The sequence below is a fragment of the Ruminococcus sp. 8Y-12 genome (assembly GCF_058119865.1).
Genome location: NZ_CM176623.1, coordinates 4,908,700 through 4,966,370 on the forward strand (window position 1 = coordinate 4,908,700; position 57,671 = coordinate 4,966,370).

At 42.8% G+C, this 57,671-nt stretch carries 62 protein-coding genes and 2 pseudogenes (1 of these 64 running past the window's edge); 4 read left to right on the forward strand and 60 right to left on the reverse strand.

The genetic code is table 11. From position 1 onward, the window contains the following. The 16 genes from AC0THY_RS20000 to AC0THY_RS20075 form a co-directional block, all read right to left on the reverse strand. Window positions 1–159 carry the beginning of a recombinase family protein gene (locus AC0THY_RS20000; RefSeq protein WP_489992345.1) on the reverse strand. The gene continues 1,377 nt to the left of window position 1, outside the view, so only the first 159 of its 1,536 coding nucleotides appear in the window; the start codon lies at window positions 157–159; the stop codon falls past the left edge of the window. Window positions 160–286: 127 nt separating this feature from the next. Continuing rightward, window positions 287–892, reverse strand: coding sequence for a protein adenylyltransferase Fic (fic, locus tag AC0THY_RS20005; protein WP_489992346.1), 606 nt, complete (start codon window positions 890–892; stop codon window positions 287–289). Window positions 893–998: 106 nt separating this feature from the next. Further along, on the reverse strand, window positions 999–1,715 hold the full coding sequence (locus AC0THY_RS20010; RefSeq protein WP_489992347.1) for a hypothetical protein: 717 nt from the start codon (window positions 1,713–1,715) through the stop codon (window positions 999–1,001). Then, window positions 1,712–2,893: an AAA family ATPase gene (locus AC0THY_RS20015; RefSeq protein ID WP_489992348.1), complete on the reverse strand. Its 1,182-nt coding sequence runs from the start codon at window positions 2,891–2,893 to the stop codon at window positions 1,712–1,714. The genes AC0THY_RS20010 and AC0THY_RS20015 overlap by 4 nt, the downstream gene beginning before the upstream one ends. A gap of 469 nt (window positions 2,894–3,362) precedes the next feature. Beyond that, complete coding sequence (locus tag AC0THY_RS20020; RefSeq protein WP_489992349.1) at window positions 3,363–5,423, reverse strand: hypothetical protein; 2,061 nt, start codon at window positions 5,421–5,423, stop codon at window positions 3,363–3,365. Between the two features lie 137 nt (window positions 5,424–5,560). Then, entirely contained in the window at window positions 5,561–6,112 is a 552-nt protein-coding gene (locus AC0THY_RS20025; RefSeq protein WP_489992350.1) for a hypothetical protein, read from the reverse strand. Window positions 6,113–6,141: 29 nt separating this feature from the next. Then, window positions 6,142–6,900: a hypothetical protein gene (locus AC0THY_RS20030; protein WP_489992351.1), complete on the reverse strand. Its 759-nt coding sequence runs from the start codon at window positions 6,898–6,900 to the stop codon at window positions 6,142–6,144. A gap of 130 nt (window positions 6,901–7,030) precedes the next feature. After that, window positions 7,031–7,663, reverse strand: coding sequence for a recombinase family protein (locus AC0THY_RS20035; RefSeq protein ID WP_489992352.1), 633 nt, complete (start codon window positions 7,661–7,663; stop codon window positions 7,031–7,033). 68 nt (window positions 7,664–7,731) lie between these two features. Further along, window positions 7,732–8,634, reverse strand: a complete 903-nt coding sequence (locus AC0THY_RS20040) for a DUF5688 family protein (RefSeq protein WP_489992353.1) — start codon at window positions 8,632–8,634, stop codon at window positions 7,732–7,734. Between the two features lie 10 nt (window positions 8,635–8,644). Next, entirely contained in the window at window positions 8,645–9,457 is an 813-nt protein-coding gene (locus tag AC0THY_RS20045) for a recombinase RecT (protein ID WP_489992354.1), read from the reverse strand. A gap of 172 nt (window positions 9,458–9,629) precedes the next feature. Next, on the reverse strand, window positions 9,630–10,556 hold the full coding sequence (locus tag AC0THY_RS20050; RefSeq protein WP_489992355.1) for a YqaJ viral recombinase family nuclease: 927 nt from the start codon (window positions 10,554–10,556) through the stop codon (window positions 9,630–9,632). Further along, window positions 10,553–10,909 carry a hypothetical protein gene (locus tag AC0THY_RS20055; RefSeq protein ID WP_489992356.1) on the reverse strand — a complete coding sequence of 119 codons (357 nt, stop codon included), beginning with the start codon at window positions 10,907–10,909 and terminating at the stop codon, window positions 10,553–10,555. The genes AC0THY_RS20050 and AC0THY_RS20055 overlap by 4 nt, the downstream gene beginning before the upstream one ends. A 10-nt stretch (window positions 10,910–10,919) precedes the next feature. After that, on the reverse strand, window positions 10,920–11,852 hold the full coding sequence (locus tag AC0THY_RS20060; RefSeq protein ID WP_489992357.1) for a DUF932 domain-containing protein: 933 nt from the start codon (window positions 11,850–11,852) through the stop codon (window positions 10,920–10,922). Window positions 11,853–12,161: 309 nt separating this feature from the next. After that, window positions 12,162–13,355, reverse strand: coding sequence for a YARHG domain-containing protein (locus tag AC0THY_RS20065; RefSeq protein WP_489992358.1), 1,194 nt, complete (start codon window positions 13,353–13,355; stop codon window positions 12,162–12,164). Between the two features lie 304 nt (window positions 13,356–13,659). Next, entirely contained in the window at window positions 13,660–13,854 is a 195-nt protein-coding gene (locus AC0THY_RS20070) for a hypothetical protein (RefSeq protein WP_489992359.1), read from the reverse strand. Next, a complete protein-coding gene (locus AC0THY_RS20075; protein WP_489992360.1) occupies window positions 13,844–15,754 on the reverse strand; it encodes a zinc ribbon domain-containing protein in 1,911 nt (636 codons plus the stop codon). The genes AC0THY_RS20070 and AC0THY_RS20075 overlap by 11 nt, the downstream gene beginning before the upstream one ends. A 128-nt stretch (window positions 15,755–15,882) precedes the next feature. On the opposite strand from AC0THY_RS20075, the gene AC0THY_RS20080 reads away from it, so the two are divergent. After that, complete coding sequence (locus AC0THY_RS20080; protein WP_489992361.1) at window positions 15,883–16,188, forward strand: helix-turn-helix domain-containing protein; 306 nt, start codon at window positions 15,883–15,885, stop codon at window positions 16,186–16,188. Between the two features lie 144 nt (window positions 16,189–16,332). Here the strand turns inward: AC0THY_RS20080 and AC0THY_RS20085 are convergent, their stop codons facing one another. The 5 genes from AC0THY_RS20085 to AC0THY_RS20105 form a co-directional block, all read right to left on the reverse strand. Beyond that, window positions 16,333–17,937 carry an IS1182 family transposase gene (locus AC0THY_RS20085; protein ID WP_489992362.1) on the reverse strand — a complete coding sequence of 535 codons (1,605 nt, stop codon included), beginning with the start codon at window positions 17,935–17,937 and terminating at the stop codon, window positions 16,333–16,335. A 128-nt stretch (window positions 17,938–18,065) separates the two neighbouring features. Beyond that, window positions 18,066–18,434 carry a hypothetical protein gene (locus AC0THY_RS20090; protein WP_489992363.1) on the reverse strand — a complete coding sequence of 123 codons (369 nt, stop codon included), beginning with the start codon at window positions 18,432–18,434 and terminating at the stop codon, window positions 18,066–18,068. Window positions 18,435–18,461: 27 nt separating this feature from the next. After that, window positions 18,462–19,433: a hypothetical protein gene (locus AC0THY_RS20095; RefSeq protein ID WP_489992364.1), complete on the reverse strand. Its 972-nt coding sequence runs from the start codon at window positions 19,431–19,433 to the stop codon at window positions 18,462–18,464. Between the two features lie 91 nt (window positions 19,434–19,524). Then, on the reverse strand, window positions 19,525–20,130 hold the full coding sequence (locus tag AC0THY_RS20100; RefSeq protein WP_489992365.1) for a relaxase/mobilization nuclease domain-containing protein: 606 nt from the start codon (window positions 20,128–20,130) through the stop codon (window positions 19,525–19,527). Next, a complete protein-coding gene (locus AC0THY_RS20105) occupies window positions 20,112–20,399 on the reverse strand; it encodes a hypothetical protein (protein ID WP_489992366.1) in 288 nt (95 codons plus the stop codon). Before AC0THY_RS20105 ends, AC0THY_RS20100 begins: the two co-directional genes overlap by 19 nt. 235 nt (window positions 20,400–20,634) lie before the next feature. On the opposite strand from AC0THY_RS20105, the gene AC0THY_RS20110 reads away from it, so the two are divergent. The 3 genes from AC0THY_RS20110 to AC0THY_RS20120 all read left to right on the forward strand — a co-directional run bounded on the left by AC0THY_RS20110 (window position 20,635) and on the right by AC0THY_RS20120 (window position 22,881). Then, window positions 20,635–20,823, forward strand: a complete 189-nt coding sequence (locus AC0THY_RS20110; RefSeq protein WP_489992367.1) for a helix-turn-helix domain-containing protein — start codon at window positions 20,635–20,637, stop codon at window positions 20,821–20,823. Between the two features lie 291 nt (window positions 20,824–21,114). Next, window positions 21,115–21,495 (forward strand): hypothetical protein, encoded by a 381-nt coding sequence (locus tag AC0THY_RS20115; protein WP_489992368.1) that lies wholly within the window; start codon window positions 21,115–21,117, stop codon window positions 21,493–21,495. A 180-nt stretch (window positions 21,496–21,675) separates the two neighbouring features. Next, window positions 21,676–22,881, forward strand: a complete 1,206-nt coding sequence (locus tag AC0THY_RS20120) for an IS256 family transposase (protein WP_489994224.1) — start codon at window positions 21,676–21,678, stop codon at window positions 22,879–22,881. Window positions 22,882–23,351: 470 nt separating this feature from the next. On the opposite strand, the pseudogene AC0THY_RS20125 reads toward AC0THY_RS20120, so the two are convergent. From AC0THY_RS20125 to AC0THY_RS20315, 39 genes and pseudogenes are all read right to left on the reverse strand, one after another. Further along, window positions 23,352–23,480, reverse strand: a pseudogene (locus AC0THY_RS20125) (sporulation transcriptional regulator SpoIIID); the annotation flags it as partial. 456 nt (window positions 23,481–23,936) lie between these two features. Then, on the reverse strand, window positions 23,937–24,800 hold the full coding sequence (locus tag AC0THY_RS20130) for an Ig-like domain-containing protein (protein WP_489992369.1): 864 nt from the start codon (window positions 24,798–24,800) through the stop codon (window positions 23,937–23,939). A 330-nt stretch (window positions 24,801–25,130) separates the two neighbouring features. Then, window positions 25,131–25,262, reverse strand: coding sequence for a sporulation transcriptional regulator SpoIIID (locus tag AC0THY_RS20135; protein ID WP_489992370.1), 132 nt, complete (start codon window positions 25,260–25,262; stop codon window positions 25,131–25,133). 113 nt (window positions 25,263–25,375) lie between these two features. Further along, window positions 25,376–26,152, reverse strand: coding sequence for an SH3 domain-containing protein (locus AC0THY_RS20140; RefSeq protein WP_489992371.1), 777 nt, complete (start codon window positions 26,150–26,152; stop codon window positions 25,376–25,378). 15 nt (window positions 26,153–26,167) lie between these two features. Continuing rightward, window positions 26,168–27,076 carry a hypothetical protein gene (locus AC0THY_RS20145; RefSeq protein ID WP_489992372.1) on the reverse strand — a complete coding sequence of 303 codons (909 nt, stop codon included), beginning with the start codon at window positions 27,074–27,076 and terminating at the stop codon, window positions 26,168–26,170. Next, a complete protein-coding gene (locus tag AC0THY_RS20150) occupies window positions 27,077–28,633 on the reverse strand; it encodes a hypothetical protein (RefSeq protein WP_489992373.1) in 1,557 nt (518 codons plus the stop codon). Between the two features lie 45 nt (window positions 28,634–28,678). Beyond that, window positions 28,679–29,209: a TIR domain-containing protein gene (locus AC0THY_RS20155; RefSeq protein ID WP_489992374.1), complete on the reverse strand. Its 531-nt coding sequence runs from the start codon at window positions 29,207–29,209 to the stop codon at window positions 28,679–28,681. An 11-nt stretch (window positions 29,210–29,220) separates the two neighbouring features. Next, complete coding sequence (locus AC0THY_RS20160) at window positions 29,221–30,063, reverse strand: macro domain-containing protein (RefSeq protein WP_489992375.1); 843 nt, start codon at window positions 30,061–30,063, stop codon at window positions 29,221–29,223. Between the two features lie 351 nt (window positions 30,064–30,414). After that, window positions 30,415–31,590 (reverse strand): MFS transporter, encoded by a 1,176-nt coding sequence (locus AC0THY_RS20165; RefSeq protein ID WP_489992376.1) that lies wholly within the window; start codon window positions 31,588–31,590, stop codon window positions 30,415–30,417. An 88-nt stretch (window positions 31,591–31,678) separates the two neighbouring features. Continuing rightward, on the reverse strand, window positions 31,679–33,088 hold the full coding sequence (locus AC0THY_RS20170; protein ID WP_489992377.1) for an L-arabinose isomerase family protein: 1,410 nt from the start codon (window positions 33,086–33,088) through the stop codon (window positions 31,679–31,681). 13 nt (window positions 33,089–33,101) lie between these two features. Continuing rightward, on the reverse strand, window positions 33,102–33,896 hold the full coding sequence (locus AC0THY_RS20175) for an amidohydrolase family protein (protein ID WP_489992378.1): 795 nt from the start codon (window positions 33,894–33,896) through the stop codon (window positions 33,102–33,104). Next, entirely contained in the window at window positions 33,893–34,678 is a 786-nt protein-coding gene (locus AC0THY_RS20180; RefSeq protein WP_489992379.1) for an amidohydrolase family protein, read from the reverse strand. Before AC0THY_RS20180 ends, AC0THY_RS20175 begins: the two co-directional genes overlap by 4 nt. A gap of 1 nt (window position 34,679) precedes the next feature. After that, window positions 34,680–35,645 carry an ABC transporter permease gene (locus AC0THY_RS20185; protein WP_489992380.1) on the reverse strand — a complete coding sequence of 322 codons (966 nt, stop codon included), beginning with the start codon at window positions 35,643–35,645 and terminating at the stop codon, window positions 34,680–34,682. Further along, a complete protein-coding gene (locus AC0THY_RS20190) occupies window positions 35,638–36,594 on the reverse strand; it encodes a sugar ABC transporter ATP-binding protein (RefSeq protein ID WP_489994225.1) in 957 nt (318 codons plus the stop codon). Before AC0THY_RS20190 ends, AC0THY_RS20185 begins: the two co-directional genes overlap by 8 nt. A 42-nt stretch (window positions 36,595–36,636) precedes the next feature. Beyond that, window positions 36,637–37,065 (reverse strand): annotated as a pseudogene (locus AC0THY_RS20195) (ATP-binding cassette domain-containing protein); the annotation flags it as partial. A gap of 148 nt (window positions 37,066–37,213) precedes the next feature. Further along, window positions 37,214–38,299 (reverse strand): sugar ABC transporter substrate-binding protein, encoded by a 1,086-nt coding sequence (locus AC0THY_RS20200; RefSeq protein ID WP_489992381.1) that lies wholly within the window; start codon window positions 38,297–38,299, stop codon window positions 37,214–37,216. Window positions 38,300–38,422: 123 nt separating this feature from the next. Continuing rightward, window positions 38,423–39,463, reverse strand: coding sequence for a phosphotriesterase family protein (locus AC0THY_RS20205; RefSeq protein ID WP_489992382.1), 1,041 nt, complete (start codon window positions 39,461–39,463; stop codon window positions 38,423–38,425). Between the two features lie 27 nt (window positions 39,464–39,490). Next, entirely contained in the window at window positions 39,491–40,522 is a 1,032-nt protein-coding gene (locus AC0THY_RS20210) for a LacI family DNA-binding transcriptional regulator (RefSeq protein ID WP_489992383.1), read from the reverse strand. Window positions 40,523–40,542: 20 nt separating this feature from the next. After that, window positions 40,543–41,730: a M24 family metallopeptidase gene (locus AC0THY_RS20215; protein WP_489992384.1), complete on the reverse strand. Its 1,188-nt coding sequence runs from the start codon at window positions 41,728–41,730 to the stop codon at window positions 40,543–40,545. Window positions 41,731–41,749: 19 nt separating this feature from the next. Beyond that, the gene (locus tag AC0THY_RS20220; RefSeq protein ID WP_489992385.1) at window positions 41,750–42,118 is read right to left on the reverse strand and encodes a sensory rhodopsin transducer; all 369 of its coding nucleotides are present in this window, start codon (window positions 42,116–42,118) and stop codon (window positions 41,750–41,752) included. Between the two features lie 362 nt (window positions 42,119–42,480). Continuing rightward, on the reverse strand, window positions 42,481–43,158 hold the full coding sequence (locus tag AC0THY_RS20225; RefSeq protein WP_489992386.1) for a YoaK family protein: 678 nt from the start codon (window positions 43,156–43,158) through the stop codon (window positions 42,481–42,483). A gap of 65 nt (window positions 43,159–43,223) precedes the next feature. Beyond that, window positions 43,224–43,988, reverse strand: coding sequence for an IS1096 element passenger TnpR family protein (locus AC0THY_RS20230; RefSeq protein WP_489992387.1), 765 nt, complete (start codon window positions 43,986–43,988; stop codon window positions 43,224–43,226). 188 nt (window positions 43,989–44,176) lie between these two features. After that, window positions 44,177–44,257 carry a hypothetical protein gene (locus AC0THY_RS20235; protein ID WP_489994226.1) on the reverse strand — a complete coding sequence of 27 codons (81 nt, stop codon included), beginning with the start codon at window positions 44,255–44,257 and terminating at the stop codon, window positions 44,177–44,179. Between the two features lie 103 nt (window positions 44,258–44,360). Further along, complete coding sequence (locus AC0THY_RS20240; protein ID WP_489992388.1) at window positions 44,361–44,501, reverse strand: hypothetical protein; 141 nt, start codon at window positions 44,499–44,501, stop codon at window positions 44,361–44,363. A gap of 17 nt (window positions 44,502–44,518) precedes the next feature. Next, entirely contained in the window at window positions 44,519–45,682 is a 1,164-nt protein-coding gene (locus AC0THY_RS20245) for a restriction endonuclease subunit S (protein WP_489992389.1), read from the reverse strand. Beyond that, window positions 45,679–45,822: a hypothetical protein gene (locus tag AC0THY_RS20250; protein WP_489992390.1), complete on the reverse strand. Its 144-nt coding sequence runs from the start codon at window positions 45,820–45,822 to the stop codon at window positions 45,679–45,681. Before AC0THY_RS20250 ends, AC0THY_RS20245 begins: the two co-directional genes overlap by 4 nt. Beyond that, on the reverse strand, window positions 45,819–47,678 hold the full coding sequence (locus tag AC0THY_RS20255; protein WP_489992391.1) for a class I SAM-dependent DNA methyltransferase: 1,860 nt from the start codon (window positions 47,676–47,678) through the stop codon (window positions 45,819–45,821). The genes AC0THY_RS20250 and AC0THY_RS20255 overlap by 4 nt, the downstream gene beginning before the upstream one ends. A gap of 63 nt (window positions 47,679–47,741) precedes the next feature. Continuing rightward, on the reverse strand, window positions 47,742–47,960 hold the full coding sequence (locus AC0THY_RS20260; RefSeq protein ID WP_489994227.1) for a helix-turn-helix domain-containing protein: 219 nt from the start codon (window positions 47,958–47,960) through the stop codon (window positions 47,742–47,744). A 321-nt stretch (window positions 47,961–48,281) separates the two neighbouring features. Beyond that, window positions 48,282–48,674, reverse strand: coding sequence for a 30S ribosomal protein S9 (gene rpsI / locus AC0THY_RS20265; protein WP_489992392.1), 393 nt, complete (start codon window positions 48,672–48,674; stop codon window positions 48,282–48,284). A gap of 16 nt (window positions 48,675–48,690) precedes the next feature. Beyond that, the gene (gene rplM, locus AC0THY_RS20270; RefSeq protein ID WP_489992393.1) at window positions 48,691–49,119 is read right to left on the reverse strand and encodes a 50S ribosomal protein L13; all 429 of its coding nucleotides are present in this window, start codon (window positions 49,117–49,119) and stop codon (window positions 48,691–48,693) included. Between the two features lie 254 nt (window positions 49,120–49,373). Then, window positions 49,374–49,811: a ribose 5-phosphate isomerase B gene (gene rpiB / locus AC0THY_RS20275; protein WP_489992394.1), complete on the reverse strand. Its 438-nt coding sequence runs from the start codon at window positions 49,809–49,811 to the stop codon at window positions 49,374–49,376. A 34-nt stretch (window positions 49,812–49,845) separates the two neighbouring features. Continuing rightward, entirely contained in the window at window positions 49,846–51,363 is a 1,518-nt protein-coding gene (locus AC0THY_RS20280; RefSeq protein ID WP_489992395.1) for a phosphohexomutase domain-containing protein, read from the reverse strand. Window positions 51,364–51,512: 149 nt separating this feature from the next. Continuing rightward, window positions 51,513–51,974, reverse strand: a complete 462-nt coding sequence (locus AC0THY_RS20285) for a DUF1648 domain-containing protein (protein ID WP_489992396.1) — start codon at window positions 51,972–51,974, stop codon at window positions 51,513–51,515. After that, window positions 51,971–53,239 (reverse strand): sensor histidine kinase, encoded by a 1,269-nt coding sequence (locus AC0THY_RS20290; protein WP_489992397.1) that lies wholly within the window; start codon window positions 53,237–53,239, stop codon window positions 51,971–51,973. The genes AC0THY_RS20285 and AC0THY_RS20290 overlap by 4 nt, the downstream gene beginning before the upstream one ends. 14 nt (window positions 53,240–53,253) lie before the next feature. Further along, a complete protein-coding gene (locus AC0THY_RS20295) occupies window positions 53,254–53,952 on the reverse strand; it encodes a LytR/AlgR family response regulator transcription factor (RefSeq protein ID WP_489992398.1) in 699 nt (232 codons plus the stop codon). Between the two features lie 301 nt (window positions 53,953–54,253). Next, entirely contained in the window at window positions 54,254–54,994 is a 741-nt protein-coding gene (gene truA, locus AC0THY_RS20300; RefSeq protein WP_489992399.1) for a tRNA pseudouridine(38-40) synthase TruA, read from the reverse strand. 51 nt (window positions 54,995–55,045) lie between these two features. Beyond that, entirely contained in the window at window positions 55,046–55,852 is an 807-nt protein-coding gene (locus AC0THY_RS20305; RefSeq protein WP_489992400.1) for an energy-coupling factor transporter transmembrane component T family protein, read from the reverse strand. 7 nt (window positions 55,853–55,859) lie between these two features. Further along, window positions 55,860–56,708 carry an energy-coupling factor transporter ATPase gene (locus AC0THY_RS20310; protein ID WP_489992401.1) on the reverse strand — a complete coding sequence of 283 codons (849 nt, stop codon included), beginning with the start codon at window positions 56,706–56,708 and terminating at the stop codon, window positions 55,860–55,862. Next, the gene (locus AC0THY_RS20315) at window positions 56,693–57,544 is read right to left on the reverse strand and encodes an energy-coupling factor transporter ATPase (protein WP_489992402.1); all 852 of its coding nucleotides are present in this window, start codon (window positions 57,542–57,544) and stop codon (window positions 56,693–56,695) included. The genes AC0THY_RS20310 and AC0THY_RS20315 overlap by 16 nt, the downstream gene beginning before the upstream one ends. Window positions 57,545–57,671 lie beyond the last annotated feature (127 nt).

A 57,671-nucleotide genomic window follows, 5' to 3' on the forward strand; every position in this document is an offset into this window, starting at 1 on the left:
TTTAATTTTTGTTCCTGAAATACCTTCGTCTGCATATAATTTAATAAGGTTATGACCGTTCTTTTCCGTATACTCTGTAAAAAATCTCTTTTGTGCTTCCAAGCTGTTGAGCTGATCGGATTTATCTGTAGAAACGCGGCAATAAGCAGCTATATTCATATCGTCATTACCTTTCCACTATTTTTATACCATTCTGTTACATCCTAATTATAAACTGGAATTATATAAAAGACAAGAAAAAGATGAAGAACAAAATGCTCTTCATCTTTACCTAAAACAAGTATTTTTACAAATCTTCGGCTCTGTAGACCGTATACCCCTCATAATAGTAACTGTGATCTATACCTTTCATATAAATCTCACGATCATTGATCTGATCTGTCAGCGCCTGTTTTAAAATATACTTAATCTCAATATCTTTGATCGGACTTCGCTCCATAGCAAGCAAATAGTCCTCCTTGTCTACCTTACTCCAGTCTATTACAAGATTTAATTCTTTCTTTAAGATTTGATCCAGCCAGATCCTAGTACTTCGTCCGTTTCCTTCTCTGAATGGATGCGCTACATTCATCTCAACATATTTTTCAATGATTTCATCAACGGTAGACTGTGGCATTTTTTCAACATTCTCTAATGCCGTCTCCAAATACATGACCGGAGCAAATCTAAAATTACCTTTGGCTATATTTACATCACGGATTTTTCCTGCAAAATCATAAACATCTTGAAATAAATATCTATGGATTTCACAAAGCGACTCAAACGTCCCCGGTTCCAGCTTGTCTAAATAACTGTTTTCAAATAATTCAACTGCTCTTTTCTTACTTAATTTTTCTTCCTGCCGGGCTAGTTCCGCTGAATCAGTTATGTTTAACTTGTTTTTAAGTGTCATATCATCTTCCTTTCCGCATAACTTGCCGCCACTTTTAACTCAAAAAAGTTCATTTCATCGCCCCATTCTGAAGCATCTGCCACGAGTATCAGATACCCTGTTGCTTTCAGTGGGGTAATTGACTTTCAAACTGTTTAGCACTAATGCAAAGTCTTTTCACATTTTCCCAATTATCACATACCTGTTCCACAAATTGCCTGTAAATACGAAGCCCTTTTTTATGCCCCGGTATACGAACCCCATGATAATCTTTTCCTTTTGAAATGATCGACATCCACGGATCTTCAACCATTTCAACATCTGGCAGCTCATCATAGGCAGCCGCCACCCATGTATCGGTACTGTCGCATGGAATTACAATACATATTCCATCTTCATGCTTCAGCCATGAATATATCAATTGGGTTAAATGGTCTATGTACCCCTGAATGCTTTCTTCATGTGTTCCGCAAGGTAACTTTACCGGACAATCATTTCTCTTGATATACTCACACATCAGAGGATTTATTTTACCTTTCCACTCGCAAGCCGTCTGATCGCATAAACAATGGACTTCTTTTTCTTTTCTGGAAACATCACCGTCCATCTGGAAAATAATCAGGTCTAATCTTGGAGAAATGTCTTTCATAAAGCTTTCTAATATTTCCGAATGGTCTGTACACCATTTCCATACACCCTTCCAGCCATTCCCATATTCCCCGGTCAGATTATCTTCCGGCTGTAATGCCAAATAATGATTTTCTTCTCCGGTAATCTGGTCTACGATCCCTTTCAATAATACGAAATCCGTTGGTCCTTCACAGACAATTCCTATATTCTTCATATCAGCTCCGGTACACCTCCAAGCCTGCCATTTATCCAGAGTCTTGACAAAGGTTGTCCCTCCTTGATTAATTCTTCTGAAACCTGAATTCTTTTAATCTGCGCATAACCATTTTTATCTCTGTCCACCGCAAATAGACGAATCTCATCATTTTTTATATCAAGCCCATCTAATACAAGCGGGTTATGGGTTGTCAAAAAAACATGCTTATTATTCTTAATAGCCTCTTCACAGAAAACCTGTGTGATTTTTTTAGCCAATCTTGGATTCAAAGCATGATCAAAACTGTCTATGGCAAATATAGATGGAGCCTGTGGATGCATGGCAAGACAGAGCATGAAGAGTACATATAAAGCCCCCTCACTTGCATCGTAACCTGTGAATTTTGCGGTGTTCTTCATAAAGCGGTCACTAAATTCTATGATTTGTCTAGTCGTTGGGATATTGGAGTTAATGCTTGTCTTTTTCGGTATATCAATCGTAATATCAGAAGCCCAGTCTATCATCTCTAACACATCATCCATATACATAGAGCCAAAACGAATATCTCCGTCCTGTTCCTTAATAATATCCTGCAGAGCTTCTGCCAGCCTGCCGCCATTTAGTCCAATCGGCGTTACCTGATTCGGATCTGGAACGGTGCCTCGCAAGGTCAGTGTATTCGGCTGGAAAATACCATAGTTAGAAAAGTACTTTGCAATTTCTCTGCCCTTTACCAGCTCCGGGTTTTCATCTATCAGGAAAAAACCAATGTAGTTGTTTCCTTGGTTCTGGGAAGCGTTACTTCTCCCCCATTTTTTTTCACCATTCTGTGAAAAAGCTTCTGAATGATACTTCCAATAATCAGTATCTGTTGGAGTAGTTAAATGTACATCATATCTGAATGTATCATCCCGCTCCTCATCTTCCCATTCCAGCGATAAGTCAATGGTCGGTTTGGCTCTCAACCCTTTAAAGCTCGATTTGTATAAGGAAGAGGCACTCAATCTCACACCTTTTCTCTGCAGGCTGCTGGCATCCACCCGATCAGTCATGGCAGCGCTCAACAAACCGATCGCTTCCAGAATTGTTGACTTACCGGAACCATTTGCGCCTACAAGTACATTCACTTTTCCAGGTTGAAACGAAGTATTATATAATGACTTGAAGTTTCCAAAACTAATCTCTTTTATGTTCATCTTATCGCCCCTTTCTGCAAAAAGTATATCATATATTACAAATTAAATATAGCCATTTTTCACTTTTTTATTCATACCTAATTCGACAAACAGGCGCAAAAAATAAGAGCTGTTAGCCAGCGCAACAGCTCTTATCTTTTGTATCCATGCATGATTGATTTGAGGCTTCTTCCTTTAAAATTTCATCAATCCTCTTCTGATTCACTTCCATAAAGATTTTAACTATGTACTCCGCAGTAGCTTCTGGTGTGTTGGGGTTATGGAATCGAATATTTAATTTAGACTTGCTTTGAATAGCAACCACCTCCCCGGTTCCTTCTTTTAAACTGTTTTTCTAGCTTATGAAGAATGATTTGCAAATAGTCCTGATTATTATAATTTTTCTGAACCGCCAAACCGAATGAACCTTCTCATAAATATACCGCATGTATATTATCTGGCGGTTTGTACGGTTTCACGGTTTCAGTTATCATTCCTCAAGTTTACGAATCGCATCTTTCTTCAGATACAGATACCTCTTGGTATTACCATGCTGTATTGGCAATTTTCTGGAGCGCTCTCGTCCTTTCTCTTTTTCAAGAACATCCAGAATCTGGCCACGTTCTAATAGTCCGATCATTGCATCTTCATTTGCAATTGAAAAATTTTTATAGTTTTGTCGACAGTATTTATTTATAATTTGCCATAACTCTTTAGTTTGAATATAATAATACGAATCATCTTCATATAATGTGCATCTACATACACAGCTCTCTCCGTTCAACAGTACTGGTTGAATTTCCGAATGTTCCATTGCATTTAGAAGAGCTTCGATGACTATTATTCCAGCATCTCTTTCTTTAATTCGATCTTCCATATTTCTTAATTCTGTTATAATAACATCTGCTGTTTGCTGTATATACTCTTCGGAATATCCATTATTCCAAAAACCACGTTCCTGTGCATATTGGGCAAGCACTACTGTCGTAGTCATGAATGTTGCATAAATTTCCCCATAACGTGAATAATCGAAGATATATTGGCTACGGAACTTAGAAAAATTATCTGAAATATATGTAATGATTTCCTTAAATCTTACGGTTACCCATGCAAGAAAATCATATACATGTGTCGGCAAAATCCACCTGTTTTCCTGGTAAAACTGAAGTTGCTCATTCATTACATCATCCCTTCCAATTTCTGTTATAAATATCCTGCTAATTGAAGATGGGATGCCTGTAATAATTTCTGCAGTCAGTATACATCCATTTCTGGCAGGAAAGAATTTTTTGTCTGCGTCTGCTGAAAAATCCAGCATTCGTTTCTTGCTAACCTTATCTCCATAACACCGAATGAGGTTGTCCAGTTTTATATCCATCTGTCGTTGCTCTGCCTTTGTGACTCCTGGTTTGAAATCATCAATCAAAACTGGGGAGTCCTTGTACAGACTCAATGTTTTCTCAATCCCACATGATGTCGCTGTAGCAAATTCAGCATCTGCTACTAACCTATCTCGATTAAAAATTTTCGCCAATGCAAGAACCAGGCTTGTCTTCCGGCTATTTGTAACTCCCGACAGCATAAAAATAAATTTTAAAGGATAACCTGCCTGTTCGTATAATTCTGTCAGTAATGTTGAATGCATATATATTACCAACGCACTGCTTGCCATGCCGTTTTGACATATATTTCTCATTTCCATAGCGTCATAAAAAGTTTGTGCCACCCCCAAACGATCTTCTTTAATATCCAAAGTATATTTTCCATCAATCGTATGAACAAAGCCATTTTGTTCTCCCACTACTCCATATCTATGAATATATCTCCACCCCCGACCTGGCACTTGACGCCATCCGGCATTTGGATAGATTATTTCTTCTGGAACATCTTCTGTTTCTATGCATTGCTGCACTTTTTGATGAAATGCTACCTTTTCATTCTTATCTTTGGGAATTGTCGCCAAGGAATTTGTTGCCTTTTTCAACCATACCGTTTCTTTAACTTTGCTAGCATTTACTACAGTTTCAAAATAACGGCTTTTTCCATTAGCAGTGAATATAGTTATTCCTACATTATATTCATACTCTGGTTTCTCCCCCAGTTCTGTATCATAAATTTTAATAATCGTGCGATTTAATTTCAGATCGAAATTAAGATTTTGTTTTGCCATTATTGCTCCTTTGTTAATAAGGCTCGGAATTACGTTACCTGCTTTTTTGTAATTCATGAGCGCTTGGGCAATATGCGGTAATATCCCATCTAAATCATCCATACTTCCATATAGTGGACGGCAAAGGTTCTCTGCTATCTGCGCTATTTCCTCCGAAACGTAATCAAAAGGCTTCTTCCTTTTTGCACCTCCATCCATTCCGCTTTCTTTCTCAATAACCGCCACAACTTCCTGTGTACTATCTCTCTTTGACGTTTGAGGTTCCTCTCCAACTGTGAATGGCTTTATCCTAGTTTCTTCGTTTTTAGCATGGCTAATAATGACCTGAAACGGTTTTACTTTTTCAGAATTATTCTTCTCGTCTTCCCTGATGTTTTCCATGATACTTCCTCCTAAATTGATTTATTAACACAATTCTATTATAAAAAATGTATTCTCGAAATTCAGTCATAGCCATGTTTTTCCCAAAAACAAATTTACCCCATAAACTTAAAAGAGATGCTTTGTCTGCACCTCTTTTACTTCATACCATCTATTTGATTATTATACATTTCATAACTACTGTTAATTATTAGTGCCTGTATCTTTTGCGTTAGTTCATCGTCACATCCACTACATGTTATTTTTGTTACTATAGAGTCTAAAAAATAGAAAAACCTTGGTGCTGGAAATATTTCTTTCTGTCTACGATATTGCAACGCTTCTACTATTTGCTCAGTGTTTTTTAAACTTTGAATCTTTTCTGCAAATTCTAAATCCTCCGCTCGCTGACTTTCAGCTTTCTGATATGTAGAAACATCTTTTCTATAGATTTGTTCCACCTCAGAAATAATTTTAATTTCCTTAACAAGCTTTTTTTGATGCTCTTCAACATACTTTTTACTCTCGCTATAAGAATATCGCTTCATTAATTCGTCTAATATTTTTTCTGCAATTTGCCTGTACAATTCTTCATAATCTCGTATTTTATGGTTTAAAATTTCTGTGTATACTTCAATTCTTTCTTTTTGATTAAAACTTCCTTTCTGCCGATCTACCCACAACTGTATGCCAATACATTGAATAAACATGCATCGGCTAAAGCACCCTCTACACTTCATCAACACTCTATCAACGGACTTAACATTTCAAAATTCGGCTCCTTAATAGAGCTTAAAATAAAATTTCTAATATATGTATCTGTATTTAAACCCAATAATTTTTCTAATATAATATAATCATCAGTCTTGTAATCTAAATGCAGTTCATTACAGTCTTCAAAAATTTTTTCAATATCCTCATTTTTATATTTTTCAAATCTTGTTTCAGTTTTAATGAAAAGATTTCTGAATTTCTTTGAAAAAAGCCATATCCTTACTACATTACATCCTACGGAATATATCTCTGCATTTTTCGCTGTTGAATATTTTTCCATAGAGAAGATATGGTTTTCTTTATCTTTCTTCTTTAAGTTCTTTATATTATCTTTGATTTTCTGAAACTCTGGTATCGTGTTCTTTTCTGACTTCTTGTCTAGGTACCATTTATCTAAAAATAATTTTTCTTTTTCACCATTAACACACTGTAAAATCAGATATAATTCATTATAAATATCTAGCTCACAGAATTGAGATGTAATTATCTGCTCAAGCCTATTACAAAGTTCAAAATTATTTTCCTCTAATAATGATGAATCCTTGGAGTAATATCTTCCATATATTCCATCTAATTTGGCTCTTAACTGTACATCCTCTGAAATCTGAGTTACTTTCTTACTTTTGCATTCTGAAACCAACCTTTCAAAATTTATCTCCCAAAAATCTACCTCTCCATTATTAAACTTTTCACTACTACAATCCATTAAACAATATCTTTTCATTTAACACGGCTCCTAACCTACTTTGTATCCATATAAGTATACCACAACCTCTACCTTTTGGGATGCACTGTTTATCTATAACATTTACATCCCAAAAGGTGCTTTCATAGTTTTGAACTATGTCCTAGATTCAAACTACTTTTTGAACCATACTTTCCTCATAAGCCTTTACCATACGGTAAAAGGTGTTTTTCTTTATGCCTAACAACTGCATTGCATTTCGTGCCGTATATTCCCCCGCTTTCCAGTTATCATATATCTCTGTAAAATTGTCTGGCTGCTTAGTCCTGGGTCTTCCTAAATGCTTTCCTTTCTTTTTCGCTGCTTCTATTCCTTCCCTCTGGCGTTGCCGGATCGTCAGCCGCTCCTGCTCGGCTATGCTTGCAAGAACCTCAATCAAAATATTCTGAATCATATCCATGATCCATTTCTGACCATCCGGCACTTCCGTTAATGATGTCGGTATATCCAGAATCTTAAGTCTCACCCCCTGTTCCTGAAACCATTGTAATTCTTGGCGTATATCTCTTTTATTACGGGAAAGGCGATCTAAAGATGTAATAATCAATGTATCTCCTCTTCGTAACCCCAGTGCGCCTTTCAATGCGCTATAAGACTCCCTTTTAAGATTCTTTCCGCTAGCTTTGTCAATTAGAATATTTCCCTCCGGTACAAATTCTTTTAAAGCCAAAATCTGACGATCTAAATTCTGCTCCTTACTACTAACTCTGGCATAGCCAAAAATTCTTTTGTTCTCATTCATAAAGCTCTCTCCTTAGAAAATACCATGAAGCCCCAATTATACATACATAATATTTAAAATTGGCTGTTTTACTCTGGTATTTTAATTTTTCTCTCTACTCGATCAAAATAATATACATGATCTTCCAGTACCTCCTGCGTTCCTACCACAGATTCATTTATCTCCTTAACCATTCCATTTAACTCCTCCACGTTCGTCTTCCCCTCATCCAGAACAATGATAAACTCATGGAGGCTTGCCGGCAAAAGATACAGATTCTTTTGTACTTTTTCTGCAAACTCTGCCAACAAAGAGTCATCCAATATCCCAACAGCCCCATAAAAATTCTCCTGATTTGACAGCACATACATCGGACACAGTCCTAAGTCTTCGGATACCTCTTCCTCCAGCGCAATTCCCATACTGTCTACGATCTCCCCCAGGCTTTTGATCTCGTAGCCCTCCTCCTTCTGGTTTTCCATCGCTGTCTGATGAAGCTCCTCCTCACCAATTCCCCAAAGCTTTATCATCCCTCTGCTGATTTTTATAACCCCATGCATCTCTTCCTGTGGGATATGAATCATATATACAATAGCAAGATCCAGAAATGGGTGGCTGGGCATATTCTGCAGCAGTTCCTGATTCTTGCTTTTTGACAGCAGCGCCGGGTGGACATACCTCTTGACTACATCCCAGCTGCTTATCATCTGCCTCATGTCCTCCCCATGCTCTTTCGGAATATGATGTTTCTTGATATATGCTGTTATCTCCGAGACACATTTTTTCAAGTCTCCATGTTCTAAGTAGTCTTGATAAAATTCTTCCACATACACATTGACACGCACACGTTCTTCCTTGTTCCCTACACATATACCATCCGCTATGATCCCGTTATTCTTTTTTACAGGGAGGAAATCCACCTGATATGCCTCTCCCAGTCTATCCTGTACACCTATTGCTACCTTCTCAATAAACTCTTTATAATTTATCATTTCATTCTCCTTATGCACTTTTTTCCGTGTAATCTGCGTCAAAAATCTCTTCCCCGTGAATCTCACTCATATCTTCTCCGATCTCTGTCTTGATTGTTTCATCCGCAGACAAAGCTTTTTGAAAGTCCGCCTTTATCGGCGCATACTTCAATGCCTGTTTAATCACCGTTTTTTTCGCCATCCCAATGTAATTACTCTTCCACGGGCTGAAAGAAGAGTCGAATGCCTTTGAATATTCCTTGGCATAAGCATCCATATCTTCTTTGCTCATGACTTCAAACCCGAAGCCATTGTTGACGAGCTTAAAAAACCCGTAGAAAAGCTTGACTTCCCCGCGGTCCTTTAATACAGGGCGGTGAACCAGCTTGGGATTCAGTCCCAATTCGTATTCAAACTCATCGTTCTCATAAACCACCTGTGCAGATATAATCTGCATCTGCGGGTTCCGGTAGCTTAAATCAATAAGCCCTTTGTAGCCAATCTGGAACTGGCATTCCATTGCCCCCTTATTGTTATACGGAATCAGATAAGCCTGTCCCAAAGGAGTATTTGGCTCCAGTCCTAACTGTGCAGCGTTCATCAGTGCTGCCAGAAAGCTGATCTGCGTACACTCCCTCAACCTTGGTGTGGTATTCAGCGCCGACAATGCCATTCTGGTAAATCTTTCCGGTGTGATGACCTCCGGCAGCGCCTTTTTGATTTCCGGCTCCATTGCCTTGATTAAATCCGCAATGCTCATAGATTTGGTAAGTCGGTTCTCTCCCTTTGTACTTTCGGCTTTTTTCGCCAGTTCCTCTTTTGCGTTTCCTGTTCTTGCTGCCATCTTTTTTCCTCCTGATTGCTATTTTCTATATGACTTTTTCCACCCAATACCATCATTTTTGTAACATTACACTTCCTATGAAAAATTCCTGCTATTTTGTTCTCTCCGAATATTAAGATTGGAAGAAGCGGCAGATTTTATATTCCTGCCGCTCCTCACTCTCGCCCATCTCTTACGCCGCTTTTACCGTAAATCTCCGGCTGGTAATCAGCTTCCGGTATTTTTCATAGACCTGCGGCTGTTCTTCTTTCAGTCGCTTTTCATCCAGCCTGTTACTGTTTACCGCTTTCCACGATACAGAGAAGCGTTCATTTTCTGCCTGTTCCGCCTCTCCCAGATACAGCTTTAATTCCTGCTCAATCTGTTTCTTTTCCCTCTCCATTTTTTCTATGACTGCGACAAGCTCCTGCCTGCGCTGCAGCTTATCATCAAATCCGGTCAGAGGAATTACTTCCTGCCTGGATTGTCTGAAATACTCCGCAATGACCGTATCCGCAATCTTAGAACCATCCGGCCCCGGAATCTGCCCTTTCACCACACAGTTCTCCCAGAAATCCTTTTCAATCTGGATCAGGTCTGCGATCATCTCTTCATCACGCTCTATCCGGTAATATTTAAACTCTCTGCCGTAAATCAGTACCGCAATATACCAGGTGTCCGCATTGCAAACCGCCATATAATGATGGCACTGTATCTGGTAAGACATTGGAATTTTCCCATCCTGCCATTTGTCCGCCATGTAAGGGCTGGCAGTCTTACACTCCAGCCCCGCATTTTCCCCGACCACCATCCGGTCTACGTCAGCAAGCATAAAGGGATTTTTTTCGTCATAAAACATCACGTTTGCTTTTCGTACCTTTTTTCCGGTGGTTTCCGTAAACCGTCTTGCCACGTAGTCCTCAAACTCCCTGCCCTGGCGCATGGCTTCATTGTCAATTTCTTCTACCTCATCCGTGGTCTTATCATAATAAACCTGCATGGCAGTCCGGTATGGGTTCAAACCGCACACCGCCCCGGCATCCGAACCACCAATTCCCTGCTTGCGGTATTTCAGCCACGCTTCTCTGTCCAGATTTAAAGTGGATACTAATTTTTTCATGCTGCTTTCCTCTCCTTGTCATTTTGGTCTAAACTTGCGTCTGATTCCATAAAATCAAAAATCATCTGCATAATAGAATTTTTTAGTTCTTCTGTATGGGTATCCTCTTTTTTCAGCCAGCCCCCATACAAAAAAGCCAGGAGATTTGGAAAGACAATCAGATTCTTTAGTGTCTCTTCCCCTATCTCACGGCTTATTTCTAACAGCAGTTCATAAGTACTAATGATGATATCAATCTGATACGCTCTTGCAAAAATCTCCTCTGGCTTTTGCTTTAACATCCTCTGTTTAAATCTTTCATTCTCCAATCCGATCTTTACACAGAATAATTCCTGCAGTTCTTCTCTTTCCATATCTCCTCCCTTATGCTGCATTCATCATCTGGTATGCTTTGTCAATCAGAGGATTTCCATCCACGGTTCGCACAAAAATGTTTTCTTTATAATTAGCAGATTTTCGGAGTCGCACTCCATGCGTCGCGAAATCTGATACCGCATTTATAAAGCGAAAAGCATTGTTCCCTACGTCCTGTAAATCCGGGGCGTCAAAGTAACGGAGCTTCATATCTTCCTGTAAGCGCTTCATATTTTTAATCTGCTGTGGTGTCGAACCGTCCTCTATCGGCAAAAGTATTTCGATGTATTCCTTTACTTGCTTGTCCGTCAGCTTCTTCCTGCGGAGTGTTTCAAACTCTTTCCCTAGCTTGTCCATGTATTTTTCTGCCAAAACCAAGGTATTTCTTGCTACCTGGAACTTTTCTTCAATATTTCCCGCATGAATCATTGACCATGAGCGTTTTGCTGTAGACAATGCCAAATTGAGTGTGTTCTGGCATACCACTCGGATGGGAGTAATAGCTACTTTAAGGGAGGCTGATCCAGTATGCTCATTTGTAAAAACAAGATATGGACTGATTCTTTCCCCAAAGATTATATATTCATGAGGCAGATGTGCCAGCAGCCAGACTTTCTTCCCTCCCTGTAAACTCCCCGCAGTTTCGTAACGTACTCCTTCTCCTAGCAGTTCATCAGTAAACGCAAATGCTTCTCTGTTCTGTACAACCTTATAGCGGTCTGTGACAACCCCTAAAGCTTTCCTGTCTGAATCTCTGACATTTGCCTTATAGCCATCAATCAATTCCTCTGTCTCTGTATAGATAGGTTCCTGCAAAACATTCCAATCTAATCCTGCTACTATTAAAGCTTCTCTGGAATCCGGTGCTTCCATGACCCTTACCCCCAAACCATGCCAGGGTGTTTCCCTTACATAAAACATACTTTCTACATTTGCTGCCATAATAAAATCCTCCTTCTCTACTGTTCTCTTCATTTATTGGACCTTTTTGTTGCTATTGCATCATCAACACACTTTAATCATCGTCTTTAAAGATTTCTTCTACAGCGACTATCACAACGCCTAAAATAGCCAGTATAATCTTCCCCATAGGTATCACCCCCCTCTGTTATAATAAAACAGAGCAGAACCCACTAAAAGGTTCTGCCCATTGAATATTGTTTCACTGTTATAATATATTATTTCATTTTGATAATTTTACTATTACATTACCGCAATCATATTAAACAGTTGTTAAAAAATTTTTTAGTATTACGATACTTTCTCAAATACTCCTTGTTTTTCACCCTCAACAGAAGAAATAGACAGTGAGCCATCCAAATTTTTGCTTATGTAAAAATCCCCTCCATCTATATAGCCATCAACTATTGGGCAATCGTCCCCATATGCCAATAGACTTCCATCCGCTTCAAAACACTGGAATGAATAAAGTTTCTGTTCTTCTTCATTTTGAGTAATAACCAGCTTCATGCCAGTAGAAGAATCTTCATATATCCCTGTGAGTCCTTCTTTCGATTCTTTATTTATTTCATCTATTTTTCTCTTTAGAAAGTCTATATTATATTTTTCTATATCAGAAAACATAGAATCAGTAAAATCTTCCTCTTTTACTGTTCCCTCATACCAACTTTTTTTGAGAAAATAATCCAGTCTGTCAACATCTTTAAATTTCATACCTTTTCTTGCATAGATTTCGTCAACAGCCATTTCTAATTCCTGAACCGAACTATTTTCTATGTCACTATCTGTCAATTCACGAAATGCACTTTCAAAGATTATATAATCACCATTCATCTCTCTTTCTGTTACATAATGCAGATATTCTTTTTCAAAATTCATTTGAATGCTCATAGACTCAACATTATCGTTATTATCAAGATCTATATATCCGCCTATTTCATAATACGGGGATGTCCAAAAGCATATTCTATGATTTGCTTTTTGGAAATCATAATTATATGTATCTGCTAACAACTTCTTGACTTTCTCAAAATTCGTCCCATATGTAATTCCATGAAACCCAAAATCGTAATTTTCATCTATCACTACATCAATCACCGTATCACCATTTCCAGGGTCAATTATCACACTATTATCCGGTAAGCAATAGACCGCCCCTATGGCTAAAGAAAACTCTCCTTTTACTAAAATATCATCCAGTGGTTTACCTATGTAATATTCTATATCTACCATAGATTCTGAAGCCTCCTCCGTAACAGTGTGAACAGCTTCTTCTTTTTTCTGGTCTTTATTTCCTGCTTTTTCTTTTCCAATAGCTCTTCCCACTATTGCCACAACGATAATAGCAACTACAACAATTAAAATTACATTTGGCTTTTTTCCCTTATTATTGTTTGATTTTCCATCAAGATTTAACTGTGTGCCACAATAAGGACATTTGTTCCAGCCATCCTGCATATCTTTTCCACACTTTGTACAAAACATTTCTAATCTTCTCCTTTCCCTTCTCTGTATATTAAATAATCTAAAGCTATGTTTTTGTGAACACTGACATTCTACTAAAACAATATTTTATACAAAACAATTATTACCGCTATAATTACAATAGTCGTAATAACCGGTCTGTCTCTATAACAATTTTCAAAAAGTTGTTTAAATGGTCCCCCATCAATCCGCTCTCCCTTTTTATATGAGTAAATAAAAGATATGGCTACCCATATAACTAATATCCACGCTATCGTTTTCACCATTTGTGTTTTCCCTCCAAATTGTTCTGTATCTTTTCTTCCTACTTCTTTAATAAAGAAATAATCAATTTAATTACCGCTATTGGTATCAAAATAAATCCAAGCAAAAACCCGGTAAGCAGTTTTTCTAAAAATATTGCATCTATTTTTGTGCTTATTAATACCTTGTTTTTATATATTGTTTCTCCCGCCGCCCAATACCCCAGTGCAATATAAACTAAAAGTCTAATTTCCATCTTTTCTATTACCCTTTCTTTCTCCACAGATGGGACAAAATTTCATCTCGCTATCCATCGGATTTCCACATTTTCCACAGAACAAGGCTTCACCTGACGGCTTATTATGGGCTAGTTCCTGATTTTCTGTATAGTCTCTTTCATTTTGAAAGACTTCTTGATTTATGACCAGATAATCACGCTGTGCCTTTTGATACACTTTAAGCTTTTTGTACGCAAGATATATAACATTGGCAGCAATAATAAGTACCACTATCCCTATATCCGCATCATAGATAAAGCTCCCTAAAACGAAAACCCCCGCTATGAGTCCTCTTTGCTTTAATTTTTTTTCCTGCTCTGGTATAGAATCCGCTTTCTCCTTTAACTCACTGTATTCTGCTTTTATCCCATTTTCAATTTTGTTCAGTTCTTCCGAAGCTTCTTCCGTTTGCCATGTCTGAATTTTTAATTTTTTATGGATTCTATATTTTTCAAGTGTACTTTTATCAAGAAATGCTGAACGTATCTCTTTAATCTCTCTTTTTACTGTTTCAGCATATTCCCTTGAAGTATATTCTTTCCCTTCAAAACTCCTGGAGCGTACCTCTTCTGCCTGTTCAAGGGTATCATACAGCTTTCCATTTACCGTTCTGTGGATAATATCAAACTCTTTTAATCTTTCATTTAATTTATTTTCCAACTCACTAACACGGCTGTAGCCCAAGAACTTCCGATATTGGCAAATTTCTTTGTATACCTTTTGAACTTGCCCTTCATCTTCCATATCAACATTTTTTCTGGCAGTAACGAATCGGGTAATCTCTGCCTCTTTTATTGGCTGCAAATCAATTTTTAAAGTATCTGCGAATTTTTCTAATTCCTGATCTGTATCTCCAATCAGCCTTAATACCAGATTATATTGCTTATTAAGAAACGGAAAACGTAAAAGATTTTCTACAACCTCATCTTTGGTGCTGCTATATGCGTTATCGTTCTTGCATTGAAACTTATAAGCATTGTTAAATTCTTCAAAGTTCTCCCAATCATAATATTTTTTCGGTATCGGTATTCTGCATTTTTGGTTCAAGTCTTTTAATACTAATAGAATATAATAAATGCATTCATATTCAAATTGTTCTATAAGCATCTTCCTGTTTACTATATCTTTTAACCATACTACTTTCTCGCACATTTTTATGACATCTTCAATTTCTGAAAGATTTGGCGCTAAATCGGCATATTTATTTAGAAAATCTGCTATCTCTATCCCACCTGTGCTAAAATAACTTCCCAGCTGATATGCCTCTAATACCTCGTCCGTAAAATCAAATGACTCTCTGTTACAATAATCGTCAAAGCTCAAACCTCTCACTTTTGGGTCATTATCTTTCACTCTTTTTTCATAAAATGCTTTTAAATTTCTTTTACCACTGTCCTGTATATTCTTATCTATGTCACATGAACATACAGCAAAATTTTTATTGTCTTTAAAATAATCTCCAATTATAGCTCCAGCCATCATGTATATGTTTCGAATCTCATTGCAAATCTTATCTAAATCATCCATTGAAGCATAATCCGTTACTTCTTCCAAAAATTCATTCATATACTCATCTATGGCATGAGTAGTTTTAATTTTACCTATATATCTTTTTATTTCTCCTTCATCCAGAGTTTCAACTTTATCCAGGCAATTTCTATAAAGAACCAACTGTTCTTCTATTTGCTTATGTAGCTCTCTAAATATAATTGAACAAATATAATCTGCTTCTTCTAATTCCACTGTTTTTCCATTAAGAATAAATTCTTGCTTGTCCATACCTTCCTCCAAAAAATTTTTTAAACATCTATTTCCATAAACATACTTTCTTGGCAAACTTTTACATTTTTCATTTATTAAAATTTTTGTAACTACCATTTATATACATTCTGTCATCGCATACACAGTTGATTAGTTTTTTCGTTAAAATTATACGACAAAAACCATTATTTTACAACGCTATTCCGAATAAAATTAACGATATAATTAGGAATGGTGGTAAAATTATGATTAATGTCTTAGAACGAGTTACATACTACAGAAACCAGAAAGGCTGGAGCGAATACCAGCTAGCAGAAAAATCCGGTTTAACACAGTCCACAATCTCTTCCTGGTATCGAAAGAATATGGTTCCCTCCATACTCTCGCTGGAAAAAATATGCAATGCTGTTGGCATTACTCTTTCCCAATTTTTTTCAACGGAAGACGACGATTTTTCACTAACTGCTCTTGAAAAAGAATTACTGGCAGAAGCAAACCGCCTTACAGAGCAACAGCAGACTGCGCTGATTCAATTTTTCAAAACATTGTAAAGAGGGTGTCGCAAAATCATCAAAAATAGATGATTGAGCGGCACCTTTCTTTTTCCTTAGCTAAAACCGGCTGGGATTCCTGAATGGGGCATTCCCGGCCGGTTTTTTGCGTACCTTAATAAGACCTCTAATCTCTCTTTCATTTTATACTGTTTTTAATGGAAACAGATAACTTCCTGTCCTCTCATTTTGTATCTTGGCGTGCAGTTTATTCAGGTTATAACCCATACTCAATAAAAAAATCTCCAGTTTTACCTTTGTTTTTCCACGCAGCAAAAATCGTTGGAATTCATAGTCGTTTTTTAGCACTCCAAAGGCTCCTTCTACCTGGATGGAACGGTTCATGCGATATAGTATCCCCGTCTCGCTCAGGATATTTTCATACGATTCCTGGCGTCTCTCTATGAATTCCTTTGACACATAAAGGCGCTTATTTCCACGGGCCTTCGTGCATTTTTCCTTGACGGGGCATCCTGCACACCCTTCGCTTTCATACACCGTCACGTTTGATTCATAGCCACTTTTACTTTTCTGCTTTTTTATATACACCTCATTCAAACGCTTTCCCTCATGACAGATATAACTGTCCGTCTCTGCATCATATTTCATGTTTTCACGTTTGCTGATGTCCTTTTTGAAACTGCGCTTTTTCCACTTCTCATAGGTCTGAGGCTTGATATAGGGCTTCTGGTTTTGTTCTCTTAGATAGGTGTATCCTTCCTCGCTCTCATAACCCGAGTCTGCGGTGATGCTCGGATATCGGAATCCCAGCTTTTCTTCCATGTATCTTAGAAATGGCACAAGCGTCCACACGTCGTTGCGATCCTGAAAGAGATCCGCTGCGACAATGTATTCACTGTCCACACCAATCTGGACATTATAACCAGGTTTGAGCTGGGCATTCCTCATATGGTCCTCCTTCATATGCATAAACGTTGCATCCACGTCGGTCTTGGAGTAGCTGTTGCGATCCCCAAAACGGGTATGATGCAGATCATAAAGCATCTGTCGGTCCAGGAACCTCCGGAACAGCTCGTAATAGCGTTGATGGACTGTTTTTCGTTTTCCACGTCCATGTACGAACGCAATCCCATTCATTGTGGCAGTCTTTTCTAAAAAATCCACAATCTCCTGCAAATCGGACGACCGGGTTTCTCTTGTTACCGTGAAGGACTTGATATACTCCTGGTTTACCAGTTCTACAGCCACTGCGATTTTATCAAACATTTTTTCTTCCCACCGGCCAACCGATTTCTTCCAGACGAAGGTATATTTGTTGGCACAGGCTTCCAGCTTTGTGCCATCAATAAATACAGTCTCCTTCGACAATTCACCCATGGCTGCCAGATGGCGTACGATCTGAAAAAACAGGTCTTCACAGGCATCAGCCAGAAATCCTGTGCGAAACCGCGCAATAGTACTGTGGTCCGGCGCTCTTTGCCCGGCCAGAAGCCACATGAAGTTGATATCCCTGCGGCAGGCTGATTCAATCTTTCTGGAAGAATAAATGGTTTGGGAATAGGCGTAGGTTAGAATCTTAAACATGGTCTTTGGGTCCACTGCTGGATTTCTGCCTTTGGCAGAGTAAGCCTGATACAGCAAAGTGTAATCTAAATCCTCCAATTCGTGGCTCAGCAGTCGGACAGAATCATCATTCGGGATCAAACCTTCCAAACTTAATGGCAAAACCAGTTGATAAGTTTGGCCAAGTTCGGTATAATCTTTAGTAGTATATTTAGTTAATCGCATAATTAATTATACCATGAATGGCGGGCTCTTCGGAGTCCGTTTTTCTGTTTTAGAGCATGAAAATGGAGCCGTTGCTCTGGTAGATTATTTGTCTACTTTTGCAACGGCCCCTTTCATGCCTCTACACTCTAAACACTCTCATCAATACATTCGGCAAACAATCTAAAAGCGTATCGGAATCCCCTGATAAATCCTGCTTCTTCACCTGCAGCAGCAAATAGAAACGCCTTATCCCTGTACTTTTCATACTCCTGTTTCTCCATCTCACCTCTTTCACTCTGCAGTAAATCCGTCAACTCTTTTCGCAGCCACATGCTAATCTCATCCACATCTGTCATATCCTTTATCAATTCACAGTAAATTTCTCTTATCCTCTTATCCATTTCACTCACGGAACATATGTATGCTCCAAATCTCCTTCCCTCATATAATCTTCCAATGCGTAGCTTCTGTCTCCTGTATAGCCCAATCGCAATCTCCAACAAATTTATATCCATCTTATTCTGTCTGTTGCCGTCCGCCGTTCAGCATTCCGCTTTTTTTACCATCTGTATCAGTCCATTCAGATTATCCCTACTGTACCAATGAAGAATATGGTAGAAATCCATTTTTCCTTTGCGGACCTCCCTAATCAGTCTTAATGCGTCTTGTCCTTTTGGCAATTCATCATCCGTACAGTATGTGAGACTGAGAATCCATGTGTCATCCGTATAATCAAAAGTTTTCTGTCTTTCATCATATACGTCCACTGAAACCTCCAGCGAAGTAAACATTCTATTTATCGGAGGTTCCCATTCATGGGAAAACACGCCATACTGCGTTTCGCATAATAAAGAATCATATTTCACGATGTCTCCCGGAGCAAAAGGCAGTGGAACATAAATGCTGTAATCAGAAATCAATCCGTAATATTCGTCCCCTTTTTCCACCCTATGCTGTCCTGCCACCTCGATCAGCCGTAATTCATTGTCAAAATGGTATTCATCACAATCTGAGTAATTAAATTTGGGTTCATCAATCCTGATGCGCAAAATCTCCCCATAAGTCTGGGTATCCCTCAAATCCTCATCATCCAAATACTGCTGCTTGCCTGACACCATACTCTCATAAGCTTTGTCATAGCTGGAGAAGAAGCAGTATTCATAGAAATCTCGCTGAACAAATCCTTTTTCCCCTAATGTCATGGCATAAACGTACCCCTCCGAATCGTACCTGTCCTGAAGGATGTCCCTCCATATCCGAATGGTTTCCATTACCGTATCACGAAACGATTCCCTTTTATCTGTACACCAGTACTCATAAACTTTTTCCGTGCCAAATTCGTTGTCCGAATACTGGTCTGCCAGATACTGCAGAACTTCCAACTTTTCTTCCACTGTCTTTGTTTTGCTGACCGCAATCAGCACCGCCTGCTCTGCAGGCAAAAATTTTGTGTGTTTATTAAACTCACGAATATCCGGTGAGTCAATAAACGGCAATACATCATAACCTTTCATTGTCTTTACTCTCCTTTTCCATTGATAAAGCGGCAGAAGATTTTTGTTCTTCTACCGCTTCTCACTGTTATAATATATGATTCAAAACTGATTACACGACAGGCTTCAAATTATACTTTTTTAAGAACTTGTCTTTATATAAATAAGCACCTGTTTCATTCCCCCACACAAGCCGGCCCAACTCATTAAGGTATGTAAATGACTGCAGTGGAATATTGTACATGATCCCCAGCCATTCCGCCAGAATCCTTCCCACAGTCATGATATTTTCCCGGCACACACTCAAATCATTAATATTGACAGGGTTAATAATCAAATGGATATGATAATGACTTGGTTTATCCATATGAAGAAACTGGACGCATTGATATTCTTGAAAGCATCCAGTTTGAATCAAACACATAATATTTACCAGTAACGGATAATCAACTTCTTTTTCATATCCCTGCGTGTCAAAGCTAAGAATGTAATGTAAAGCTCTTGTACTTAGTGTCTTCACTCTTCGATTCTGTAAATATAAGAACTGGCTGTATACGCTCTCTATTCCTATATTGTACAGATTATTTAAGACCATAGTGCTTCTTTTATTATATGCATAATACAACAAATTCCGTAAATCCCTTTTAGAAGCATAATGGGCATCCTTCTCTCCTCTACATGTTTCCTCCATATTTTTTGCTATCGTAAGCACTGACATAAACTATTTACTCCCTCTCCTAATTGAACTACAAAAGGTCTGACTTTATGATCCTCCGGAATATTTTCTAATAAATATTCTGTAGATTCCAGAACACGCTTTAAAGCATCCGCAGCTTTTTGACTAAACAAATCATCCTTATCCTGTCTAATAAGATATATAATATAATTTGTCTTGTCTAAGTGTCTCCTATCAGCTTTTTCTTCCATCTCCTGATAGAGCTCAATAGGTAAATCAATACATATCTTTCTTCTTTTCATTGGTTTCATCTTGCACCTCTTCTTTATTTAATTATCGGGCTACAAGCCAGTATTGCAAAAGACTATATGCAATACCATAAAACTTTAATCGTCCATCAGCTTATCCAAGCTCCGATTACTTTATTGTTCTTTATATTTAATTTTTAAATAACTTCCTAGCTTCTCCTGTCACTTTCTGCTCTTTCCATATTTATTTGGTTTTAAACAATCTAATAAAATTCAAAATGCAAAGGAGGAATATATCATGTATCAGGAGGCTTACAGTGATTTAGTAACCATAGAAGAGATATGCGACATACTGGCAATCGGAAAGAATACTGCTTACCGTCTGCTAAAGAATCAGGAGATTGCCGCCTTTAGAATTGGACGAGTGTGGAAAGTCCCTAGGGAATCCGTGACAAATTATATACTAGACAAAAGTAAACTGAAATAGCAAAGGGCAGCATATTTTGTATAGGACAAAATATTTTAGCACTCACCTCTTGACATTGCTAACAACTCATGGTAATATATAATTATTACAAGGGCGCTGTTGTTTTTAATAGATGCAACAGTCAAATACGGAATGTACCTAGACAATTAAATAGAATAGAGGCGAAACAGGATATCCAAAGTTCCTTTGTATCATAGTCTAGGCATCCAGACGTGGATGTCTTTTTTGATTCAAGGTTATCGGTACAAGAAGTATTTGACATAACAATGGATTTAATATAGGAGGAACTATATGGGAAATGCAGTTATGAGAGCACAAGGTTATGCAGTAAGTCTTGAACATGATATGGAACGAGTGTTCAAATGTGAACACTATGGATTTGCTGGAATAGTTAACAGTGATTTTATTAGAAGAAATCCATTAGCGGCAGTGTTGGCTACATGTGGATATATTTATGCAAATGTGGATTTTGAGAAGCAAATGCAGATTGAAAAATTTATTGAGGATACTACTTTCTATTGGGAGATGTCACTGGATGAACTTCTTTCATTTGAAACATCCAGTAAAACGGTCGACATTGCAACTATTGAACTTGAATATGAAAATGGTGAGGCTGCGTTAGTAGATATTAGCAACAAATTCAGTGATGTATGTGACTTAATTAATCAATAAAATCCTAGATTACTTAAAAATTACTAGGCCACTAGATTAGACATCTAGTGGTCTGTATTTATTAGAGCATGTGAAAGTTTTTCTGTAAATAAGGTTTTATAAGGTCTTCTATGGTAAAATAAAAATCATAGGAGGCCTTTTATTATGGCAAGAGAAAAGAAACCCGTACACAAGGTACAAATGACAGATGGAAAAAGGAACATCATCCAGCAGCTTCTTCAGGAGTACGACATTCAGTCCGCAGAGGATATTCAGGATGCACTTAAGGACCTGCTTGGCGGCACGATCAAAGAAATGATGGAAGCAGAAATGGATGAGCATCTGGGCTATGAGAAATCAGAACGTTCGGACACGGATGATTACCGGAACGGTTATAAATCCAAGCGCATCAATAGCAGCTATGGCAGTATGAACATTCAGGTCCCTCAGGACCGCAAGTCTACATTCCAGCCACAGGTGGTCAAAAAACGCCAGAAAGATATCTCCGATATCGACCAGAAAATCATTTCTATGTATGCCAAAGGCATGACCACAAGACAGATCTCTGATACACTGGAGGACATTTATGGCTTTGAAGCATCAGAAGGCTTTATTTCAGATGTTACTGATAAAATCATGCCACAGATCGAAGACTGGCAGAACCGCCCGCTTTCAGAGGTATATCCGGTCCTCTACATAGACGCCATTCATTACTCGGTTCGTGATAATGGAGTGGTCCGCAAGCTTGCGGCCTATGTGATTCTTGGGATCAATCAGGATGGACACAAAGAAGTCTTGACCATTGAGGTTGGCGAAAACGAAAGTTCCAAATTTTGGCTGTCTATACTGAATGGCTTAAAAAATCGGGGAGTGAAAGATATTTTAATCCTCTGTGCAGATGGACTTAGCGGCATCAAGGAGGCGATCTCAGCAGCGTATCCAAAGACCGAATATCAACGCTGTATCGTACATCAGGTGCGTAATACAATGAAATATGTGTCAGAGAAGGATCGAAAGCCCTTTTGTGGGGATCTTAAAACTATCTACCAGGCGCCAACGGAAGAAAAAGCCCTGGAGGCTCTGGAACAGGTCACTGAAAAATGGAGCGAAAAATATCCGGGTTCCATGAGGAGTTGGAAACAGAACTGGGACGCGATTTCCCCGATTTTCAAGTTTTCCACAGCGGTCAGAAAGGTCATTTATACGACCAACGCCATAGAGAGCTTGAATGCTACTTATCGTAAGTTAAACCGCCAGAGAAGCGTGTTCCCAAGCGATACTGCTCTACTGAAAGCATTGTACCTGTCTACGTTTGAAGCCACAAAGAAATGGACGATGCCAATCAGGAACTGGGGACAAGTTTATGGTGAACTGAGCATCATGTACGAGGGTCGGCTGCCGGAATAAGCCAATCCACGTTATTTTCCACAGGCGAATCATCCGCCTGTTCTTGACATGCAACTATAATTACTGTTATATATAAAGCAAGGGCTGAAAGCCCACCAAGGAACTTTCAGCCCAGTTATTATCATAGAAGATCACCATTTACAGACTTTTCTTCACACACTCATTTATTACATAAACAAATAAAGTGTCAGAATGTAGTTTCTTTACAATCTAGCTGGACTGAGTGATCAATCCAGCTACTCTCTTTTTTATAACACAATCACTTTCTATCACACTACTTATTTATCCCCTTCAACATTATTCCTTCATTTTTAAAAAAATTCTCAATCATCACCCTCTCTGTTATTCCCAAATCGGCGGTTTAGACGGTTTGGCGGTTTTATTCTCTCACTCTAATCAAAAATTCCTCAAAGGAAGTCACCACTTCCTATGAGAAACTATCTACTGAATACGCCATATCAACCGTTCTATTTTGTTACAACCATATGTACCGTACTTTTACTAATCCCAAACTTTTTCGCCGTCTGTCTAACCGTAGCATTCTGCTCTATAATATAATTTGCAATGTCAATTGCCCTTTCCTCAATATACCCTTTCAAGGAAATCCCCCTGCAATCGATAACGTTTTTACAGTTTATGCAGGGAACCAATGAGTTATGCAATTCTTTCTTACGCTGCTATACGACAGACCACTCTTGTCTAACCAACCAGAATATATCAAATAGAATATGTTTACCAAGTTGAATTATCAGAAAACCAGACCTTACTAATACATACCTTATATCTTAGTTTTCAAAGTATTCCATTTAACCTGGTAAGCAGAATTTTCTGAAACACTATACTTTTTCACCTTTTTATTTAAGAATGTATCTATCATGAGGACTAGAGAGGGCGTATTCTCCGTTATCATACTGCAATACTGCAGTATTTGTAATTTATTATACTTTATGGCTTTTTTCGCCGTATTTTTAAAGGCAATATCCTAAAATTTATATGTGCCACTTTTATAAAGCTTTTTTGCATATGCAATTATTTCACTATTCAAAATTTTATCATTATAGTGCCGCTTTAGATACGACAACTTGTGTCGAATATTTCGTTTTGTTCGGCAGTCTTAAAACTACTTTTGTTTTTCCAGCTTTCTTACCTTTCACTTTGCCCTTCTTATCAATACTTGCAATTTTTTTATTACTAACACTCCATTTTGCCTTTTTAATCAGACCGCCTTTGGGAGCCAATACCTTTGGTAATATCTGTTTTGTACTGCCAACTTTTACTTTAACCTTTTTGGGCATTTTAACTTTTGTCGCTTTCACGCTAACATTTTTCGTACTCAACGTATATTTGACATCAAGCATATCCCAATTATCATCAATAATAATTTTATAAACACCTGGCTTTAGTGTGATTTTAAAGTTCAAATATGCAAATTCACTTTTTTTAAATTCAATATCTTTAAACGTATACTCTTTCCCATTAATGTCATTAATACTGCAAGAAATACTATCATATATGTCATCATCATAGTCATCGTAATCGTCATAATCATCGTAATCGTCGTAATCATCGTAATCGTCGTAATCGTCATAATCATCGTAATCGTCGTAATCGTCGTAATCGTCATAATCATCGTAATCGTCGTAATCGTCATAATCATCGTAATCGTCGTAATCGTCGTAATCGTCATAATCATCGTAATCGTCTTCATAATCACGATTGAGAATATCCATCTCCAGTTTTATTGTAGTCTTTTCCTTAAGCGAAAATTTATAAACGTGGTTGCCGTCATTTATATTCCTTGTTACCTTTTTCCCGATTTTATAATTATAATTCTTTGCCGTTATACTTTTGCTGTTTAGCAAAAAAACCGTCAAAAAACAAATCAGGATTAAAAAACTTCTTTTTACTCTTTTTCTCATAACGCTCTTCCCCCTTTAACGAATATAAGTATACTTCAAAATTATAACACTTACCTTCATAAACCACAATTAACTTTTAATCAATTATCTTCTAAAAACTAGATAAGCTTATTTGCTTTAGTTTGATGGAGTATTATTCCATAATAAAAAAAGATATGAATTTGTAAATAGCTTTCTTTTGCATTTAAACTATTTCTGTGGTTTACTGAATTTATCACGCAATATTTAGTATCATATTAACAACTCAAAGTAATCAGAAAAAGCGCTATCCTATTTTCATATAAGATAACGCCCTATGACTATACTATTCTATCATCATCCAAAATCGTTCTATTTTATTACTACCATATGTACCATATTTTTACTAATTCCTAACTTTTTCGCCGTCTGTCTAACCGTAGCATTCTGCTCTATAATATAATTTGCAATGTCAATTGCCCTTTCCTCAATATACCCTTTCAAGGAAATCCCCCTGCAATTACTGTGTTTTTACAGTTTATGCAGGGGCTGAGTCTGGTATGAATATCTTTGTCTCAGGAAAATAACGGAAAACTCCTATCCGTTCTCATTCCTGTTTATTGCTCAGGCAGGCCGGTGACTATCTTTTGGCTTATCCAGCCTTCCTGCCCTTCCTCTGTCCTTACGCGAATCCAGCTGTCTTCTCTCCCCAGATACCAAAGCTTTTGCTCTCCTTTTACAACAGCTATGCTGTCATATTCTGTCCCGGGGCCCGAGCGGATATTCGCTCCGGAAATCCCCTCTCCGGTCAGGCTTAGCAGAATCTCCTCTGACTCCTCCTGTTTTTCTTTCTTTTCTGCCTCTGTACTTTTCTTTTTCTTTGTTTTGCTTGGCTTAATCAAAGGGTCATACTGCTTCGCCTTCTCAACAGTCCCCTGCTCCATTGACAGATACAGATTTCTGACACATGCTACAGTATCCATGTATTTAGCGCTCACTACCCCCTTAAGCAGTCCGGGTATCCCTATAAGAAGTATACAGATCAAATAAACTACAGCATACTTGTACACCCGAAATCTCTTTGCATGAAATGCGTATTCTGAGGATTTCAATAGAATACTGCTGGTTCTATGCATGGCTGCTGAAAGGCCGTTGGTTATTTTGACAACCGCCTTATGTAAACCCAAATAATAAAAAAGCTGTATGAGAAAGCAGAGCACCATGTAAATTCCTTTGATCAACAGATCCAGGACTCTTAAAATCAATGCCACTAACATAAAAATCGCAGGCCAGAAAATATATATGAGAAAGAACAAAACTCCTACAACTACTGCTGCCCGCAAGGTGATGGGCCAATTGATCATCATTGACCAAATGCCATAATAAATATCCACGTTTTGCTCCTCCCTTTAGTCATCCTCGTCAAACGGGGCGTAGGGATTCTTCTCGCCTTCCAGCTGCGGAGCTTGCGCAGGCTCATTCAGCTGTCCTTTCTTACTGCTGTCTGCCAGCAGCGTCTGTATCATCTGCTCCATCTGATTCGCTACCCCGGATGCCCTCACAAGATCCTTTTCTTTCAATTCGTTGGCAAAAGCCGCGGCGGCCCTCAGTTGTCTCAGCCTCTCGTCAAAATCATCCGACAGGCTCTTTTTCATCCTATCTGATGCCTCCGCTGCTGTAATGCTACCTTCTGCAACCTCCGCAAAAATGGCGGTATAATCATCCTGATAAATTTCCTGCAGCTTTTGGGCTTCCGCTGCTTTTATCCTCTCATATTGCGTTCTCTCCTTCAGTTTCTCATATTTAGGGTCCATACGCACCAACACATTCATGTTGTTCACTTGAATCCCGCTGTCCAATTGGTAAAAGTCCCCCAGTTCCGCCTTAATGGCTTCCCTCAACTGAGGGCTGCTGTCCAGGTCGTACCGGGATGCTGCTTCCTGAATGCGTCCCCTCATCTCCTCCTCTATGGCCTCTGCCACATCCGCCACTCCCTGTTCATAGACGCTGTCCGGTTCAACAACAGAAGCCGTGGCGCGTATCTCAATCTCAAACTTAGACACATTATCTCTGCTTAAATACTGGTCCCGAAAGGCAACGGAGTGGGAATGCATGTCAATCTCAACCTGCCAGTTAAACTTGCCCCGTTTGATATCACTCGTCTTTACCTTTGTGTTTTCTGTAATTACCATCTTTGCACTGGTTCCGGTTCTGCACAGAAGTATAGCGGTCTTTGGGGCCGCATATGGAATCTGCGGAAAAAAAGAAGTGGTATAAGCTTCCTCACTTTTAATCGGATTATAGGTATTTATCTTCATCTAAGTATTCCTCCCAGTCTTTTTCATTTGAAGCAGTCCATACAGCCATGACTTTATCTCATCCGCTGTATTGCCTCCTTGCTCTCTGGCGCCATATCTTTCCAGGAAACGCACGGTGTCCTCAAAGTCTGCCCTGTCACCAGTGAAGGCGATTGTCTTAAAAAAATCCTGCATGTAACTCCAGGAGCGGCCTTTTCTTTCCAGCTCAATAAAATGCTGATATAGTATATAGCCAAGAAGCCTTCGAAATCTGCTTTTTCTCCACAGTTCAATGTACATTTCCCTTACACGCCTTCTGGTCTCTTTCTCTTTCAGGCAGTGTGTCATCATAAGCTGATACTTTGGAAATCCCTCTTTGCTGAAATCCTCCCTGAACAGCCAGCAGAAATAATAGCCAAAGCGTGTCTTTTCCTGTTCCATTTGGCATTCTTTGTATAGGGCAAAGATCGCCTTCATAAAAAGCCTTTCAATATTCCTGTCATGATAAGCCGGATAAAAATCAATATTGTCATTGTGCCAACTGTTTCTCCTGTCATCATTCAAACGGAAGTCCTCCATATCCTTTCGCAGCTTCAGCAACAGGATTTCTTCTGTTTTCCTCTGAAAGGAATAGGCACCATCCTCCCTATACAGGCGGTACCCGGTCTGCCATAGAAAAGAGTCATTGCGTTTATAGCCTTCCAGTATTGTCTGATCCAGATATTCATCATATCCCTTCTCATCCATGTATTCCTTTAGAGCTCTCACCAGAATGGTTCTATCCTCATACCCACCGCTTTGCCTGAGTCTTAAAAACACTTCCGTCCTGGCATACAGGAAATCATATTTTACAATACGTGTGAATGCATTTGCTATTTGATAAAACAGTACATCCGCAACCCGTTTAATGTTTTTCAGTTCCAAAAGCCACAAAAGGACAGGCCCTCTCAGCTCCCTGTACGTTTCCCATATGGTTCTGCCAATCTCATCTGTGGATACAGAATCCTGAAAAACAAAGCACTCAATTGTATCCTTTCCAAATATACCATTTCTGACTGCCAGAATTTTTTGCAGGTGAAGCAGATCCATCTCCCTCTCCGCACTGGAAAAGAGATCATACTGTTTCTCACTCCTCTTCGCAAAGAGAATATCCTTCATGGCTTCCCGTACATCTGCCAGTAAAGATACTGGAACGAGTTCCAGAAAAAGAATGCATAAAAAGTCCAACAATTCTTTTCTATCTGTAAATTCTTTGACAAACCGGTCTATATCCTCTTTTTTTGAGAAATCAAACTGCTCCCCTTCTTTGTCTTTACCTAAGCTTGCCTGTTGAGATATTCCTCCGGATATCGTCCCTTTATTGAGAACGGTATTGCAAAATTCTCCTTGCAGAACAATACAGTTTTGATATTCATTTCTAATCCGGTCTGCCGCTTCCTCTTTTTTGTCCAGATCATACCCCTCAATCAGCCCTCCGCCCGGGATATCTCTGATTTCTGCTTCAACCGGCGCTTTATCCTCCTTCTCCTTTTCTGGCTCGCTCTCTTCTATTACTGTTTTCTGATCCTTTTCTTCCATAATCTATTGTTTTCTCCATATTGTGGGCCATGCCCTAATCTCTGGTTAAGAAATGATTTCAACGATCTGGTCTGCAATTTCTACCGGATACATTTTGTCTGCTTCCAAATAGCTGATGGCTTCATCGAGACCTTTCATTCCCCTTCTACCAAAATAGACCGGGATAATACAGTTGTAATTCTCATTTTTATTCCGCAGCAAAGCCGTTGAAAATTCATGCATAGTATACTCTTTTTCCCTGTATTCTTCCGATATAAAGCAAGCTATGTACCTGCACTGGTGCCGGTAAATCTTATAAAACACTTGATACATATCTTTCGCTTTGTACGCGTTTTCCTTTTTGGGGGCAAAGAAAACTTTTTTATGCTCCGCTTCCAGTATCTTTACCACTTTCATTACGTAATCCTGCTGTTCGCTTGCATAGGATATTCCAACATCATATATGTCTGTTTCATTTTCTTTCGTCTTTTTCACTTCCGCCTTTTCCCTATTTCCCAGGCCCTCCCCCTGATATTTCTGAACAATACCCCCGCTAACCTCCCCGCCTATATTAATAATCATATTCTGATTTGCCACTGTATCCCTCCTCAACAAATTTCTCCTAGAGATATTTCTTCCTTAAGCTCCTTTTTTAACACGATCTTTATGTTTCCTTGACCGTGATTCATTCCCATTTTAATGACAGCAAGCATACACTGAAGGATTTCCATCGGCCTTTTAGGAATTCTAGACATACCGCTGCCGATCAATGGAAGTGCAATATCCTCTTGCTGTCCATTTTCATTATAATATTTCATAAGGCGCGCTAACCCCAGACAATAGTCTTCAGCAGTACAGCTTGCTGTAAGTTTCTCACTGTCAAAGGTTGTCATAGCCACCAGATAATACGTATGTCTTCCTTCTTCTATTTCTACCACCGTACCTACGGGGTATCTTCTTCTTTTCCCTAATTTCTTCTCAGTCACCGCCTCAAAAGTTTTACCATCCAGCTGCCTTTCTATGGCATGGTCCAATACCTCCCGCGTGTTTGAAGCAAGATATTTGCTAACCCAGATTCCATGAAGGGATTTGGCTGATACTAGATTCTTGCTCACCATCATGTCAAAACATCGGTTGACTGCAATCACTCTTATCTTTGTATTTGTATAAAAGATGTCGCCAAACTCCACGGATAGCTTACCCGGACCATCATAGGCTTCTATCTGTTTTTCTCTTTTTCCCAATGTCCAAACAGTTGCTGGAAATACCGCACTCAAAAGAATTACCAGAATTACAATCACCGCGTTTTCTATTGTATTCACATAAGCTGTTAAATCAACAAAGAGTGCAATGGTACCCAAAGCAGTAAATATGCCGGTTATAATGTTTTTATAGGCCTTTTTTATTTCTGCCAGATTAATTCCTATTCTTTTCGCTACATGTCCTGACATACGCTACTCCTATTTTTTTCCATTTGATATTCATTATATAAGAATACAGCAACATCTTCAATACAAACCTCCATTTATTTCCATTAATTTGCATTATTCCCATAATTACATGAAATTTCATAACTATTCAACAGGTTTATACATTTCTTTATAGACCACAAGAAAACTATTTAAGTGTGCGAAAACGTTATATCCAAAAGCAATTCTGTATGGATATCCTATTTAACCATCAAGGTATGGAACAACTACGAAATGTTACAATAAAAACGTAAAAAGCAATTGCAAAATCCTATTTATAAGACTTTGCAATTGCTTTTTTCACAAAATGCCTTTTCCTGCATCTTATCAATTTTATTTTTCACTGTGCACTTCTGTAGCCTTGCTTCTAAAATATCCCGCACCAGCCAAACCACCGCACACGCTCAGAACGCCTGTCACCAGGAATCCGTTGCATATTCCCCAGTGGTCCACAGAGTATCCCAGCAAAATGGGCAGCAATACAGCCCCGCAACCGCACCCCACCGACAACATCCCTGTCAATAATCCGGAGTTTTTTCTATCCGACTCTGCTCCGGTGCTCATCAGTATGGGCCAGACAGGACCCAGACACCCGCCTAGCAGCGCAAACGCCAACCATCCCCCTCCTGGATTTGGCGGTCCGGCCCCAAGATACACCAGGGCCAGTGATGCCGTAAATAAACAGGCCGGCAAAATGGCCCTCTTATACTTATACAGCATTCCGTTTATAAAACGCAGAGGAATCATCAGCAGCCAGAACATAGAGATCACATCTGCGGTCTGTTCGGCCATCTGCAGAACAGACCGCAGATAGGTATCTATGTAATAGCTGATGCCCACCTCCATCCCCCCGTAGACAAACATCGCAAAAATCAGCAGCAGAAAACGGCCTTTTATCCTTTGCTTACCTCCACTGTCCTTTGCCATGGAAACCGTCTTTTTTAAAAAGTCATCTCCATGGCTGCACGGACGCAATAGCAATGCCACTCCAAAAAATGCCGCGCCGCAGGTCATAAACAAACTCTCCCAGCTCCATCCTGCTGCCCTCTCCACAAACCGGAGATACTGGGGGCTTATCACTGCGCCCAGGCTGAACAAACACTGGGCATAACTCAGCAGCTGCCCGGATTTACCGCTCCCCTCGTCAGCCAGAATTGCCGCAGACATGCTCTCGCACACACTGTAGCCAGCCCCGATCACAAATACACTCCCGAGTGCAAACACATAGCCCGGAAACACCGAAATTCCAAGACATCCAAGGCAAAAGACAAGGCAGAAAAAGAATAAAATTCTTCGCTTACCCACTCTGTCGGCTATTTTTCCAAACAGGACAGGCATCACCATAATTGCACTGTACTGAGCTGCCACCAATATACCGTTTTGTACACCGGAAATGTTTAATTCTGTGGCAATTTTCAGCAGGGAGTACTGAAAACCTCCGGACTCAAATCCAAGAAAAAAAGAACATATGCATGCGATTGGGAAAAATCTCCTACCTCTATATACCAAAAAACACCTCCTCTGGGCTCTGTACACATAATGAAAGGGCAGCCTCAGATCCTGAAATGTAATTTCCGGAAGGAGCTGCCCTTCTCTCCTATATACGCACGCAGTCAAATCCCATCTTCTCTGCAAACACCTCTATTTCTTCTGAGAAATCCCCCACCCCCAGCGCGGTGTGGTGTCCCGGTCCCTCACAGCACCAGTCATTGAAAAATTCCGGGATCGGCTTGTGCACCCTCACACGGCAGTTGGGATTTCCTATGTTCAGAATATCCCCGGAAATCACCTCCCCCACGCTATAAATCAGTTTATAGGTCTTCTCTGTCCCAAACTGGGTCAGGTTTAACAGCGTACAGGGTCCTTCTTTCATATTAAAATCAATCCCCAGCCCTTCCCCTGTCTTCCCGTGGTGTACAGTAAGGTTCTGCAGCTTGGGTTTCCCTTCCGCAACACTCACGTTGCTGGGTCCATCGTGTCCCATCATGATAAAGTTTTCATCAAAATCAGATGAGAAAAATTCCAGGAACATTCCACCGCCGCCCATTAGGTTCAGGATCTTCATAGCCATGGCAGTCTTGATATCCCCCTCCGTCACTCCGGGGATGTCCATGGCCGCCAACCTGGATACCGCAAGGGCTGACTGGGCACGCAGCTCTGTCATATAAGGCTTGACTCCCCACCAATAGAATCCAAATGCGTCAATGTGGTACTTTTGGATGATCTTGTCAAAGGCTGCCGCGATCCGCGCGGATTCATACATGTGCTCCTCTTTTACGGACTCATCCACTTCATAGAATTCATAAAACTCTCTGTACATCTTTCGGATTTCTACTTCTGTGACCGCTTTATAGGCTTCCTCCACTTCCTCCACCTCAGGTCTGCAGATCAGCTGCCCGGTTGCCTTCAAAACCCGGTGCTCATCCACAGGCATGTCGCACATGTTTGTGTAGGTATTGCCGATCACTGCGAAACGGCACTGTGCATAAGCTGTGGCAGCCGCAGCCCCCAGACAGGCATGCTGTATCTCACCCCAAAACCGCCCTTCCTCAAAATGTCCTGTAAGCACTTTAAACTTCTTTCCCAATGAAACCAGTGTTCCCGAGTACTCTGGAACACAGCAGGCGCCCTCGTGGTGCAGGTACAGCTCCGTATCTGCATGCTTATAATCATAGGAAGCGTCTTCATGTGCATTTAATATGCGTATGGGTACATCCACTGCCTTAACAGCGGGTACAATCATCATACCCGTTGTATACCCAAATGGAAATATCAGAAGAATATCAATGTTTCCCTCTGACAAAACCTTTGCCGCCTCCACTGCACTCTCATAAGTGTCCACCAGACCGGGGCTGATCACCTGCCCATATTCCGCCAGTTTGTCCATCAGTTTTTGATACATCTTGGTACCCCTGTCCTTTAAGGACGGGTACTGGGACCAGTAAATTTTATGCCCTGTGGGCAGTAACCCTATTCTCGGTTTCACCTTTGCTTCTAATTTTGACATGATACCCTCTCCTTTATCGTGTACGCGGCGTACCTGCATTCTTTAAGATGCGCAGTGCGTTTTCCCGCAGTATGTTCTTTTTATCCTCAGCTGTGATTCTGGCTCCGATTACCGCCCCCATCTGAAACCGGTAGGACTGCATAGGCGCGTCTGTGCCGAAAACCACCTTCCGGGAGCCTGCCCGACGGACCATTTTTTCTACCACCCCGTTCAGCCTGCAGGTATCGCAGAGGTCCAGGTATGCATTTTCATATTGGATGGCAAAGTCAATGGCCTGGTCCACCTGCCCCTGAATGGAATGTCCCATGAGAAATGTTATGTTTCTGTATTTTTCCAGTATATCTGCCACCTTATCCGCAGAATTGCAGCTCTCCCCATTCATGGATACCCCCCAGGTATGAGAGAGAACCAGCATCCGGTACTTGTCCGCAAACTCCAGAACCGGCCGGTACACGGAACTGTTCAGCTCTGTCCTGTGATAATCAGGCAGCAGTTTGAATCCCACATAGCCCGGATTCTCCTCAAACGACCGCCTTATCTCCCCCAGATCAATGCCCAGCAGCGGATTTACCGAATAATATCCCTTTATCCGGTCCGGGTACTTGTTCATAGCGGATGTGATCTCCTCCCTCCTGCTGGATGCGTCAAATAAATCCTCGCAGGGAGCCGATAGTATAAAATCAATATTCGCCTCATCCATAAACCGCACCATACTGTCCGCATCGTGATCCGGATAATACAGACAGTACTCCAGCCCCATATGCGTGTGCATGTCGATCACCTTATAGTTCAATTCCCAGTCAATCATAGCTTCACCTCGTCCAGCAGTCTTTCCAGGTTTCTGTGTGCGATATTTTCCCTCTCCTCCTCAGTAATATTGGCTGTCAACAGGGAGTAGATGCTCCCTGCCATACTGTTGGTGGGAAAATTCGTGCCGAATAAAACCCTTTCGCTTCCGAATTTCGAGCAAACCTCCTCGTAACCTTGCAGCATACTGAAATCACCTGTTTCAAAGTATACGTTAGGGTATCTGTCCAACAGGGGGTAAATCAGCCTTGCGCTGGGCCACCACCCGATATTTGCCAGCACCACCGTCAGTTTCGGAAATTCTTTCAGCACTTCATAGATATACTCATATCCGGACATGGGAGTTAAAAAAAGCGGAATCCTCATCTCACAGAGCAGCCGCAGCTGTTCCCCCATGGTAACCTCACACAGAAGATAACGGTCCTGGGCCGGAAATGCCCGAAGAGCCTTGACCCCATTTTTCTTCATCTTAGGGAAAAATACTTCCGGCCGAAAGGCCTCATCCGTGATAGATGGCAGGAGCGTCCAGGTGGGCATGAGGCGGTCCCTATGTCCCTCCAGCTCCCCAAGTGTCCTTGCATTTCCGGCCGCTGCATCCAGCTCATACTGGGAACGGTGCCAGACCATGCCCTTTTCAATCCCGACATAGTCCATAAAGCCCAGCAGTTCCTCTGCATTTCCGGCAATCTCCACCTGCTCCAGCACAATAAAATTCTCATGGTTCACACACTCATGGTTAATCATTTCATTTCCAAAACATGCATTGCAGTCAAATAATTTCATACTAATAGGACCCGCCCCTTTTTCTGTTCTTGATAATATCCAGCGTCACTGCAAAGATTAGTACAAATCCTGTGATTACATCCTGCCAGAAGCTGGCTACACCCACCATATTCATGCCATTGCTCAGGGTCTCCAAAAGCAGGGCGCCGATTACGCTGCCCACCAGGGAACCCTTCCCTCCTGTCAGGCTTACCCCGCCCAGGACACAGGCTGAGATAGCAGTAAAGTTGGTATTCTGTGCTGCTGTTGGCAGGGCCGCGCCCAGCTGTGCCGTAAAGATGATGGTGGCTACACCAGTCACAAGGCCGTGTATGACAAACAGCACCAGGGTATCCCTCTTTACATTAATCCCTGACAGGTAGGCAACCTTGGCGCTTCCCCCAATTACAAAGATTCTCCGCCCAAAGGAAGTGTATTTTACCGCAAGACCAAACAGGATCAAAAGTAAGATCATGACCCAGGCAGCATTTGGAACCCCCAGAGTCCTGGACCTGCCGATAAACTTAAACACATCGCTGGTGATGGTGATGGATCTGGCATTGGTGAGCAGGTAGGCAAACCCGCGAAACATCTGCATGCCCGCCAGAGTTGCGATAAATGGATTCATTCCCACATACGCAATCATCAGTCCATTGTACACACCTGTCAGCGCGGCGATCAGCATACAAACTCCCATGGCTGCCCAGACACTGTGACCGTCCCGCATCATGATGCCCATCACACAGCACCCCAGCGCAATCACAGAGCCCGCTGAGAAATCAATCTGTCCTGCTGCCAGCACCAGGCAGGTGGTCAGCGACAGGATTCCCACGATTGAGGCATACAGGATAATGCTCATAAAGTTATTAAAGCTTAAAAAGTACGGTGAGCAGACTGAGAAAAACAGGATGATCACTGCATACGCCAAAATAAGCGGGAGATAGTCGATCTTCTTTATTTTCTGAATTACTTGCTTTGAATTACTCATCTTTTTGTATCCCTCCTATTGCAGCAGCTACGATGTTGGTCTGTGTCATTTCTTCTTTTGAGAGCAATGCGCTCTGTTTTCCCTCGTGGATCACCAGCACCCTATCGGACATGGCGATCAGCTCCGGCATCTCAGACGTGATCATCAGAACAGAAACGCCCTTCTCCGTCAGCTCATTGAGGAAACTGTAAATTTCCGCCTTTGCACCCACGTCAATTCCCCTGGTTGGATCATTCAATATCACAATCTTTGGGTCAATCTCCAGCCATTTTGCAAATACTACCTTCTGCTGGTTTCCCCCTGAGAGGGAGTCCGTGCTTGTTTCCAGCGTGGGGGTTTTGATTCGCAGGCGCTCCACCCACTTCTGCCCGATTTCCCGCTCTCTCCGGTGGTTGACGATCCAGCTGTTGGTTCCTGTCTGATAGTAAGGTGTCATAATATTGGATTTTACACCATGCATGAGCACCAGCCCCTCCTGTTTCCGGTCACTGGGCAAAAATGCAATCCCCTTCCGGATACAGGCCTCAGGACTTTTCAGCGACACCCCCTCCCCTTCCAGAATTACCTTCCCTTTATACTTTGGATAGCATCCAAAAAGAGCCTGCCCCAGTTCCAGGTGGCCTGATCCCATCAGTCCGTAGACACCTAAAATCTCCCCGCGCCGGACGGAAAAATGGATATTCTCCAGAATGTCTGTCCCAAAATCCTCTACGGTCATCAGCACTTCCCTGGGTGTATTGGTCTTTTCCGGATACATATCCTCCATCTTGCGCCCAACCATCATGGCAATCAAATCGTCCTTTGTGACATCACTGACCTTACATTCCCCCACTGTATGACCATCCCGCAATACAACCACCCTGTCCGCGATCCTCATGATCTCTTCGATTTTATGTGTAATTAGAATTACACTGACCCCTTTTTCCCTTAGCTTGCGGATGCATTCCATCAGCGCATCCGTTTCCCTGTCATTCAGAGCTGAGGTAGGTTCATCCAGGATCAAAATCTTCGCATTCTCGTACACTGCCCTGGCAATCTCAATCTGCTGACATTCCGCCACACTGCAGTTGCCTATGGGCATATTCTGGTCAATCTCAAGGTCGATCATCTCCAGTGCCTTCTGAGCAGAACTCTCCATATCCTTCCAGCTCACCAGCTTCTTTTTCTTATCTGCGTAATGTCGGACATACAGGTTTTCCGCAATGGTCAGGAGCGGCAGAAAAGCCAGCTCCTGGTGTACCACACTGATTCCCATCTCCTTTGCATCTGCAGGTCCGTGAAGCTTTACCGGAGTGCCGTTGCAGGAGATGGTTCCCCCCTCAGGTATGTAGATGCCGGAAAGTACCTTGATCAGTGTAGATTTTCCCGCTCCATTTTCTCCCAGGAGGGACAGTACCTCTCCCCTTCGTATCTCCAGTGACACGTCATCCAAAGCCTTGACCCCCGGAAAGATTTTGGTAATATGCTCCATTTTTAAGATAATGTCTTTTTCCAAAGTTCTCTCCTTCTCATACTGAAAAGCTGCTGTTTACTTGAAATAATCGTAAATGCACAGACTGTAAGAATAGTTAGAAATAATCTCCAAAGCTGTCATAGACATTGTTCCTGTCCACCATATAATGAGTGGGATAATAGTAATCCTCCACGGTTTCCCCGGCCACCATCTTGTCCAGGATCTCAAAACAGTACTTGCCGTAATTCTGGAAATCATAGACCAGGGATGCCTGATAAACCTCCCATTCCGGCGCCTCAGGCGTACTCTCCAGGTAATCCAGATAGTCGTATTCGCCCTGTGAAATAATCATACAGTCCTTTTCCCGCTCTGCAATCTCAATCGCTGCGGACGCCCCCAAACGGTAGGTTACATGGGCCGGAGCAATTGCGATGTGCTCGAAATCGGGATGAGCTGCAAGAAAATCTGCCACCACACCCTGTGCATCTGTAGTATCCGCACCTCCGTCGATCTTGAATACTTTATCCTCAGGGAAATCCGGGAATACTTTTTTGTAACCGTCATAAACATTGTCTGTTCGGGCCAGAACCGTCTCCCCGGAGATGGAGTCCTCCACGATCAGCAGACAATCCGCTTCTCCCCACTCTTCCTTTACTCTGTTTGCCATATACTCTCCTACAATGGGCCCCACATTATAGTTGTCCGCCCCAAAGTAAACAGCACCCTCATGCTCAATGTCCACCGCAATCACCGGCACACCTGCTTCATTCATCATCTCCATAATGGCAGGAGCTACGCTAATGTCCACATTGTACTCGATCATGTAATCAATTCCCATCTGCAGCATCTGTGTTGCATTGGACACGGCTGTCTGGCCGTCCAGGTTGTTGTTCATGTAGACCAGCTTCCAGCCGCGCGCTTCGGCTTCCTTCTCCATGCTCTCCTTAATTGCTGTGTGCTGGTAAGCAGTCTCCGCTATGTTGGCAAACCCGACTACAATCTCATCCTTGTTATCCTCCGTTTCTGTACTCTGTTTTGTTTCCTCCTTCGCCTGCGTGTCCTCTTTTGCTGTTGTGCTGCCCGTTGTCTCCTCTGCAGCATCTTCTGTCTTTGCAGTACCGGTTTCCGTACCGTTCGTGCTGCATCCGGCCAAGGAAATTATTAACGTAATACCTAACAACATTACATTCATTTTTTTCATGCTTTTTCCCTCCCAAGGTTATGATAGCATACTTCCCATAACTAGCCTATCGCCTGCGCCTAACCAATATTTTCCATATATGTTACCGTTCACATATTTTGCAGAAAAACACCTCCCTTTCCATCACTGAAACAGAAAATCTTTCGGGTTATCCACCAAAATAGTATCTATATCCGCCCGGTCAATTCCTTCCTGCTCCATCATCTCACTGACATTGTGAAATACATGATCATATCCCCAGCCGCCGTACTTGTGAAGGCTTGCCTTCAGGCACAGATCATTGGCAGCCAGTATCTGCTTCACCTTCCCCTCAGCGATCAGCTCTTTTACCATCCGCACCCTTGCCACATCCGTTTCAAAGGGGCCGCCGGAAAACGCGCCGCACTGGCTCTGAAAATAGAATTCCTTCCCAAAATTGTCAAATTCCACATAAACTCCCATGTTCAGTGACTGTCTCAGGTACTCCCTGTCAAAACTCACGTCCAGATGACAGAGGCAGATCTGCCTAGGAGCTACCCCCGCGTTCATCAGCAGATCAACGGCATCCAGCCCCGCCCGGCTCCATGGGTAGGTATGCAGATAGATGGGAAGTCCTGTCCTTATGCTGGCCTTTGCTGCTGCCAGCAGGCTTTTGTGCTCACTTTCATAGATAACCTCACTGGTCCCTATCTCCCCGATCACACCTGGTTTAATGCCTGTCTCGCCGATCCCATCCTCAATTTCCCCCAGAATGATCTCCGCCATAGCGTCAGCAGAAAGCCTTGCCACATCCTCCGGTATGGTCTCCTGTACAAAAAAGCCACAGCCCACCGCAATATGCAGGTCTGTTTCTTCACTGACCTGCTTTAACTTTTTCAAGTCACGTCCAAGGCCCACGGAAGTCACTTCCACCAGCAGGTTACACTCTTCTCTTTTCAGGTATTTCAGCTCGTTTATACTGTCCTGTACGCTATCCAAAATCAGATTCGTCCGCACCACATACGGATTTCTGCGCAGAACCCCCAGGGTTTCCATTGTGATTTTCCCGTAAAACCGCTCTCTTTCCGCTCTAGTCTTAGGTGTCACAGCCTCGTGGGTCATATCCAGAAAAAGATGCTCATGGGGGCAAATCTTTTTTATCTCCTCCCTGCACACACTTCCCTTGATTGTATTTAGTAATTTCACCTTTTCAGCCTCCAACCATTCTCACTGTCATGTGGTTTCCCCCTCCACAATTTGCGGCAACAGTATCTCATTCTTGACCCCTACCTTTTTTTCTATCTGGTCAATCAGCAGGTTAGCACTCCTTATTCCCATGTCGTACCTGGGTTGGGATACGGTGGTTATATAGGGATGCAGCATACTGCACAAGTCCAGCCCATCGTGCCCAATTAGCGCAAAATCATCCGGCACCCTCATCCCTCTCTCCTGGAATTTAGAGAGCATGGAGATGGCCATAATATCGTTTTCACAGTACAGCGCAGTGGGTACCTCAGGCCCCGCCAGCATCTGATCCACAATGCGCGCCGCATACTCTGCCGCGTACTGGAAACGCCCATGGCTCTGATAAAGTCCCGCCGGCTCCACGCCGTGTTCGGCCAGCGCATCCTGAAATCCTTTGGTTCTCTGCCTCCAGATATTGAACTGAAATCCATCCTCATATGGCATACCCGGAAATTCCTGCAAGGTCAGCGGCCCATGGATACACGCGATTTTTTGGTGTCCCTTTTTAAGCAAATACTCCGCAGCCATATATCCGCCACTGTAATTGTCCGTAACAATAGAGCTGACGTTTTTGATCTCTGTTTCATTGTCCAAAAGAACACAGCAGACTCCCGCTGCCTTTAGCTCCTCCACCTGCTCTCTGGAAATTGCCAGGTGGTGAAAAACCACGCCTCCGATACAGTGGTCCTTAAACATATCTATGTAATCGCGCTCTCTTTGGCTGGAGTGGGCATCGCACATCATGCTGGTATAGCCCCGCTCAAAGGCCACACTCTCAAACCCCTGGTTCACCAGGTTGTGAAACGGATCTGAAATGTTGGTCATCACATGCGCCACTGTATGGCTGTGGCGTGTGGCCAGTGCCTTGGCCAGCATATTGGGCCGGTAGTTCAGCTCCTTTATTGCCCTCTTTACCCGCTCTCTTGTTCCCGCCTCCACATATCCGCTGTTGTTGATCACCCGGGATACGGTCTGCCGCGAAACGCCTACTCTCTTTGCTACATCTTCTATGGTTGCCATCTGGTTCCACCTCAATATTTTTATTTATGTTCAGCCAACCACTTTTCGTAATAGGTACGCATAAACGGATATAGACTCTTGGCCCCATCCTCTGTTATGACAAAGGCCTCCTCAATGCGGTTGGACCCGCCCTTTAATCCAAAGAGGCTAATGTCCGTATTGCAGGTCATACCGGCTTGAAATACCTCTTCCGTATTCTCATCCGGATAGGGGCTCTCCGCCTCCGCGCATCCGATTCCGTGAAGGGGCGGATAAATATCATATTCCGACAAGCCCGCCTCCCGGAAGCAGTCTCTGACCGCCCTCACAAAGTTTTTCATAGGTTGTCCAGCTTTCAGATAGGGCAGCCCCGCTGCGCTTGCGTGGATGAGCACATCTATGACATGTTCCGTCTCCGGGCTGCAGTTTCCCACGGCATAAGGAAGCTCGCAGGTTGCCACATATCCCTCATACTGCACAGCCAGAGCGCACATGATCATATCTCCGTCCTCAATGAGCTTATCCTCCGCCCGTCCCACAATCTTTGCCGACCGCTCACCGGACCCGAATACCGTAAAGGTAATGGTCTCCGCTCCCGCTTTTCTGGCAGCACCCTCCGCAATGCCTGCTGCATAGCGCTCGCTCTTTCCTATGAGATCTGCCTCCATCATTGCCAGAAAACCGGTCTGCGCAATGCGAGCCGCCTCCTTGAGGCAGGCGATTTCGTTCTCGCTCTTAACCTTTCGCAGGTTGATCAGAATGTCCCCGCTGTCCACAAGCTCACACCCAAACGCGTTGGATAAATTTTTTAAAAGTGCTGCTGACATATCATTCATTCCTGCAATGCCCAGTCGCTCCAAAGCTCCCTTTTTTCGCAGCTCCTCTGCCAAATCCCCAAAGCTGGTGTACACTGCCATAGGATAGTCGATTTCATCCGGAACAGTTACACACAAGAAATCCGGTACCAGGCGCACATCCTCCCAGACACTCATCTCTCTCGCCACCTGTTCCCCCTCCGGCGCACAGAGCACGGTGGGCTCCCCCACTTTTGGGATCAGCAGCGCCCCTCGCTCAAAAATCGGCCAGTAATTGGAGACATAGCGCAGATTTTCCTTCCGGTACTCATCCCCGTAGACCAGCATTGCATCGATGTTTTCATTATACATGCATTTTTTAATGTTCTCAATTCTTTCTTGAAACTCGCTCTTAGGTATACAAATTTTGTTCATGCCTTCCCCTTCTCCATTGTTATTCTCCGTAGCCCAAGGTTCCTATGTAGGCCAGATTTGCCTGGCTTACATCACATCTTCCATACTGTACAACAACCCCCACGTCACTTCTCACCCGAAGCGAATACTGCTCATTAACGTCCAGCTCGACGCCTTTTAACACCTCCTTGTCATTTGTGCGGAATGCACTGATCCTCTGTGCAGGCGCCAGGTACTCAATTCCCAGAACAGGCGGCCTGTCGCTGAAAAAAAAGTCCAGATAACAGTGCGCATCCCTTTCATTGCAGTTTAGGATCATAATCGCCTCATGCCCCTCATACTCTGCCTGGCCTGCTGCGGCTGGAGGTCGGTAACCGTCCACCACATACCAACAATTTTTGCCTTCCATAAAACCCTCCTTCCCTGATTGTTCAATGGTGTATTTCAGATGTGTTACCGCTCACATATCTGTTAAAAAAGAGAAACGCCTCACAATTGCAGTTACAATTGCTTTTATGTGAGCGCTCACATCTTTACTGTCATTATAAGGTTTGTATAGTTTTCTGTCAATCCCTAACTATTTTTTCACTGTTTTGTACAAATATTTGTCTGTCTTTTTATTCCTATCTCACAACAAGCCTTTCTCTTTTCCCGCACATTTACCAGATTTCGATCTGTTGTTTTGTATAAAACTGCGCATGAGTAGTTGCCCACTGATCCGGGGACTAGGCAGCCGCCAGATTTGGCTTCATACCGATCCGTCTTTTCCTGTCACCGATTAGTCTCTTCATCCTTTCTAAACATGAGAATAACCCCAGCCGTAAGCAGCACAGCCGCAATCCAGATGGCCGGTTCCGCCAGCCAATTACTCATAACAGCACCGACTGCGGCTCCAACCGCAAAGATCAGAATTACAAAATAATAATGCAAACTTTTTCTCTTCCATTCCCTGTCTTTGGTAATGTGATATCTACAAAGCATCTCCGTGGCACTGCGCATATTTCCAATGCACATGGTGGTGGCACAGGGAAGTCCACGGAATTTTCGGAAACTATTCACCTGCATGGCGCACGCAAACGACATCATAGCATTTGCCGCCATGTTAAAGGACGGAGGTAAAAATCCCACGGCTACCAAAAGAACCGCCTCAGCTGCCAGTACAATCTGCCGCCAGTGTAACATCTTATGGTCCTTGTACAAATGGTGCACCCACTCTGTCACATAGACACCGGAGATAAAGGCAGCCAGCGGAACCAGATAGTGAAGTGCATCTATAAAATACCCCTGGGCCAGATTCTGGCCCAGGAGTACAATATTTCCTGTTTGGGCATTGGCAAATACTTTTCCCCTGCAGTTGTAGGAATAGGCATCCTGGAATCCGCCTGCCAGTGTCAGAAGAACGGCCAGAGCCATTGATTCTGACATCTGTCCTCTATTCCTGAGCTTCATTATTTCAGTCACTCCTTCCGTTAATTTCTGTCCTCTATTATATTGCATAACCACCATGGCAGCATTTACTTTTCATCCGGCTCAAATTGGTCAGGATAAATTTTGCTTCCCTCATATCCGCAAACACCCATTCTCGGTGAATTACATACTGGCAGGAAATATTCAGGTACATCATAGTCATCAAATTCCTGCTCTTCATCCTCTTCCATATCATCTTCTTCCAAATTGTACTTACACAGGCATTCCTCACACCAAAATGCATTGCCCTCATAATATCCTTCCGGATTAATCCACTGCGCCTTATTTTCTCCGCAATGGCTGCACAATATTTCCAATGGATTATTGCGGGATAAGATTGTGATTTTTTCCTTATTCCCTTCACCCACACCATAACTATGTATGCTCAATACTAATTCCGTTGTAGATCCATAATCATATTCATATGACACCGTCTCCCCAACAGTAAATATATCTTTCAATTTATATTTCATACTCTTGGCTTGCGCTCCCCAAAAGCTATCTTCGGCAGGATAAGCTTCATACCTCACTTCTCCTGCTTTAAAGGCGCTGAGATGTCCACAGCATTCAACCCAGATATTGCGGATAAACTGATCCAACTCTCTTAAAGCAGCATTCTCGCTTATCTCAATAATTAACCAGTAGTCCTTGTCATACTTTCCGCAAATAGACACCTGATAACATCCGCATTTTCCTTTCTCTGCTTCCAGCCTTGCTTTTCGCTTTTTACATGCTGGCAGATGGCGTAACATCCCGCTCTTTGTGTATTCGTTTCCGCAATATTTGCAGAATCCTTTGGTTTGCTTTGCCATATTGAATACCTCCTCTTATTCCGCATTCTTCCAGTTATTCTCAGATATTAAGAAATCTTTTCTCTTACGAATGGCAACTTGTACAGTGATTCTGGGGCAATTTATCCTGATGCAAAATGCACCAAGCCGAATTTCGTTTCAGCTGTCCTGATGGCAAAGCCCCTTCAATCTATGTAACTTTACTATAATCAATAATTGAAATCTCCTGCATTACATTCTTTGCACGGAATATTTCTTACTATTACTAAGCAACTTCCCAAATCTACCATTTCCTCTCAATCAAAAGATTAATATTAGTATACCACAGCTATCACTTCAAAAAAACCCACAAACTTGATGTTTGTGGGTTTTCCGTGTATTGCAGTTACTGTTTTAGCTTCTCCGTCCGAAGGTGCCATCATCACCCAACTGTTCTGTGTTATATGCAGACTGAACATCCCAGTGTAAATCGTTTTGAAGCAGATTGCCTGCACTTTCCTGCGCCAGAATATTTTCTGAGTAATCGTAACTCATGGTATTACCCCCAGTTCTTATACTTCGATTTCTCCATTCATCAGTTTTGGCAGTAAGCGGTCACGGGCTTGTGTCAATCTTAAAATTTCTCCGTCGCACACCGCAATTTTTTCATCAATTTTGCTTACAATCAAATCGTATTTTTCGTCAAGACTATTTGATGGGATAAGGAATTTCTGTCCAAGCAGTTCATTCTTTGTAATGGATGAAAATATTGACCCGTTTCCCACAATATCATCTTTGAAAAAGCGTTCTTTCAACATATAGAATAAATAGCTCTGTAAATTTTTCTTATGCTTCATAGCAGATAAGCCACGGCCAATTACTATTTTATTCTTGGTAATATTCAGCCGACCAACTGGCGCTCTCACACTAAACAAAATACTGTTAGCTTCAGCAATTCTGGTGAACGATGTCGAATAAGTATCATCAATTACAAATCGAGTTCCGTAGCTTCCTACTCCTTGATGAAACGGCAATCCCTCATTGACTTGATTATAAAATTCAGATTTAGGACTTTGCCCCATAACAACATCAGCAAAATCTGAAAGGCACTGATTGCTCCATCCAGCCGGTACGCCATCAACAATTTCTGTTTCCTCATATCCGGGGAACCGCAAATCAACGAACCATTCCCTATACAGACGCTGTGCAGCTTCTTCCAACAGCTTGATTTGCTTCTGGTTGTTTTCAATTAGATTATCATAGGCCGAGAGTATCCCCGCCAGTTTCATCTGGACACTCATTTCAGGCAATAAAATAGGCATCTTTCTGATTACAGGCAAATTGACATGCGCTACCGTTGCACCATTCGCTGTACCAAGCAATTTATATTGCTGCTCCGGTGCAAGCAAATAGTATGTAAGGAACTCTGGAACCACATACTGAGTATTTGGTCGAATTAAAACCGTTCTTTGCCCCATACAGACCTTTTCTCCTTTTGTCACTAAAGCAACATTTCCAGCAGGGGCTTCACGGGCAAAAATCAAATCACCATCCTCTGGTGTGCCAAGAAAATTTCTTTCTTGATATACTCTTTCGGAAACTCTATGCACATCATCAAGGAGCAATCTTCCTTTGCCGACATTTGGCGTTCTGATAAGGGGGTAGCCTTTTCCTTCGTCTTTCGCTGTTGTGTGAGGGCAGTCAATAATAAATTCACAGACATCACTCAGTCTCATTCTGTTTTACCCTCCTTTAGCTTATTGTATTGTTTCTTCCATGCACTTGACGGCTTTTTACATATTCCATCTTCACACGCAAACGCACAAATATCAGCAATGCCATTACTGCCGCAAATGTCTATTTTCAAATTCTTCATAAGCCCATCTGCTTCATATTCTGTGAGATGGTATCCATCAAATCATTTGACTCCGCGTGTAAAGATAACAGCTCCCGATGGATCTCTGTCATGCGTTCCTCAAAGTTTACGCCATCATCTTCAACCGGAGCAACGCCCACATACGCACCCGGTGTGAGAGAAAAGCCTTTTTCCTCAATTTCTTTCTGTGTGGCAACCTTGCAAAGTCCCAGCACATCGTTATATTCACTTTCACCAAATTTCTCATAAAGCCATTCGGCTTCTTTTGCAACGGTCAGAATTTCTTCCAGGTCAGCAATCTTTTCATCCCAATCAATCTGAATTTTCTTTTTATCCGTGCGGTCCGCTGCTTCCGCTTCGGCTTTTGCAATCCCACGCTGAGCCTTAATGTAAGCTTTCAGAGAGTGAACGGTTTTTGCAAAATCAGACTTCAGCAGAATCTCTGCCAGTTCTTGGCTCCGGTGGGCATAGGCATGGAGCGTCTGACGATATTCAGCAAGCAGTCCTTTGTATTTTTCTGTTTCACCCCGATAGAGCCACACAATAGCATTGAGGTTTTTCAGCTGCCATTCGCTCCACTCATTAAGAGTACGGTCTACTACGGTAAAGTAATTTCTTGCGTCAATAAACAGGGTTTTGTCCAGCAATTCCTCTTTTTTACCCTTATCAAAGAACCAGAGGGAGCAAGGCAGACTTTTGGTGTAGAAGAAGTTGTTTCCCACACTGACCATGCAGTCAACATGACCGGTTTTCACCAGCTTCTCACGGATGTTCTTGTCCTCTCTCTGGCTGTCCGTAGCCGAGGACGCCATAACGAAACCGGCTCTGCCTGTTTCATTCAGATAGGAATAAAAATAGGAAATCCAGAGATAGTTGGCATTGCCAATCTCTTTGTTCTTATTCACACCCGGCAAACCGAAAGGCAATCTTCCTGCACTTTGAGCCGACTCCGATTTGACCTTATCCACATTGAAGGGCGGGTTCGCCATGACATAGTTACAGAAACCGTCCAGATTGTGTGCATCATGATAAAAGCTGTTCGCTTCATCACCAGATTTAATCACACCGGTCAGTCCGTGAACCGCCATATTCATCAGGCAAAGTTTTGCGTTGTATTCCACTTTTTCCTGTCCGTAAAAGGTCATAGTATTGTTGGCAATCATACCGGAAGCATTTACAAAATCGCCGGTCTGGATAAACATACCGCCGCTGCCTGCTGCCGGGTCAAGCAGAATGCCGGACTTCGGCTCCAGCACATTTACGATCATCTTTACCAAAGACTTCGGGGTAAAGAACACGCCATCGTCCTGAGCAATATTCTTTGCAAACTTATTGAGGAAGTATTCATAAATACGACCGATTACATCGCCGCCCACATCATCCAGAGCATTGTTATTGAAGATGCGGAGCAGCTCGGAAAGCAGTTCGTCGGAAAACATGGTGTAGTCTTTCGGTAAAACACCTGTCAGCTGTTCGCTCTGGGCTTCCACCAGTTCCATTGCATTGTTCACCACATCGCCCAGACTATTCATGGTGTGTCCGTCCACACTCACAAGGTTTTGGGAAGCGACATCTGCCGGTAACTCTACCAGATAAGTGTACTGTGCTTCTTTGGGGAGGAATAACGCACTTTTTTCTTTGAAATCACTTGCTTCTACCGGAAGCACACGGCCGTTTCGCATCGGTCTGTGCGAGAGTATTTCTTTCTCGACCATGTTGTAGCGGCTGTACGCATAACGCAAAAAGAGCAAGCCCAGCACAGGCATACAGTATTGGTTTGAGGTCAGCTTGGAACCGGCACGGAGCAAATCTGCCGACTCCCACAAATCGGCTTCCAGTTTTCTGACATTTATCATTTGGGTATCCACCTTTTCTTTTTCTATTCAGCTCGTTTTGCAAAGCAGAGCTTTCCATCAATCCTAGGTTCTCGTCTCCGGAAGAATCTCCACAACATCCTCTATCCTGCAGTTCAATTTTCTGCAAATGCGGATAATGACTTCCATCGACACCATCTCATTTCTTGAAATCTTCGCAAGGGTGCTGCCGCTGATCCCGATTGACTTTGCAAGTTCCGTTTTCTTCATTTCCTTATCTATTAACAGTTTGAATAATTTGTTGTACTTACATCCATCTCTTATCCTCCTGACAACTATGTTTCATCATATTTTTTCATACAGCTGCACACAAAATGCATTTTACTTTACATTTTAGCACGAAGTATGCGAACTTCAAGAATAAATATACGACTTCTCGCATATTTGCTGTAACTTTTATGAGAGAATTTACAGTAACTAAATGATTAGAGCCTGATAAGGCAAAATAAGAGTCAAGGCTATTATAGGGCAGAACAAAATGGGCTAAATTGGGGCAGATTCCGTCAAATTCAGCCAAACCATTTAGACAAAGAAAAACCCCGAAAGCCGCTTAGCTTCGAGGTTTTTCGTGGTTTTGATTGTAAATTAACGCTTGCTGAACTGCGGTGCACGACGTGCTGCTTTGAGACCGTATTTCTTTCTCTCTTTCATTCTCGGATCTCTGGTGAGATATCCGGCTTTCTTGAGTGTTGGTCTGAAGTCTGCGTCTGCCTGGAGCAAGGCTCTTGCGATTCCATGTCTGATGGCGCCTGCCTGTCCTGTTGTTCCGCCGCCATGAACGTTTACCATTACGTCAAACTTGTCGGTTGTCTCTGTGGCAACCAACGGCTGACGAACGATAACCTTTAAGGTTTCCAGTCCTAAATACTCATCGATGCCTCTTTTATTGATTGTGATCTTACCTGTACCAGGTACTAAATATACTCTGGCAATGGATTTTTTTCTTCTTCCTGTACCGTAGAATTTTGCGTTAGCCAATGTTCTTTACCTCCTATTAAAATGTTAATGCTTCCGGCTTCTGAGCTTCATGATTGTGCTCAGGTCCTGCATACACGTGAAGTTTTGTCATCATCTGTCTTCCTAAGGGTCCCTTCGGAAGCATGCCTTTTACTGCCAGCTCTACAACTTTTTCAGGCTTCTTGTCTAACATTTCTCTCAGGGTCGTCTCTTTCATTCCGCCTACATAGTCTGAATGATGATAATAGATCTTCTGATCCAGCTTTTTACCGGTTACTTTGATCTTCTCTGCATTTGTGATGATTACGTAATCACCTGTATCGATATGAGGAGTAAAGATTGGCTTATTCTTTCCTCTTAAAATCTTTGCTACTTCTGATGCCAAACGTCCTAATGTATATCCTGTAGCGTCTACTACATACCATTTTCTCTCGATTGTTGCTGGACTAGCCATATAACTTTTCATGGTTGTTCCTCCTTGAAATTTACACTCATGCTTATCATAATAAGTATATCGTAAGACGTCTCACCGGGGCTTTGGATAGACGTTTACATACTTCGTCACATTGAGTTATTATATTACACCAGCCCGTGTGTGTCAACCATTTTTTCACATTTTTCAAACCATTTTGTTTCCGTCCTATAAAAGTTGGAGAATCCTCACTTATTCTTGTGAAAACGCCCCGGCCATTCACCGGCCGGGGCAGATTTTTAAACAGATTACTCCTCTTCGATCCTGGCAATCTTGTCAATCCTGGTCTGATGGCGTCCGCCCTCAAAGGTAGTGTTGAGAAAAAGATCCACCATCATAAGCGCCAGACCGGCTCCCACCACTCTGCCTCCCATGCACAGGATATTTGCATCATTGTGCTGCCTGGTCAGCTTTGCGCTGAAACAGTCGGAGCAGCAGGCTGCCCGGATTCCCTTTACCTTGTTGGCCGCAATGGAAATGCCGATCCCTGTGCCGCAGCAAAGAATCCCCTTCTCATATTCCCCTGCTGCCACTGCCTTTGCAACAGGATATGCCACATCTGCATAATCTATGGATTCCGGAGAAAAACAGCCGAAGTCTTTATAGGCAATTCCATTCTCCTCCAGATACCCTCTTATCTCCTCTTTTAAATCAAATCCGCCGTGATCACTGCCTATCGCTATCATTCTTAACCTCCTATGTCTCTTTGTGCAAACCGGATTATAATGTACTTAATTCTGTATACTTAGCCAGGAAGGGACGGATTCTGTTCAAAATCACATCTACCTGCCCTTCCTTCTCAGCCTCACAGTTCAGAGGCATGATCGGATCATGCAGAGACATACGGATCAGCATCCAGCCCTTTACCTCCTCATCGTCGAAGTTCACCCGGATTCCCTCGTAATTGGGAGCAACCACGTGGAAATTCTCCTCTTTTTCTGCAAAAACGCGGAAATCCTCTAGCACCTTTGCTCCGTAATCTTTGTAGTCCGGAGTCTGGATTTTTAACCGGTACTCCATACTCTCGGCAGGCTTCTTCAGCTCTCCGATCAGATCCTCGATACGCGTTCCCTCACGTCTGCATTTCGCCAGCCTGCAGATAATCTTAACACTCATATAGGCGCCGTCATCCAGGAAATAATTCTCCTTCACCGCACCATGGCCGGAAGTCTCAATCGCCAGATGGGTTTCCTCGCCCTCCTGGTTTAAACGGATCGCCTCATTAATGACATTTTTGTAACCTCTCTTGAACCGGTGATGCTTCATCTGAAGCTTCTCTTCCAAAAATTCGGTCAAATAATTTGAGGTCACGGAATCCGTCACAACGGTGGTATGGGGATATTTCTCGGACAGGATCGCCGCCATCAGAGCGATGATAGAGTTCTTATTTACTTCCTCCCCGTTTGCAAATACCACTGCGGCCCGATCCCCGTCCGTGTCGAATATGATACCCAGGTCAGCACCCGCATTTAGCACTGCGCTGCGCACTGCCTCCATTGCCTCTTTGTTCTCCGGATTGGGAACATGGTTCGGAAAGGTTCCATCCGGCTCCAGGCAGATGCTGCCGCCTGTCACTGCACCCAGCCCTTCCAGAACTTTTGTAAAGTAGCCGCCAACTCCGTTAGAGGCATCCACAACGATGTGCAGCCCCTGCAGCGGATGCTCAAAATCCTGCGCATTCACTTCTTCTTTGATCAGCCTCTGCATGTGGGCAGAATAGGCCCCCACCAGATCCGCTTCCTCTGCCTCATAAAACTCAATCTCGTGGTCTACCCTTGAAATCACTGCGGCCTTCTCCAGTACTTCCTTAATCTGGCTGCTCTCCAGACCGCCTTCCCTGGTAAAGAGTTTCAGTCCGTTTCTGTTGAAGGGCAGATGGCTGGCAGTGATCATTACTGCACCGTCATATCCAAATCCTTCCAGAACCGTAGACATAAACATGGACGGCGTGGAGGTGAGTCCGCAGTCATAGGCCTTACATCCTCTAGTCATGACTCCATTTACCACACCCTTTTTCAACTCCTCCGCAGAAATACGCGAGTCGTGTCCAATTCCAACCTGGATCTGCTCATAGGGAATCCCCTTTTTGTCTGCCAGAAAATCTACAAATGCAACTGCAATATTGCGCGCAATCTCAGAGGTAAGATTTACCGGCTCCCCCTCTACACCTTCCACAGAAACGCCGCGGATGTCACTGCCATTTTGCAGCTTGAAATACATTTCTTCCCATTCTTCCATTTTTTGTCTCCTCTCTTTATCTCTGTTGTCCATTCTACCTGTATTTTACCATCAGTCTTAAAGTTTGTCTGCACTTTTTTATCTGAATTTCTTACTCTCTGTATCTGTTCAATCCGTAGACAGCAACATGCATAAACCCATGATACGTATTATGCTTTGCGGCACATCTTCCATATATAATAAGCCATGCTGCCAAAAAGCAGCACCAAAGACACTGGAGTGAACCATACTCCCAGTCCTGTTCCCCTGGCACTGCAGACTAACATATAGGAAAAATTAAGGACCATCAGAAGTTTCACCACCAAGATCAGGCTTAGGCACTCTTTATAAGCCCTTTCCCTGTCACCTTCCCTCCCCGGTACATTCCAGATCTGGGGAAACTTCTGTACTCCGGTAATTCCCAAATACAGCACCGCTTCCGACACTGCCAGAAACAGGATACTCTCCTTTCCCGACCAGGCATCCGCCTCTCCTGCTCCTCCAAAATGCGAAGGAACTTTATCCGGAAGCTTTCCATATGTAAAAGCCAGCCAAATGAGAGGCAGTACCAAAGCCAAAAGCCCGGCCCACTCCACAACTCTTTGAAAACGCGTATAATTTATTTTTTTCACTTTTGTTCCTCCTTGGGCAGCATGATGTTGACCTGAAACGCTCCGTTCTCTACTCCGGTGTGCAGGGTTCCGTGATATTTTTCCAGGGTATACCGCACATTCTCCAGTCCGATTCCCATATGTCCCTCCTTAGTGCTCTCGCTTTCACCCATCGAATTCCGGATGCTGACCACAATGAATTCATTAAAATAGTCCATTTTCAGGTCAATGTAGGCATCGTTTTTAATTTCCCTGGCTGCCTCAATGGCGTTGTCCAGCAGGTTGGCAAATATGGTGGTGATGTCCAGATCTTTAATGCCCGTAAGCTTCACATCCCCGATTGCGGCCCTGACCATTATCCCCTCACGCTCCGCTTCCTGAAGCTTATCATTCAAGATTATGTTCAGCATGTGATGGTCTGTGTAGTATTTTTCTCCCAAAACATTCAGCATGTGGTAAATGTCCTCCACATAGGACTGGGCTTCCCCTGTCTCTCTGGAAGCATACAGACGCTCAATGGCCTGCAGGTGGTTTTTCATATCATGAATCACCTTTCTGGAATCCTCGTACTTTTTTTCCATCTGGCTGTAGTATTTGAACTGTATCTCATTTTGATTTTTAAAAACCTTCAGCTCATTCTCCAAATTGTTGGCTTTAAACATATACCCGAACAGGTACACAAAGAATATATTTACGGCAAGCAAGATCACCATATTTACTGCCATCAGCCCGTAACCATACAGGGGTGCATAGACCTGCCCCATAATTACCATGGACATCATAAATACCAGACTGAAAACCGGCAGTAAAAATATACTGATATGCTGCCATCTGGTTAGCCTTGACATTTTCTTTTGTCTGATTACAAATACCAGGAATCTGGTAACGCACAGTACAACGAGGATTTTAAGGGCCAGACAGATATTATAGTATGCATATGGGTCCCGGATATAGCTCAATAGTCCCTGCATCCCCAAGAGAACTGCAATCTGGCAGATGCACACACACACCATGTAAAACATATAGTAAAAAATGTACAGCCCTTTTTTGTTAAACAGAAAGTGACCGATAAGGGAGACCATGAGCAAGCCTGCTCCTATGTTTACATAGTCACTGTAAAACAAAGGGGTCAGAATGCTGAATACCACCCCATAGCACAAAAATGCCAGCACATACCACCATTTTTTCCGAAAAATCTCTCTTCCTATATGGTTCATGTAATAGTAGGCGCTGTACACCAGCACCAAAAGTTCTGATAAACCCAGAATGAAATTGAGCACAATCATCTTGTCATTCCCCCTTAAATCTGACTGGCCATAAATCTGCTGAGCTTCTCCCGAAACTCTACTGATTTTTTCTGTGAGAGCGGGATCAGGCTTCCGTCCATCATGTGGATGTCATATCCCTTTATAGACTTAACGTAAAACAGATTCACTGTAAAGCTTTTGTGAGGCATGCAGAAGCCATGGGGTTCCATCCTTGCTGCCAGCTCTGTGATACTGCCCCGTATCCAGTAATTCCCCACCTTTGTGTGTATCTGGATCTTACGGCACAGGTATTCAAAGTAATAGATATCCCCCAGTTCAAATTCCTTCAACCCTTCATCCGTCTCAAAGCGCAAAAAAGTCTTAGGCTCCTCAGAGACAGCATAGTCCATGGCCTCTCTGATCTGCCTGCAGATCTGCTCCTTTTTTACCGGTTTCAGCAGGTAACCAAAGGCGTGTACGGAAAAAGCATGGCTGGCGTAATCCGGATAAGCGCTCACATATATGATTTTCACTTTTTTATCTGTCCTTCTCAGCTTTCTGGCTGTCTCGATACCGTTGATCCCCTTCATATCAATATCCAGGAAGATCAGGTCAAACTCTTTCTTCGCTGCCAGCAAACTCTCGCCGCTGGAGTACAAGTCCACCGTACAGGGCTTTTCAACGCTTTTGATGTATTCTGCCATTTGCCTTGTCACTTCAGGCTCATCATCGCAGACTGCAATCCGAAACATGAACGGGGCCTCCTCTGTGTTATTTTTAACCCTACCATAACTACTCAGTGCCTTCGCAGTTATATGAAAAATCGTAACTGTTCAGTACCTTCCCAGTTACATACAAAAATCCATCTAAAATCACCTTTGGAGATGGGATCCTTCTGTTACCAGATTACCACAGTTACTGCCTGATTGACAGGCCTTGTGCACAAGATACAGATTTAAAGATTTAATTACAGTTACATGCAAAAAGACCAGACTGCAGCACTTGTCTGATCTTTTTGCAGAATCGACCGGGTCATTTCCGGAAATGACCCGGTCACTTTGGGTACTTTATCTCAACCAGGGTCAGACCTTCCGGCCTGGCGGTCTCCCCAGCCATATTTCTATCCTTTGCATCCAAGATCTCCTTTACGTATTCCGGTTCAAAGGAGCCTCCTCCCACCCGTATCAGAGTACCTGCTATAATGCGCACCATATTGTACAAAAACCCATTTCCCCTCACGCGCAGGGTAATCATGTCATTTTCCCTCTCCACATCCAGGGAATAGATGGTGCGGACAGTGCTGTCTGTCTCCGGCTTCATTGTACAAAATGAGCGAAAGTCGTGTTCCCCCACCAAAAACCGGGCTGCCTGCCTCATCCGCTCCACATCCAGGGGATAATAGTAAAAAAAGGCGTACAGTCTTTGCGTGGGGTCCTGGAACCTTCTGTTCAGTATGCGGTACTCATACGTCTTCACTGTCTTCTGAAAACGGGGATGAAAATCAGCCGGTACCTCACAGGACTCCTGAATACGGATGTCATCCGGAAGCCTTGTGTTCATGGCAAAGGAGATCTTATCCGCAGGCATCCTGGCCCTTGTGTCAAACACCGCCACATTTCCCAGGGCGTGAACCCCGGCATCTGTTCTGCTGGCACCGGTCACCCGGATCTCCTCCCTTAATAGCTCCGATAAATGATGGTTTAAGACCTCTTCGATGGTCAGTGCATTGGGCTGAATCTGCCAGCCGTGATAATTTGTGCCGTCATACGCCACCGTCAGTTTCACTCGCTTCATTTTCTTACTCCAAACTCGCTCTTGCTGCGAAAGTCCCGGGAACTTCCGCACCTACACTGGAACAAAATAGTTTACTGCAAACATACAGCCCAGATACACCAGCATCAGCAGATAGGCAGCCTTGTCTCTCTTTTTGTAGACCAGGGGCTTCATCTTTGTGCGCCCCTCTCCTCCCCGGTAGCCTCTGGCTTCCATAGCCATAGCCAGGTCATTGGCCCTGCGGAAGGCTGAAATAAAGAGGGGTACCAGCAGCGGAACCAGGCTTTTTGCCTTTTTGATCAGGCCGCCGGATTCGAAGTCCGCCCCTCTTGCCATCTGCGCCTTCATAATCTTGTCCGTCTCCTCCAGTAGGATGGGGATAAAGCGCAGGGCGATGGACATCATCATCGCCACCTCATGCACTGGTACATGCAGCTTTTTTAAAGGACCCAGCCCCTTCTCAAGCCCGTCGGTCAGATTGTTGGGCGTGGTGGTCAGGGTCATGATGGAAGAGCCGATGATCAGGAACGCCAACCGAATGGCCATAAACACTGCCTGCCGGATACCCTCCCAGGTAATCGTCAGTTTCCAAATGGTAAGGGCCGGTGTCCCGGGCGTCAGAAACAGGTTAAAGACCACTGTAATCATCAGCAGAATCATAATGGCTTTTAAACCCTTCACCATAAATTTGAACGGAACCTTTGAAACACGTATCACCGCCGCCAATGCCAATGTGGCCACAGCGTATGCGCTGAAGGAGCGGAATAAAAAGAGGGAGAAGATAAATACCAGGGTTCCCACCAGCTTTGTTCTGGGGTCCATTCTGTGTATAACCGAGTCTGTCGGGTAGTATTGTCCTAATGTGATATCTCTTAACATAATCTTTCTACTTTCCCATTGCCTTTAATATGGCCTGCTTTGCTTCCTCTACCGTAGTTGCTGTTGTATCGATATCCCAACCTTTATCCGCAAGCCTTTTTACCACATAGGCAGCCTGCGGAGCGGCAAGTCCCATGGCCTCCAGCTCCTGATAGTGCCAAAACACCTTCTTGGGGGCATCATCGTACATCACGCTTCCCTTATTCATCACAATGATACGGTCCACGTATTTCGCAATATCCTCCATGCTGTGAGACACCAGGATCACTGTGATCTTTCGCTCCCTGTGGAGTGCCGCGATCTGATCCAGAATGTCGTCCCGCCCTTTGGGGTCCAGCCCGGCTGTGGGCTCATCCAGAATCAGCACCTCCGGATGCATGGCCAGTATTCCCGCAATCGCCACTCTGCGCTTCTGGCCTCCGGACAGTTCAAAGGGAGATTTTTTGTAATACTTCTCCTTCATCCCCACCTGCTTCAGAGCCTCTTTCGCCCTCTCCTCTATCTCTTCCCGGGAGAGGCCCAGGTTCTTAGGGCCAAAGCATACATCCGTAAACACATCAATCTCAAAGAGCTGGTATTCCGGATACTGAAATACAAGGCCCACTTTGCTGCGCAGCCCGCGCATATCGTAGCCCTCCTGATAAATGTTTTCCCCATTGTAACGGATCACACCGGAGGTCGCCCTGATCAGTCCGTTTAAGTGCTGGATCAAGGTGGACTTGCCGGACCCGGTATGGCCGATGATACCGATAAACTGGCCATCCGGGATCTCCAGATTGATATTGTCCAGGGCTTTCTTTTCAAATGCGGTCTCTTCACCGTAAACATAGCTTAAATTTTCTATTTTAATTGACATAATTCACTCACCAACTCATCCACGGTCAGGATTCCCTCCGGGAGAGGCAGTCCTGATTTCTTCAGTTCATGGGCCAGAAGCGTAGCCTGGGGCACATCCAGGCGGTACTCCTTGAGCTTGTCCACCTGGGAAAACACCTCCCTGGGCGTTCCCTGCATGACAATCCTGCCCTCATCCATGACAATCACTTTGTCCGCATAGATTACCTCTTCCATGTAGTGCGTGATCAGCAGCACCGTCACATCCTCTACCTGATTTAAGGCCCTCACTGTGCGGATCACCTCTTTGCGCCCTGTTGGGTCCAGCATGGCAGTGGGTTCGTCCAGCACAATGCACTTGGGGTGCATGGCCACTACGCCCGCTATGGCCACCCGCTGCTTCTGTCCTCCTGAGAGCTTGTTGGGAGAGTGGGTACGGTACTCCCACATCCCCACGGACTTTAAGCTCTCTGTGACCCGCTCCCAGATTTCCTCCTGGGGAACTCCCATATTCTCAGGCCCAAATCCTACATCCTCCTCCACCACAGTACCGATAATCTGGTTGTCCGGATTCTGAAACACCATCCCGGCGCTCTGGCGCACATCCCAGAGATTCTCCTCCCTGCTGGTGTCCTTCCCATCCACATAGAGGGTCCCCTCCGTAGGCACCAGGATGGCGTTGATATGTTTGGCCAGTGTAGACTTCCCGGAGCCATTGTGTCCCAGTATCGCCACAAAGTCGCCGCGCTTTATATCCAGGTCCACACCATCCACTGCCTTGTGCGTGGACTCTACTTGTCCGTCTTCTCCGTATTTTTTATACTCATATATGATTTTATTCGCTTCTATTATTCCCATAATTTATTTCCATCATTTCTCTGCAGCCTGATTGATAACAGGCAGCTATTGTTAACCCCATTCCTAAATGGGGAGACATTCTCTACTGACCTATTGTAATTGATTTATGCGAGAAATACAAGGATTT

Excerpts from the sequence above, each read along its gene's own strand:
- fic (WP_489992346.1), bottom strand. The coding sequence starts at position 892 with ATGACACTTAAAAACAAGTTAAACATAACTGATTCAGCGGAACTAGCC.
- AC0THY_RS20010 (WP_489992347.1), bottom strand. The coding sequence starts at position 1,715 with ATGAAGAATATAGGAATTGTCTGTGAAGGACCAACGGATTTCGTATTA.
- AC0THY_RS20015 (WP_489992348.1), bottom strand. The coding sequence starts at position 2,893 with ATGAACATAAAAGAGATTAGTTTTGGAAACTTCAAGTCATTATATAAT.
- AC0THY_RS20020 (WP_489992349.1), bottom strand. The coding sequence starts at position 5,423 with ATGGAAAACATCAGGGAAGACGAGAAGAATAATTCTGAAAAAGTAAAA.
- AC0THY_RS20025 (WP_489992350.1), bottom strand. The coding sequence starts at position 6,112 with ATGTTTATTCAATGTATTGGCATACAGTTGTGGGTAGATCGGCAGAAA.
- AC0THY_RS20030 (WP_489992351.1), bottom strand. The coding sequence starts at position 6,900 with ATGAAAAGATATTGTTTAATGGATTGTAGTAGTGAAAAGTTTAATAAT.
- AC0THY_RS20035 (WP_489992352.1), bottom strand. The coding sequence starts at position 7,663 with ATGAATGAGAACAAAAGAATTTTTGGCTATGCCAGAGTTAGTAGTAAG.
- AC0THY_RS20040 (WP_489992353.1), bottom strand. The coding sequence starts at position 8,634 with ATGATAAATTATAAAGAGTTTATTGAGAAGGTAGCAATAGGTGTACAG.
- AC0THY_RS20045 (WP_489992354.1), bottom strand. The coding sequence starts at position 9,457 with ATGGCAGCAAGAACAGGAAACGCAAAAGAGGAACTGGCGAAAAAAGCC.
- AC0THY_RS20050 (WP_489992355.1), bottom strand. The coding sequence starts at position 10,556 with ATGAAAAAATTAGTATCCACTTTAAATCTGGACAGAGAAGCGTGGCTG.
- AC0THY_RS20055 (WP_489992356.1), bottom strand. The coding sequence starts at position 10,909 with ATGGAAAGAGAAGAACTGCAGGAATTATTCTGTGTAAAGATCGGATTG.
- AC0THY_RS20060 (WP_489992357.1), bottom strand. The coding sequence starts at position 11,852 with ATGGCAGCAAATGTAGAAAGTATGTTTTATGTAAGGGAAACACCCTGG.
- AC0THY_RS20065 (WP_489992358.1), bottom strand. The coding sequence starts at position 13,355 with ATGTTTTGTACAAAGTGTGGAAAAGATATGCAGGATGGCTGGAACAAA.
- AC0THY_RS20070 (WP_489992359.1), bottom strand. The coding sequence starts at position 13,854 with ATGGAAATTAGACTTTTAGTTTATATTGCACTGGGGTATTGGGCGGCG.
- AC0THY_RS20075 (WP_489992360.1), bottom strand. The coding sequence starts at position 15,754 with ATGGTAGTTACAAAAATTTTAATAAATGAAAAATGTAAAAGTTTGCCA.
- AC0THY_RS20080 (WP_489992361.1), top strand. The coding sequence starts at position 15,883 with ATGATTAATGTCTTAGAACGAGTTACATACTACAGAAACCAGAAAGGC.
- AC0THY_RS20085 (WP_489992362.1), bottom strand. The coding sequence starts at position 17,937 with ATGCGATTAACTAAATATACTACTAAAGATTATACCGAACTTGGCCAA.
- AC0THY_RS20090 (WP_489992363.1), bottom strand. The coding sequence starts at position 18,434 with ATGGATATAAATTTGTTGGAGATTGCGATTGGGCTATACAGGAGACAG.
- AC0THY_RS20095 (WP_489992364.1), bottom strand. The coding sequence starts at position 19,433 with ATGAAAGGTTATGATGTATTGCCGTTTATTGACTCACCGGATATTCGT.
- AC0THY_RS20100 (WP_489992365.1), bottom strand. The coding sequence starts at position 20,130 with ATGTCAGTGCTTACGATAGCAAAAAATATGGAGGAAACATGTAGAGGA.
- AC0THY_RS20105 (WP_489992366.1), bottom strand. The coding sequence starts at position 20,399 with ATGAAACCAATGAAAAGAAGAAAGATATGTATTGATTTACCTATTGAG.
- AC0THY_RS20110 (WP_489992367.1), top strand. The coding sequence starts at position 20,635 with ATGTATCAGGAGGCTTACAGTGATTTAGTAACCATAGAAGAGATATGC.
- AC0THY_RS20115 (WP_489992368.1), top strand. The coding sequence starts at position 21,115 with ATGGGAAATGCAGTTATGAGAGCACAAGGTTATGCAGTAAGTCTTGAA.
- AC0THY_RS20120 (WP_489994224.1), top strand. The coding sequence starts at position 21,676 with ATGACAGATGGAAAAAGGAACATCATCCAGCAGCTTCTTCAGGAGTAC.
- AC0THY_RS20130 (WP_489992369.1), bottom strand. The coding sequence starts at position 24,800 with ATGAGAAAAAGAGTAAAAAGAAGTTTTTTAATCCTGATTTGTTTTTTG.
- AC0THY_RS20145 (WP_489992372.1), bottom strand. The coding sequence starts at position 27,076 with ATGAAGATAAATACCTATAATCCGATTAAAAGTGAGGAAGCTTATACC.
- AC0THY_RS20150 (WP_489992373.1), bottom strand. The coding sequence starts at position 28,633 with ATGGAAGAAAAGGATCAGAAAACAGTAATAGAAGAGAGCGAGCCAGAA.
- AC0THY_RS20160 (WP_489992375.1), bottom strand. The coding sequence starts at position 30,063 with ATGTCAGGACATGTAGCGAAAAGAATAGGAATTAATCTGGCAGAAATA.
- AC0THY_RS20170 (WP_489992377.1), bottom strand. The coding sequence starts at position 33,088 with ATGTCAAAATTAGAAGCAAAGGTGAAACCGAGAATAGGGTTACTGCCC.
- AC0THY_RS20175 (WP_489992378.1), bottom strand. The coding sequence starts at position 33,896 with ATGATTGACTGGGAATTGAACTATAAGGTGATCGACATGCACACGCAT.
- AC0THY_RS20180 (WP_489992379.1), bottom strand. The coding sequence starts at position 34,678 with ATGAAATTATTTGACTGCAATGCATGTTTTGGAAATGAAATGATTAAC.
- AC0THY_RS20185 (WP_489992380.1), bottom strand. The coding sequence starts at position 35,645 with ATGAGTAATTCAAAGCAAGTAATTCAGAAAATAAAGAAGATCGACTAT.
- AC0THY_RS20190 (WP_489994225.1), bottom strand. The coding sequence starts at position 36,594 with ATGGAATGCATCCGCAAGCTAAGGGAAAAAGGGGTCAGTGTAATTCTA.
- AC0THY_RS20200 (WP_489992381.1), bottom strand. The coding sequence starts at position 38,299 with ATGAAAAAAATGAATGTAATGTTGTTAGGTATTACGTTAATAATTTCC.
- AC0THY_RS20210 (WP_489992383.1), bottom strand. The coding sequence starts at position 40,522 with ATGGCAACCATAGAAGATGTAGCAAAGAGAGTAGGCGTTTCGCGGCAG.
- AC0THY_RS20215 (WP_489992384.1), bottom strand. The coding sequence starts at position 41,730 with ATGAACAAAATTTGTATACCTAAGAGCGAGTTTCAAGAAAGAATTGAG.
- AC0THY_RS20220 (WP_489992385.1), bottom strand. The coding sequence starts at position 42,118 with ATGGAAGGCAAAAATTGTTGGTATGTGGTGGACGGTTACCGACCTCCA.
- AC0THY_RS20225 (WP_489992386.1), bottom strand. The coding sequence starts at position 43,158 with ATGAAGCTCAGGAATAGAGGACAGATGTCAGAATCAATGGCTCTGGCC.
- AC0THY_RS20230 (WP_489992387.1), bottom strand. The coding sequence starts at position 43,988 with ATGGCAAAGCAAACCAAAGGATTCTGCAAATATTGCGGAAACGAATAC.
- AC0THY_RS20235 (WP_489994226.1), bottom strand. The coding sequence starts at position 44,257 with ATGGTAGATTTGGGAAGTTGCTTAGTAATAGTAAGAAATATTCCGTGC.
- AC0THY_RS20240 (WP_489992388.1), bottom strand. The coding sequence starts at position 44,501 with ATGAGTTACGATTACTCAGAAAATATTCTGGCGCAGGAAAGTGCAGGC.
- AC0THY_RS20245 (WP_489992389.1), bottom strand. The coding sequence starts at position 45,682 with ATGAGACTGAGTGATGTCTGTGAATTTATTATTGACTGCCCTCACACA.
- AC0THY_RS20250 (WP_489992390.1), bottom strand. The coding sequence starts at position 45,822 with ATGAAGAATTTGAAAATAGACATTTGCGGCAGTAATGGCATTGCTGAT.
- AC0THY_RS20255 (WP_489992391.1), bottom strand. The coding sequence starts at position 47,678 with ATGATAAATGTCAGAAAACTGGAAGCCGATTTGTGGGAGTCGGCAGAT.
- rplM (WP_489992393.1), bottom strand. The coding sequence starts at position 49,119 with ATGAAAAGTTATATGGCTAGTCCAGCAACAATCGAGAGAAAATGGTAT.
- rpiB (WP_489992394.1), bottom strand. The coding sequence starts at position 49,811 with ATGATAGCGATAGGCAGTGATCACGGCGGATTTGATTTAAAAGAGGAG.
- AC0THY_RS20280 (WP_489992395.1), bottom strand. The coding sequence starts at position 51,363 with ATGGAAGAATGGGAAGAAATGTATTTCAAGCTGCAAAATGGCAGTGAC.
- AC0THY_RS20290 (WP_489992397.1), bottom strand. The coding sequence starts at position 53,239 with ATGATTGTGCTCAATTTCATTCTGGGTTTATCAGAACTTTTGGTGCTG.
- AC0THY_RS20295 (WP_489992398.1), bottom strand. The coding sequence starts at position 53,952 with ATGTTTCGGATTGCAGTCTGCGATGATGAGCCTGAAGTGACAAGGCAA.
- truA (WP_489992399.1), bottom strand. The coding sequence starts at position 54,994 with ATGAAGCGAGTGAAACTGACGGTGGCGTATGACGGCACAAATTATCAC.
- AC0THY_RS20305 (WP_489992400.1), bottom strand. The coding sequence starts at position 55,852 with ATGTTAAGAGATATCACATTAGGACAATACTACCCGACAGACTCGGTT.
- AC0THY_RS20310 (WP_489992401.1), bottom strand. The coding sequence starts at position 56,708 with ATGTCAATTAAAATAGAAAATTTAAGCTATGTTTACGGTGAAGAGACC.
- AC0THY_RS20315 (WP_489992402.1), bottom strand. The coding sequence starts at position 57,544 with ATGGGAATAATAGAAGCGAATAAAATCATATATGAGTATAAAAAATAC.